Genomic DNA, 56,662 nt, shown 5'->3' with positions numbered 1-56,662 from the left:
CTGCCCGCCTGGCCCCGCTGCGATGTCCCGCTTCGTCCATCTCCATCTCCGCAGCGAGTACTCGCTGGCCGACTCCACGATCCGGATTCCGGATCTGGTCAAGCGCTGTGCCGCGCTCGGGCAGCCGTCGGTCGCGATCACCGATCGCAACAACCTGTTTTCACTGGTGAAGTTCTACCGGGCGGCGGAAGGCGCGGGGATCAAGCCGTTGGCCGGCGCCGACGTGCTGGTCGCCGACGGCAACGAGCCGGCCTGGCTCCTGACCCTGCTGGTCCGCGATCACGACGGCTACCTGTCGCTCTCCCGCCTGCTCAGCCGGGCCTGGATGCAGGGCCATCGCAACGACGGCGTGGTGGTCCGCCCGGAATGGCTGGCCGACGACGCCACCGGGCTGTTTGCCCTGGCGGGACGCCACAGCCTCGCCGGCCAGCAGCTGGCCGGCGGCCGCGACGACCTCGCCGGCCAGGCCCTGGCCGACCTGCAGCGCGTCTATGGCGAGGACTGCTTCCTCGAACTGACCCGTTGCGGCCTGCCGGGCGAGGACGACTTCAACGGTTTCGCGCTGCAGGCCTCGTCCGCGCGCGGCATCCCCGTGCTGGCCAGCAACGACGTGCGCTTCCTGGACGCCGACGGCTTCGAGGCCCACGAGGCGCGCGTATGCATCGCCTCCGGGCGCGTGCTGGACGACCCCAAGCGGCCGAAGGACTACGCGCCGGGCCAGTACCTCAAGTCCAGCGAGGAGATGGCCGCGCTGTTCGCGGACGTTCCCGACGCGATCGACAACACGGTCGCGCTGGCGCAGCGCTGCAACCTCGAGCTGCGGCTGGGCACGTACTACCTGCCCGCCTACCCGGTGCCGGACGACGAGACGCTCGACACCTGGATCACCGTGCAGGCGCGCGAGGGCCTGGAGCGACGCCTGGCCAAGTATCCGCTGGCGCCGGGCCATACCCGCGAAAGCTACTTCGAGCGGCTCGACGTCGAGCTGGGCGTCATCATCAAGATGGGGTTCCCGGGCTACTTCCTGATCGTCTCGGACTTCATCAAGTGGGCCAAGGAACACGGGATCCCGGTCGGGCCGGGCCGCGGTTCGGGCGCCGGCTCGCTGGTGGCCTGGGCACTGGAGATCACCGACCTCGACCCGCTGCCCTACGACCTGCTGTTCGAGCGCTTCCTCAACCCCGAACGCGTGTCGATGCCCGACTTCGACATCGACTTCTGCATGGACCGGCGCGACGAGGTGATCGACTACGTCGCCGCCAAGTACGGCCGCGACCGCGTCAGCCAGATCATCACTTACGGCACCATGGCCGCCAAGGCGGTGCTGCGCGACGCCGGCCGCGTGCTGGGCCACCCCTATGGCTTCGTCGACGGGCTGTCGAAGCTGATCCCGCTGCAGCCGGCCGATCCGCTGTCGCTGGAGGACGCGATCGGGCGCAGCAAGCGCTCGCAGAAGGACAGCAGCTATGTCGTGGCCGAGTTCAAGCAGCGCTACGAGGAGGAGGACGAGGTCCGCGACCTGGTCGACCTCGCGCTGCAGCTCGAGGACCTGACCCGCAACGCCGGCAAGCACGCCGGCGGCGTGGTGATCGCGCCTTCGCCGCTATCGGACTTCTGCCCGCTGTTCGCCGAACACGACGAGGGCGGGCGCGGCCGCAACCCGGTCACCCAGTTCGACAAGGACGACGTGGAAGCCGTCGGCCTGGTGAAGTTCGACTTCCTCGGCCTGCGCACGCTGACCATCATCGACTGGGCGGTGAAGGCGATCAACGCGCGCCGCGCGGCCCGGGGCGAGGAACTGCTCGATATCGGCGCACTGCCGCTGGACGACAAGGCCAGCTACGAGCTGATGGCGCGCGGCGACACGGTCGCGGTCTTCCAGTTCGAATCGCGCGGCATGCGCGAGCTGCTCAAGCGCGCCAAGCCCGATACCTTCGAAGACATCATCGCGCTGGCGGCGCTGTTCCGCCCCGGGCCGCTGAGCTCGGGGATGGACAAGGAATGGTGCGACCGCAAGCACGGCATCGCCGAGGTGAGCTATCCGCACCCGGCGCTGGAGCCGGTGCTCAAGCCGACCTACGGCGTGATCGTCTACCAGGAACAGGTGATGCAGATCGCCCAGGTCCTGGCCGGCTATTCGCTGGGCGGCGCCGACCTGCTGCGCCGCGCGATGGGCAAGAAGAAGCCCGAGGAGATGGCCAAGGAGCGCGCCAAGTTCGAGACGGGCGCGGCGGCGAACGGGGTCGACGCGAAGACCGCGACCCAGATCTTCGACCTGATGGAGAAGTTCGCCGAGTACGGCTTCAACAAGTCGCACTCGGCCGCCTACGCGCTGGTGGCCTACCAGACCGCGTGGTTGAAGGTGCACTACCCGGCCGAGTTCATGGCCGCGGTGATGTCCTCGGACATGGACAACACCGACAAGGTGGTCGGCTTCCTCAACGAAGCCAAGGCCATGGGCCTGACCGTGCTGCCGCCGGACGTCAACGCCTCGGCCTACATGTTCGAGGCCATCGAAGGCGACGAGGACGCGCAGGGTCGCCGCACCACCATCCGCTATGGCCTGGGCGCGGTGAAGGGCGTGGGCCGCGGCGCCTGCGAGGCGATCATCGAGGCGCGTGGCGGCGGTTATGCCGACCTGTACGAGTTCTGCAAGCGCGTCGATTCGGGGCGGCTCAACCGGCGCACGCTCGAGGCGCTGATCCAGGCCGGCGCGCTGGACGCGCTGGCGGGCAACCGCGCCTCGCTGATGCTGCAGCTGCCCGAGGTGCTCAAGGCCACCGACCAGATCGCGCGCAACCGCGCCGCGGGCATGTTCGACATGTTCGGCGGCGGCGGCGAGGCCGACATCCAGATCGAGCTGCCGACCTGCGACGAGTGGCCGCTCAAGCAGAAGCTCGACGGCGAACGCGACACGCTGGGCCATTACCTCAGCGGCCATCCGCTCGATCCCTATCGCGCCGAACTCAAGGGCCTGGTCGGCCACGACCTCGGCCAGCTCGACCAGCTCTGGGCCGGGCGCTCGGAGTCGGAGTCGCGCGGCTGGCGCCCGGAGACCACGGTGGTCGTCGCCGGCCAGGTGCTGGCGATGCGCAAGCGCGGCGATTCGCAGGCCTTCGTGCAGATCGAGGACGGGCGCGGACGGCTGGAATGCGCGTTCTTCGCCGAGGAGTACTTCAGCTACGCCTCCCTGCTCACGCGCGACCGCATCCTGGTGATCGAGGGCGGACTGCGCGAGGACGAGTTCAGCGGCGGCTTCGCCCTGCGCGCCCGGCGCTGCTGGGATTTCGAGCAGGTCTGCGCGCAGAACGCGCAGGGCCTGTCGCTGCGCCTGGACTTGCGCGTGGCCGGCGCGCTGGAGCGGGTGGAGTCGCTGTTCGCCCAGCACCGGCCCGGCAGCACCCCGCTGCGCTACGAGCTGCTGCTGCCCTCGGGTTCGACCGGCAAGCTGGACGTGAACGGCGCCCACGGCGTGCGCGTGGCGGCGGACCTGCCGTCCACCCTGCGCAGCCTGCCCGGCGTACGCCAGGTGCGGCTGTCGCTGCAGCGCCCCTGGGTCGGCTGAGGCCGGGCGACCATACGTTCCGGACGCCCCGGTACGGTGGCCCGGGGTCCAGTCGGCTAGACTTTCCGCTTCCCTGCAGCAGTCCCGGGCATGAATCCCAACTACCTCGACTTCGAACAGCCGATCGCGGACCTCGAGGCCAAGATCCACGAACTGCGCCAGGCCAGCAACGGCCCGGCGGTCAACATCGACACCGAGATCCACGCGCTGCAGGACAAGCTGCGCAAGCGTACCGCGCATATCTTCCGCGACCTCAGCCCCTGGCAGGTCTCGCAGCTGGCGCGGCACCCGATGCGTCCGTACACGCTGGACTACATCAAGGTGTTCTGCGACGAGTTCGAGGAACTGGCCGGCGACCGCGCCTATGCCGACGACGCGGCGATCGTGGGCGGCCTGGGCCGCATCAATGGCCGCGCCGTGGTGATCATCGGCCACCAGAAGGGCCGCGACACCAAGTCCAAGGTGCGCCGCAACTTCGGCATGCCGCGCCCGGAGGGCTACCGCAAGGCGCTGCGCCTGATGAAGATGGCCGAGCGCTTCCGGCTGCCGCTGCTGACCTTCATCGACACGCCCGGCGCCTATCCCGGCATCGGCGCGGAGGAGCGCGGCCAGTCCGAGGCCATCGCCCGCAACCTGATGGAGATGGCCGAGCTCAAGACCCCGATCATCTGCACGGTGATCGGCGAGGGCGGCTCCGGCGGCGCGCTGGCGATCGGCGTCGGCGACCGCACCATCATGCTCGAGTACAGCACCTACTCGGTGATCTCGCCCGAGGGCTGCGCCTCGATCCTGTGGAAGGACGCGGCCAAGGCGCGCGACGCCGCCGAGCAACTGGGCCTGACCGCGCGCCGCCTGCGCGGCCTGGGGCTGGTGGACAAGGTGGTGCGCGAGCCCATCGGCGGCGCCCACCGCAATCCGCGCCAGACCGCGATCCGGCTCAAGACGGTGTTGATGAACGAGCTCGACGCACTCGAACAGCTGCCGCTGGATGAACTGGTCGCCGCCCGCTATAGGCGCCTGCGCGGCTACGGCGCCTACGAGAACGCCTGAGCCAGGCGCCGGCGACGGCGCGATCCACAGGGGGATGCGGTGACCCGATCCGAGCCCGGCACGCCCCGCGCGATCCCGATCGCGCTCCCCGCTCCGCCGGGGCGAGGCGCGCTGCTGCTGGGCTACAGCGGCGGGCTGGACTCCACCGTCCTGCTGCATCTGCTCGCCGCGGACGGCGACCTGCGCCGACGCGGGCTGCGCGCCGTCCACGTCCACCATGGCCTGCATCCGGAGGCCGATGCCTGGGCGCGGCACTGCACGCATGCCTGTCGCGACCTGGACGTGCATCTGGACGTGGTGCGCGTCCGCGTGGCGCGCGACAGCGGCCACGGCCTCGAGGCCGCCGCGCGTGCGGCGCGCCACGCCGCCTTCGCCGGCGCGCTCGCCGACGACGCGATCCTCGCCCTGGCCCACCATCGCGACGACCAGGCCGAGACCTTCCTCCTGCGCGCATTGCGCGCTTCCGGGACCGACGGCCTTGCGGCGATGCGTGCATGGCGGCGCTTCGGGCCTGGCTGGATGTGGCGTCCGCTGCTCGAACTGCCGCGCGCTGCGCTGCTGGCGCATGCGCAGCGGCATGGGCTGCGCTGGATCGAGGACCCGTCCAACGCTGGCGACGCGCACGACCGCAACTTCCTGCGCCACCGCGTGATGCCGCTGCTGCAGGCGCGCTGGCCGCAGGCCGACGCGGCCTTCGCGCGCGCCGCAGAGCTGCAGCGTGAAGCGGCGGCGCTGCTGGACGAAGGCGACGCGCAGGCGCTGGCCACAGTGCGCACGGTCGACCCGCGCTGCCTGCACGTCGCGCCGCTGGCCGCGCTGCCGGCCCCGCGGCGCGCACGCGTGCTGCGCCGCTGGATCGGCGAGACCGGCCTGCCGCCGCTGCCCTCCTGCGCCATGGCCGCACTCGCTCCGCTGCTGGCCGAAGGCCCGGACGTGCGCGCGGAGTTCGCCTGGCACGGCGCCACGATCCGCCGCTGGCGCGCCCTGCTCCACGCCGGCACGCAGCCTCCGCCCGCCGATGCCATGCCGCAGGACTGGGACGGCCGTGCGCCATTGCGCTGGAACGGCGGCGAACTGGTCCTGACGCCAGCGATGGGCCCCCGCGAGACCTGCGACGTTTCGGCCGAGGCGGACGCGCCCGCGTTCGTGGTGCGACCGCGCCAAGGCGGCGAACGCATCACCCTGCCCGGGCGCCGGCATTCGCACGCGCTCAAGCACGTGCTGCAGGACCTGGGCGTGCCGCCCTGGTGCCGTACCCGGCTGCCGCTGCTGTTCGACCGCCAGGGTGCCCTGCTTGCCGCGGGCGATGTCGCGCTGTCGGCGCGGTTCGACGCCTGGTTGCGCCGGACCTGCCGGAGCCTGCGCTGGCGCGACCGGGACTGAGCATTCCGGCCATGCCGGCCGCGGGCGGCTGGCTTACACTGCACGCATGGGCCAGAAAGCCGATACCAGCAACGCAAGCGCCTCTCCCGTGGCCGATTTCGAATCCTCGCTCGACCAGCTCGAACAGCTGGTGGAGAAGATGGAACACGGCGAGATGAGCCTGGAGGAATCCCTCGCCGCCTACGAGCGCGGCGTGGGCCTGTACCGCCACTGCCAGCAGGCCCTGGAACAGGCCGAACTGCGGGTGCGCCTGCTCGCAGACCCCGACGCGCCCGAACGCGTCGAACCCTTCCCCGGCCTCGATGGCGAGGCCTGATCCGGGCGGGCCTGAGCTCCAGGCCCGCCTCGCCGACTGGCGCCGTCGCACCGACGCCACCCTCGCGGCCGCATTCGACGCACTCGAGGGCCGGACCGAGCCGCGCCTGCTCGCCGCCATGCGCCATGCGGCGCTGCTCGGCGGCAAGCGCATGCGCCCGCTGCTGACCTACGCCACCGGCCAGGCCTGCGGCGCGGACAGCGCGCAACTGGACGCGGCCGCCGCCGCGGTGGAACTGGTCCACGCCTATTCGCTGGTGCACGACGACCTGCCGGCCATGGACGACGATGCCCTGCGCCGCGGGCAGCCCACCGTGCACGTCGCCTTCGACGAAGCCACCGCGATCCTGGCCGGCGACGCGCTGCAGTCGCTGGCGTTCACCCTGCTCGCCGCGGCACCGGTGCCCGACGCCGCGCGCGTGGCGATGCTCGCCGAGCTGGCGGGCGCCGCCGGTGCCGCCGGCATGTGCGGCGGCCAGGCCTTCGACCTGGCCGCCACCGGCAGCGCGATCCCGCTGGACGCGCTGGAGCGGCTGCATGCGCTCAAGACAGGCGCCCTGCTGCGCGCCGCCCTGCGCCTGGGTGCGATGGCGGCCGACGCGGAGCCGACCGCGCGCACCACGCTGGACGCGTTCGCGCAGGCGCTCGGGCTGGCCTTCCAGATCCGCGACGACCTGCTCGACATCGAAGGCGACAGCGCCACGCTGGGCAAGACCGCCGGCAAGGACATCGCCCAGGACAAGGCCACCTTCCCCGCCCTCCTCGGTGCCGAGGCCTCGCGCGCCCGTCTGGATGCGCTGGCCCGACAGATGGCGCAGGCACTGCAGGGCCTGCCCGGCGACACCGCCGCGCTGGCCGCACTGGCGCGTCACGCCATCGAACGCGATCACTGAGGCGGGCGGCGCGCCCGCCTGCACCCGCTCAGAGCAGGCGCAGCGTCAGCGGATAGCGGTATTCCTCGCCATTCCAGGCCCTGACCGCGGCGATCACGCCGCAGACCAGCCACATCACCGCGATCGCGCCCACGGCCACCAGCAGCAGCATGCCCGCCGGCAGGGTGAGGATCAGGCCGAGGCCCAGGGTCAGCACCGTGGCGCCCAGCAGCAACACGCCGATCACGCACACCGCGCAGGCGTACAGGAACATGCTCAGGTTGAAATTGAACGCCTCGCGCGCGTGGGCGGCGACGAAGGGCGAGTCGTCGCGCTTGAGCAGGTAGATCGCGCCGGCGGCAAGCATGCCGGCAAAGCCGGCGGTCCAGCTGGTGAGCAGCGCCAGGACCAGGGCGCCTGCATGGACTCCCGCCGCCCACTGGCGCTCGGCCAGCGACGCGTTGTCACGGTCAGTGATGGCAGTCATCGTCCGCCTCCCGCCGGAAACAGTCCGGCACGGGAACGATGTTGCGCCCGCAGGCGCCGAACTCAACCCAACTGAAGCACTAGGGCGCAGCGAACCGCCGCGCCGCGGGAACGGTTTCCCGCAGCGCGGCCCGCCCGATCAGTTGATCAGGCGGATGGCGAACGGATAGCGATAGTGCTCGCCCCTGTTCGCGGCCAGTCCGGCGATGACGCTGAAGATGATGCAGACGATCCACAGCAGGAAGTTCAGCAGCGCGCCGATCAGGATGATCGAAAGCACCATGCCGATGATGTAGCCGAACAGCAGGGTGATCTGGAAGTTCAGCGCTTCCTTGGACTGGCTGATGAGAAAGCCCCGGTCGCTCTTGTCCTTGTTGATCAGCCACACCACCAGCGGCACGATGAAGCCGAGGATGATCCCCGACAGGTGGGTCAGCATCGCAATGGTGCGGTCGTCCTGGCTGGCGCCGCCGTGGACCGGATTGGTGTCGCTCATGTCGTCTCCCCTGGCTGGTGGGTGGGCTGGATCGATGGCCGCGTCACGCCGAACGCTCCCCTGCGCGGCCGCGGCCAAGCATACCGTCAATCCGAGCCCGCTACCGTCATCCGTCCCAGCAGGATCGACCCGCTGCGGATGTGCGAACGCGGGTCGACATCGCTGCCCACCGCCTCGATGGACTCGAACATCCCGCGCAGGTTGCCGGCGATGGTGATGCCGTCCACCGGGTAGGCGATCTCGCCATTTTCGACAAAGAAACCCGCCGCACCGCGCGAATAGTCGCCGGTGACGGTGTTGACGCCCTGGCCCATCAGTTCGGTCACCACCAGGCCGCGGCCCATGCCCGAGAGTAGCGCATCGAAGCCGCCCGCGTTGGCGCCGACCTGCACGTTGTGCACGCCGCCGGCGTTGCCGGTGCTCTGGAGCCCCAGCTTGCGCGCCGAATAGCTGCCCAGCACGTAGCGCTGCAGCACCCCGCCCTCAACCAGGGCCGATGCGCGGGTGGCCACGCCTTCGCTGTCCCAGGCGGCCGAGCGCATGCCGCGCCGCAGGAACGGATCCTCATGGATGCAGAACCAGTCGGGGAACAGGCGCGTGCCGGCGCTGTCGAGCAGGAAGCTGGCGCGCCGGTACAGCGCGCCGCCCGAGACGGCGCCGAGCAGGTGGCCGACGAGCGAACGCGCGACCTCGGCCTGGAACAGCACCGGGTACTCGCCGGTGGGAACCGGCCTGGGTTGCAGCCGCGCCAGCGCACGCTGCGCCGCCTTGCGACCGATCGACGCCGGCGCCTCCAGATCATCCGCCGCCAGGGCGAAGCTGTACCAGCCATCGCGCTGCATGTCATCGCCGCTGCCCGCGATCAGCGCACAACCGATGCTGTGGTGCGTACCGCGCTCGCTGCCGACGAAGCCATGCGAGTTGGCGTACACGCTCAGCGACGCGCTGGAACTGACCGAGGCGCCGTCGGAATTGCCGATGCGCGGGTCGGCCTCGCGGCCGGCCGCCTCGCAGGCCAAGGCCAGGTCCACCGCACGGTCGGCATCGAGCGCCCAGGGATGCCAGTCGTCGAAGTCCGGCCAGCCCGCGGGACCGGGGCGCGCCATCAGCCCGGCGTCGGCCAGGCCGGCAGCCGGATCGTCCTCGGTGAACCGCGCGATGGCGCAGGCCTGCGCCACCGTCGCCTCGAGACTGGACTCGCGCAGGTCGGCAGTGCTGGCGCTGCCCTTGCGCTGGCCGAAATACACGGTCACGCCGATGCCGCGGTCGCGCGTGGATTCGACCGTCTCGACCTCGCCCATGCGCACGCCCACGCTCAGCCCGCGCTCTTCCGAGCACGAGACCTCCGCCTGGCTGGCGCCCTGCGCACGGCAGGCCTCGAGCAGGCGCGCGGCCAGTCCCTCCAGGCGCTGCAGCCGCTCGGGGCTGTCGTCTTCGTTCACGGGCACGGCAACGCTGTTCAATGGCTTATCCTGATGCGATGAGAGGAAAGGACGAAGAGACCGGCGACTTCCTGTCGCCCAGCCGCAGCCAGCAGCGCCGCGAGGCGCTGGATGTGCTGGCGCTGGCCGGAACGCTGGCGGAACTGGAGCCGGGCCGGCTGGCGAAGCTGCCGTTGCCCGAGCACCTGCTGCCGCACGTCGCCGAGGCGCGGCGGATCAGCTCGCACATCGCGCGCAAGCGCCAGCTGGCCTTCCTGGCCAAGCAGATGCGGCGCGAGGACGACGAGGTGCTGGACGCGATCCGCGACGCGCTCGATGCCGGCGGCGAAGCGGCGCGGCAGGAAACCGCCCTGCTGCATCGCGCCGAGCGCTGGCGCGAGCGGCTGCTGGACGAAGGCGATGCCGCGCTGGGCGAACTGCTGGCGGAATTCCCGCAGGCCGACCGGCAGAAGCTGCGCCAACTGGTGCGCAACGCACTGGACGAGCGTGCGCGCAACAAGCCGCCGCGGGCGTTCCGCGACCTGTTCCGCGAAATCCGCGACCTGCTGACCATTGCCGGCGGCGAAGCGTCCGGCGACGGGGACGGCGCGGCAGCCGAAGACGACTGAGGCAGGCCGTGCCCGCGCGGCGCGCGGGCGCGCCGGCGAACCCGCCGCTTCCTGCGCACCTGTCACGGCGCTCAGGCCCTGGTTCCGCCCACGGTGATCTGCGACACCAGCAGCGAGGGCTGGCCGACACCGACCGGCACGCTCTGGCCGTCCTTGCCGCAGGTGCCCACGCCCTCGTCCAGCGCCAGGTCGTTTCCGATCATGCTCACTCGCTGCATGGTTTCCGGCCCGTTGCCGATCAGGGTCGCGCCCTTCACCGGCGCGGTGATGCGACCATCCTCGATCAGGTAGGCCTCGGTGGCGGAGAACACGTACTTGCCGCTGGTGATGTCGACCTGGCCACCGCCGAAGTTGACCGCATACAGGCCCTTCTTCACCGAACGGATCATTTCCTCGCGCTCGTGCGTGCCGGCCAGCATGTAGGTATTGGTCATCCGCGGCATCACCAGGTGCGCGAACGATTCGCGGCGCCCGTTGCCGGTCGGCGCCACGCCCATCAGGCGCGCGTTGAGCGAATCCTGCATGTAGCCGGTGAGCACGCCGTCCTCGATCAGGGTGGTGCACTGGGTGGGCATGCCCTCGTCGTCGACGTTGAGCGAGCCGCGACGGCCGTCGAGCGTGCCGTCGTCGACGATGGTCACGCCTGGCGCGGCCACGCGCTGGCCCATACGACCGGCGTAGGTGCTGGTGCCCTTGCGGTTGAAGTCGCCCTCCAGACCGTGGCCCACGGCCTCGTGCAGCAGCACGCCCGGCCAGCCGTTGCCCAGCACCACGGGCATGTTGCCGGCGGGCGCGTCGATGGCCTCGAGGTTGACCAGGGCCTGGCGCAGCGCCTCGCGCGCGAACTCCTCCGGCCGGCCGCCGCCCAGCAGCACGTCGTAGCCGTAGCGTCCGCCGTAGCCGGCATAGCCGCTCTCGCGGCGGCCGCCCTGCTCGACGATCACCTGCACGTTGAGCCGGACCAGCGGGCGCACGTCGCCGGCCAGGATCCCGTCGCTGCGCGCGACCAGCACCGTGTCCACGCCGCCGGTCAGGCTGACGACCACCTGCTTCACGCGCGGATCGGCCGCGCGCAGCACGCGGTCGACGCGGCGCAAGGCTTCGACCTTGTCGGCATTGTCCATCGCATCGACCGGATCGGCGGCCGGATACAGGCCGCCCGTGCCGCGACGCGCCACCGCCAGGCCCTGCGGCAGGCGCGTGGCGCCGTCGCGCGCGATGGCACGCGCCGAATGCGCGGCTTCCAGCAGGGCGTCGCCGTTGATGTCGTCGGAATATGCGAATCCGGTCTTCTCGCCGCTGATCGCGCGCACCCCGACCCCCTGTTCGATCGAGTGCGCGCCATCCTTGACGATGCCGTCCTCCACGCTCCAGCTTTCGCGCCGGCTGTGCTGGAAGTAGAGATCGCCGAAATCGATGCCCGGCCCCAGCAGGGTGCCGAACATGCGCTCCAGCTGCGGTGCGTCGAGGCCGGCCGGCAGCAACAGGCGCGACTGGGCGAGGGTCAGTGCGGATTCGGTGTTTTCCATGCGCGCAGTCTGGGGGCTGCGACGCCGAGCGCAAGCCCCGGGCCGTGAAGCCTCAGTGGATATGCGGTGGCCGGCCGGCGGCAGCCTGCGGCGTCGACGCGGCCTCGACCACCTCGACCTTCGGATCCTTCCACGGTCCGGTCACGCGATAGGTGCGGGCGTTCATCTCGCCGAGCGGGCGCTTGAGCACGGCATTGGCCACCGCGCCGACCGCCGCCCCGACCGGGCCGCCGGCGATCGCGCCGACCGCGGGCAGGAGGTTGCCGGTGCGCGGGTGCACTTCGATGGTCTGGTCGTGGGTCTGCTCGCGCAGGTCGCTGCGACCGCGCATGCGGATCTCGGCCGCCGGGCCGTCGATCGCCAGCTCGTCGCTGCGCGCGGTACCGCCCGCGAACTGCACGGTGCCGTCGATCCGGTCGAACGCGAAGCCCTTGGAGAAGAAGTCGCGGAAGTCGAGCATCAGCCGCCGAGGCAGCTGCGCGACGCCGAGCAGGCCCAGCACGCGCCCGGCGCCGGGCTCGACCTCCACCAGCCGACCATCGGCGATCGCCACCGACAGTTCGCCGCGCACCGCGCCCAATGCGAAATCGCCCGGGCTGCGCGGCCATTCGGCCTGGAAGCGCAGGCGCCCCTCGCCGCCGTCGATGCTGTTGCCGAAGCCCAGGCCAGCCATCAGCTCGCCGAAATCGCGGCTGTCGGCATCCACGCGCAGCTGGGTGCGCGCGGCTGCGCCGCGACCCGTCCAGCTGCCGCCCGCGTCCAGGCGCTGGCTGTCGGCCCGGGTCTGCAGCCGTTCGATTTCCAGGCCGCTCGCGGTGGGACGGGTCCGCAGCTCGAGCGCGCCCAGGGCCAGGATACCGAAACGGAAATCATCCACCTGCAGTTGCAGCGGCGGCACCTGCGAGGGGTCCACTTCCGTCTCCGCGACGCGCCCTGCCGGGCCTGGCGCCGGCGTCGCGCCCGCGTCGGCCGCGGCAACCGCACCGGACGACGTCGACAGCAGCGCACCGGGCTGCCAGTGCAGGCGGGCGAAACGGCCGTCGACCGCGCCGCGCGGCCCGCGCGGGACCTGCAGCGTCCCGGCCAGCGCCGGCCCGTCGAAGTGGACGTGGGTCAGCGCCGCATCCTGCGAGACCTGCACGCGGGTCTCGGCGAACCGGGTGCCCAGCAGACGCAGGGCGGCGACGTCCACGTCGATGCCGCGCAGGGCCACGCCATCCTCGCCGCTATCGCCACCGGCCAGGCCGGTCCAGCCGAGCAGATCCAGTTCCGGAGTGCGACCCGCCACCACCAGCCCGTTCGCGGGCGGTGGCTCGCGCACTGCCGAAGCGCCCAGCTGCACGCGGATGCCCGTGCCTGCGGGGCCGGCGCGGGCACGCAGCGCGAGGCGGTTGCCCACCGCCACCGCGATGTCCGCATCCTCCATCGGCAGGGTCGCGGTGACGGTGGTCGGCAACAGCTCCGCGGCCGGCTTGCGCAGCGGTTCGGGCAGGTCCAGCGCGGTGCCGACGAGGTCCGAGCGCAACTGCAGCCGGGTGGCCACGGCCGCGCCGGCGCGCCCGCTGCGCGGCACCGTCACCCCGACCCGCCACTGCGACCGACCCTCCATGTGCGGCGCCAGCCAGGCCAGGCGTGGCGCCTGCCGCAAGAGTTCGTCGGTGGACAGCGGCGCCTCGAGCTCGGCCTCGAACGCCGCCCCGGCATCGCGCACATGGCCGCGTCCGGCACGCAGCGAGAGCGTCGCCGGGCGCCCGTCGCGCGCCGCCGCCAGGCCGTCGCCGCGGAAGCCGTGCCGGTCGTAGCGCGCCACGCCACGCACCCGCTGCAGCTCGAGCTGCCAGCGCGCGTCGCCCAGGGCCACCCCGCGCAGGTCGACCTCGCCGTCGACGGCCGGGGCGGCGCCGCTGCCGTCCAGCGGCAGCGAGAGGGCGAAAGTCGCGGCCAGCGGCCCGGACGCGGACAGGCTGTCGAGCGTGTCCTCGATGCCAACGCGCAGCGGACTGCGCCGCAGCAGCGCCAGCACGTCGCCGGCATCGCCGGCCGGGCGCGCCCGCACCTGGAGCGACGCCTGCGAGTAATGGTCCAGGCGCGCCTGCAGGTCGCGCACTTCCACTCCGGCGATCTCGCCCGCACCCTGCACCCTGAAGCCGTCGTTGACGAAGGCCACCTCCGCATCGAGCTGCTCCAGCGCCGGCCACGTCTGCTGGAAGCGCACGGTGGCATCCTGCAGCCGCGCCTGGGCATGGAAGATCCCATGGTGCTGACGGTCCTGGCGGGTACTGAAAGGCCAGTCGTCCAGGTCGCCGCGCAGGACCGCCTGGCCGTCTCGCACGGTGCCGGCGACCAGCGCCTCGTCCAGCCAGCGCTCGGCGGAATCGGGCATCAGGTGGCGCACCCAGAAGCGGCGGGCAACGGGTATCTGCGCATCGTCGAGCGTGGCCGCCAGGTCCAGCACCGGGCGCGTGCCGTCGTTCTGGAACCAGATTCCGCCGCGCACGTCGGCTGCGTAGGCGTCGCCCTGCAGGCGCAGCGACGGCGTGCCGATCCGCAGGCCTTCGCCCTCGCGCCAGCCCACCACATCGCCGCGCAGGGTCACCGGATGCGGCTCACCGAAGCCTGACGGCCAGTGGAAGCGCACGACGGCGTCGGCATCGGGTACGAAACGGAACCCCTGGGCGTCGCCCGAGAGCGTGCCCGCGAGCCCGTCGAGTCCGGGGGTATCGGCCACGCTGTCGAAACGCAGCGCCTGCACGCTGGCGCGGGCCTGCAGGCGGCCGCGCTCGTCGCGCGCCAGTTCGAGCGCCTGGATCCCGGCCTGGGGCGCGGCAGCGAGCAGCCAGTTCCGCAGCCCCGGATCGAGGCGGTCGCCCAAGGCCAGCAGGGCCAGCAGCGGGCCGGCATCGATCTCCCCTGCGCGCAGGGCGAAGCGCCCGCCGCCGCCGGTCGCGGCCAGGCCATCGAGCACCTGCGGCGCACCCGCCTCGCCCAGACGCAGCAGCGGCGCGTCCAGCCGCCAGCCCTCCCCGGTCTGGCGCCAGCGCGCGCGCGCCTCCACGCGCTCGAACGCGCGGCTCGGCGGCTCGCGCGCTCCGGCCAGGGCCGCACCGCGCAGTCCGACACCGGTCAGCGCGGCGTCGAGCGTCGCTGCGGTCACGCGCATGCCCTGCAGTTGCAGCCACAGCTGGGCGCGCCCCTGGCCGGACTGGACGCTGGCTCCCGCCGCCTGCAGCAGCGGGGCCCAGGCCTCCAGGTCGGCGCGCAGGGCCGCGGCGTAGGCCCGGCCGTCGCCCTCATGGCGGTCGAGATCCAGCGCCAGGTCCAACGGCGGGGCGGACGCGTCCATCCAGGCGCGGGCCGCCGCGCGCACGCGCGCGCCGTCCACCTGCAGGCGCAGGTCGATGCGCGGCAGGGTCGCGTCCAGCCCCAGCCCGGGCGCATGCACGCCCAGGCGGCCGCCGATGACCTGCAGCTCGCCGAGCCGCTCGAGCACGGCCAGTGGATCGCCATCGGCCCGATCCGCGCCCGGCAGGCCGCGCACCTGCCAGCGCCCGTCGTCGGCGCGCTCCAGGGTCAGCTGCAGGCCGCGCAGGCGCAGCTCGGTGAAGGCCCGGCCCGGCAGCAACCCCGCGTACTGGGAGACCAGCATTTCGGCGGCGCCGATCCGCACCGCATCCTCGCCCGCGCCGATCCGCAGGCCGTCGAAGCGCAACAGCGGCCCGCGTCGCGTCCAGTCGGTGCGCAGCCGGTCGAAGGCCACCGGCCGCCCCGCCCGCTCCGCCAGCCAGGCCGCCACCCGGTCGGGATGCTGCTCGGCCAGCGGCAGCAGCCGGCTCACCGCACCCGCCACCAGGGCCAGCAGCACCAGCGCGGCAGCGACGGCATACCACGCGCCGCGCCGCGCCAGCCGCAGCCGGCGACGCAAGGGCGTGGTCATGGGCGGGACGCTCCGCGCGCCGCAGGGATTGGGGATTGGGGATTAGGGATTGGGACGCGCCTGCCTTCCCGAATCCCGTATCCCGAATCACGAATCCCGGCGTCACAACAAAACGACATCGAACTGTTCCTGCAGGTACTGCTCGTCGGCCTGGAAGCGGATGCTCTTGCCGAGAAATTCCTCCAGCTCGGCCACCGCCGTCGACTCGTCCTCGGTGATGCGCGCCACCACCTTGGGCGAGGCGATCACCAGCAGGCGCTCTGCCTCGAACTGGCGCACGGCGCGCACGATCTCGCGGAAGATCTCGTAGGTCACCGTTTCCGGCGTCTTCACCATGCCGCGCCCGCCGCAGGCATTGCAGGTCTCGCTGAGCTGGCGCTGCAGGCTCTCGACGGTGCGCTTCCGCGTCATCTCCACCAGGCCCAGCGGCGAGAAATCGTAGACCGTGGTCTTGGCGTGGTCCTTGGCCAGCGACTTCTCCAGCGTGCGCAACACCTGGCGGCGGTGTTCCTCGTCGACCATGTCGATGAAGTCGATGATGATGATCCCGCCCAGGTTGCGCAGCCGCAGCTGGCGCGCCACCGCCTGCGCGGCCTCCAGGTTGGTGCGGTACACCGTTTCCTCGAGGTTGCGCTGGCCGACGAAGGAGCCGGTATTCACGTCGACCGTGGTCATGGCCTCGGTCTGGTCGATCACCAGGTAGCCGCCGGACTTCAGCGGCACTTCCTTGTCCAGCGCGCGCTGGATCTCGTCCTCGACCCCGTACAGGTCGAAGATCGGGCGGTTGCCGGTGTATAGCTCGATGCGTTCGGCCAGTACCGGCATGTACTTGGCGACGAAGGCCTGCAGGCGCTCGTAGGTCTCGCGCGAGTCGACCTTCACCTTTTCCACGTCCTTGCGGATCAGGTCGCGCACCGCGCGCAGCGGCAGGCTCAGGTCCTCGTAGATGCAGGTCTGCACCGGCGCCTCGCGCGAGCGCTTGCCGACGATGTTCCACACCCGCGACAGGTAGGCCAGGTCCTCGGCCAGCGCCTCGGCCGGCTGGCCTTCGGCATTGGTGCGCACGATGTAGCCGAGCGGCTCGTCCGCGGGCGAAGCCTCGGCCACCAGCGACTTCAGCCGCGTACGCTCGGCCTCGTCCTCGATCCGCGCCGACACACCGATCACCCGCGACTGCGGCAGCAGCACCAGGTAGCGCGAGGGAATACTCAGCTGGGTGGTCAGGCGCGCGCCCTTGCTGCCGATCGGGTCCTTGACCACCTGCACGATCACTTCCTGCCCGTCGCGCAGCAGTTCGGTCACCGGACGCACCGGCTGCGGCACCGGTGGCAGCGTGTCGTCCACCGCCTCGGGCTGGGCCGGGCGCACCACGTCGTTGGCGTGCAGGAAGGCGGTGCGCTCCAGGCCGATGTCGACGAACGCCGCCTGCATGCCCGGCATCACCCGCTGCACCCGGCCCTTGTAGATATTGCCCACCACGCCGCGTCGCCAGCCGCGCTCGATGTGCAGCTCCTGCAGCATGCCGTTCTCGACCACGGCCACGCGCGTTTCGCGCGGGGTGACGTTGACCAGGATCTCCTCGGACATCAGGCGCTCGCTCCCCCGGTCGCCGGCACGAAGCCGGTCTCGACCCCGAACTGCCGTAGCAGCGTGGCGGTTTCATGCAGGGGCAGGCCCATCACGCCCGAATAGCTGCCATCGAGGCGGCGCACGAAGCACTCGGCGCCCCCCTGGATCGCGTATGCGCCGGCGCGGCCCATGGGCTCGCCGCTGGCCACGTAGGCGTCGATGTCGCGCGCGTCCAGCGGCGCGAACTCCACCCGCGAAATGCAGGCCACCTGCGCCTCGCGCCCGGCCGACACCAGGCTCACCGCCGAGATCACCTCGTGCGTGCGCCCCGAGAGCCGCCGCAGCATCGCCGCGGCGTCGGCGCCGTCGCGGGGCTTGCCGAAGACTTCGTCGTCGAGCACCACCTCGGTGTCGGCGCCGAGCACCAGCGCACCCGGCACCGCCACCACCTCGAGCAGGCCGGCGCCCGCCTTCTCGCGGGCGACCCGGCGCACGTAATCCTCCGGCGGCTCGCCGGGCGCACGCTGTTCAGGAACATCGACATCGACGATGCCGAAGGCCACGCCGAGGCGTGCCAGAAGCTCGCGCCGGCGCGGGGATTGGGAGGCAAGATGCAGCATCGGGAAAGGATACCCGCGGCGGCCCGCCGCCGGCCGGAGCGGCACGGTCAACCCCGTTCAGGCTCACGGACCGTTCACCGGATCCTGACGACCCTTTCCTCGCCAAACCGGAGACCATCATGTTCCGATCCACCTCCGCGCGCCTCCTGCTCGCCGGACTCCTTGCCCTGGGGCCCTTCACCATGAGCCACGCCCAGCAACACCCTGCCGCCGTCTCCAGCGACGGCACCCTGCTGTCGGTGAGCGCACGCGCCGAAGCCAGCCGCACGCCCGACATCGCCACCCTCTCGACCGGCGTGGTGACCCAGGCCGCCGATGCCAATGCCGCGCTCCAGGCCAACTCCGCACAGATGGCCAAGGTGGTGTCAACGCTCCGCGCCGCCGGCGTGGCCGAGCGCGACATCCAGACCAGCGGCATCAACATCCATCCCCAGTACCGCCACGCCGAGAACCAGCCACCCACCATCACCGGCTACCAGGCCAGCAACACCGTCGACGTCAAGGTGCGCGACATCGGCAAGCTGGGCCAGGTGCTGGACGCGCTGGTCGCCAGCGGCGCCAACCAGGTGCATGGTCCGAGCTTCGGCATCGACCAGCCGGAGGCCGTCTACGACGAGGCCCGCCAGGCCGCCCTCAAGCAGGCGCAGGCGCGGGCCGAGACCTACGCCAAGACGCTGGGCATGCGCGTGCGCCGCATCGTGAGCATCAGCGAGGGTGGCGGCTTCCAGCCGCCGATGCCGATGATGAAGGCCATGGCGATGGACGCGCGCATGGAGTCGGCACCGGTTTCGCCGGGCGAAACCACGCTCTCGGCCAACCTCGACGTCGTCTTCGAACTGGGGAATTGACCATGCCCAAGGATCCACGCAAGCCCGACGACCGCTCCGGCTACCGCGAGCAGGAACCGCGCGACCAGGAGGAAGCGCGCGAGCCCGGCGCGAAGAAGCAGCCCAACCCGGATGCGGGTGGCCTCGACCGCGAGCCCGAGGGGGACGGCACCCACCAGGGCGGCTGACGCCAGCGCCCCGCGCCGTCGCTGCCGGCGGCGCCCGGGTGTGTTGCGCCTCCGCTTCCAGCCGCACCCCGCGGGGGCTGCGGCCGTACCGACCGCACCGGCCGCAGCGCCGGTGCATCTCGTTCCGGTCCGGAGGAAAGTGCACTGATCCGGCGTCCCGAACCTGCTGTCGCGCCACCTCGCGCGCGCCGGCAACGGCCAGGCTGCACACGCCCCACGATCCCCCACAGCCGGCCTAGCCCGACGCGAGACCCGCACGCTCCGTGCCGTCCGTAGCGCGATCGCGCCCTTCGACTTCCGTCGCATTGCCTTCCCGACGACCGCGGGCGTAGCGTCGAACTGCAGTCGAGGTCGCGCGCCACGCGGGACGCCGGGCTCCACCGCAACCCCGCTCCCGCCAGCGGCGCGTTCACAGCCCAGACGACGGCCTTCCCGGCCGCCGGCAATCGCGGAGGTGGACCATGGTGTTGCAGCAGACCCACTCAGCCCGGCACGGCGCGCAGGCCCCGCGCCTGGACGTCAATCGCATCCTCGGCATCAGCAGCACGCTCGCGCTCAACGTGCTGGCCCTGGCCATGCTGCTGTCGCCGATGACCTTGCCGGCCCCGCCCGCGCCGGCCGAGACCGTACCCGAACTGCAGCTGGTGCCGATCGTGCCGGTGGAACGGCGCGTCACGCCGCCTCCGCCGGAGGTGGTGCCCGTCGTCCCGCCCCGCGTCCAGCCGCGGCCCGCGATGCGCGATGTCGCCGTGGCGCCGCCGGCGGCGGACGTCCCGGTACTGGTCGACCAGGGCGTGTTCGTCGAGTCCGCGCCGCAGACGCCGACGCAGGACACGGCCGCAACGGTCGAATCCTCCGCCCCGCTCACCGGCATGCAGTTGCAGTACGCACGCGCGCCCTCGCCGGAGTACCCGCGCCTGGCCGTCCAGCGCGGGATGGAAGGGGTGGTGCTGCTGCGGATCCTGGTGGATACCGACGGGCGCCCGCTGGAGGTGCGGATCGAGCAGAGCAGCGGCCATGCCGTCCTGGATCGCGAGGCGCTGCGGCACGTGCAGCGTCACTGGCGTTTCCAGCCGGCCCTGCGCGACGGCCTGCCGGTGCAGGCGGTGGGACTGGTGCCGATCGAGTTCCGCCTCGACCGGCACTGACCGAAGCGGCGGGGCCCGCGATGGCCGCGCGGCCCCACCGTCCCCTGCATCAGAGTTCGATGCGCAGGCCCAGGGTGTAGAAGCGCCCCATCGCGCCGCTGAAGTCGAGCGGATTGAAGTTGAGCGCGCCGTAGGTGGTGGGGTCCAGCGGCGCGACCCGGTCGGTCACGTTCTGCACCGAGCCGAACAGCTGCAGCGCATCGGTGAGCTGCCAGGTGCCCGACAGGTCGATGCTGTGGAACGACGGGATCTCGCATCCCTCCGGGGCCTCGGTGCCATCGGCGAACACCGCCGCACACTCGTCGCCGCTCCCGCTGGAGTACGGGACGGTGTTGTCGAACGCACCGCGGTAGTTCACCACGCTGCTCAGGCTCCAGACCTCCGTGGTCCAGGTGGCGCCGAAGTTGGCGCGGTCCTTCGGCGTGCCGATGCAGTTGGTGACGTTGCAGTTGTCGTGGGTGCCGGCGATCTCGTAGCGGTCGCCGTCGTCGATCTCGTATTTGTCGATGTGGCTCCACTGCAGGTCCAGCGACAGCCGTCCGCTGTCGAACGGGAACACGTGCCGCGCGTCCAGGTCCACGCCCTGCACCAGGGTCGAGCTGGCGTTGATGTAGTTGGTCAGCACCGCCAGCAGGGTGCCGCTGCCGGGGAAGCCGGGCACGTCGTCGTCGCTGCGGATCACGTTGGCCGGGTCGGCCATCGCCTGGCTCAGGCTCATGGTGGTGATCTCGTTCTCGCGCTCGATCCGCCAGGCGTCCAGCGCCACCGTGGTGCGGTCGGTGGGCTGCAGCACCAGCCCCACCGTGTAGCTCGTGGACTCCTCCGGCTCCAGGTCGGGGTTGGGCTGGTTCATGAAGGCCACGGCGCTGGGGCAGTTGCTCGGGGTCGGCTCGATGCTGCAGCGGACCGGATCGTTGACCGTGGCGAAGCCGACCGACGAACCCGCCGTCTCGGCCGGGTTGGGCGCGCGGAAGCCTTCGGCATAGGTGCCGCGCAGCGCGATCCAGCGCGCCGGCGTCCACTTCGCGCCGACCTTGGGCGTGACCGATGTTTCGCCGTCGCGGTAGCTGTCCACGCGCAGGGCCCCCGAAACCTCCAGCGTCTCGAGCACCGGCGCGCTCAGCTCGACATAGGCCGAGGCCACCGTCTCGTCGCCGTCGTAGGCCGAATAGCCCAGGCCGATGACGTTGCTCTCGTCGGTGAACGTCACCGGCGTCAGGCGCGCGCTCAGGCGGCGCCATTCCGCGCCCAGCGCCAGCCCCAGCGGCCCGCCCGACAGGTCGAACAGGCTGCGGGTGAAGGCGAGTTCCAGCGAATCGAGCTGGGTTTCGGCGCGGGCGCCGATGGTGGGCGAGATGTAGTCGTACAGGGCCTGGCTGTTGGCCGCAGCGCCGGTGCCCAGGCGCCACCAGCCCACCGGGCTGCTGTCGCCGTCGGCCAGCACCTCGCGCACGCGCCCGTAGTGCAGGAAACCGGTGCGCGACTGGTCCAGGTCGGTGGACGAATGCAGGTAGGCGACGTCGTAGTCCCACTCACCCATCGCGCCCTCGACGCCGACGAGGAAACGGAAGAACCGGTTGTCGGTGACGGTACGGCGCGGGCCCACGTCGAAGGCCGAGTAGCGCAGCCGCGCATCGGTGCCGAGCGGGTTGTCGGGATGGTCGGCGCCGAGCACGGTCGCGCCCGGGCCGCTGCTGGCATTCACCGCCCCGCCCAGCGGCGAGGCCCAGGCACCGGAGACGCCGCTGGGCGTGTTGGTGAACGCGCTCTCCTTCTGGCCCAGGGCGAACTCGTGGTAGAGCGTGGCCGATTCGGACAGCGCGAACGCCGCGCGGGCGAAGAAGTTCGCGTACTGCTGCTCCGGCTGCAGGCTGGTGAACTGCACCACGTCCCAGATGCAGCCACGGTTGAGCGGATTGGGATTTGGATCCTGCGCCACGCTGTGGGTCGACAGCTGCGCGCAGGCCTCCGGCCCCTCCAGCGAGCGCCAGTCGCCGGGCCCGTACTCGATGGCCCCCACCGGCGTGTTCTGCGAGATGCCGCCGTCCGGGATGTAGCCGGCCAGGCCGCCGAAACTGGTGGGGTCGTAGCCCCAGGCGGTGAGGTCGCCGGTGCCGATCCAGTCGCGGTCCGCGCGGTCGCGCACGAAGATCTCGTCGCTCTTGCCCACCTCGGCGCTGAAGAAGAAGTTGAATCCGTCGTCGGCGAGGCTGCCGAGGCCCCAGGTGGCCGACAGCTTGCGCTCGTCGCCGTCGCTGTCGCCCGACTGGCCATACGACGCGCGCGCCACCAGACCGTCGAAATCCTTGCGCAGGATCACGTTGACCACGCCGGCAATGGCGTCCGAACCGTAGATCGACGAAGCGCCATCCTTGAGGATGTCCACGCGCTCGACCGCCTCCATCGGGATGATGCTCAGGTCGGTGAACACCTTCTGCCCATCGTCGGCCATGCCGTAGGGCGCGATGCGGCGACCGTTGACCAGCACCAGGGTCGAGCCGGCGCCGAGGCCCCGCAGGGACACGCCCGACGCGCCGGAAGCGAATCCGGCGCCGAAGCTCTTGGGCACCGAGCCCGAGCCGTCGACGGCCAACGTCTGCAGGAACTCGCCGAGCGTGGCCTTGCCGGTGCGGTCGATGTCCTCGCGCTGGATGGTCTGCACCGGCGAGGCGGTCTCGGTATCGACGCGGCGGATGCGCGACCCGGTGACCTCGATCCGGTCGAGGGTGGTGGTGTCTTCGGTAGTCGTGGCCGGAACGTCCTGCGCATGCGCACAGGCAAGGCCAAGGGCGCTGGCGGCGATGGCGCAGCGCAGGGCGGTATGCAGGGGGGTGCGACGAGACATGGGGGCTCTCCTCTCGCCTGGGGGAACGGCGCGCCTCCGCATCTGCATGGCAAACGCGACGCCAGGCGAGCGCAACCTACGCCTTAAGCGGCGATGAAGAATGTGCCTGTTCCGCGTTGCGCGAAAAGCCTTCAGCCGACATTTCCGATGGTGAAGCGCCCCTCACAAACATGTCCAACGCGGCGCGTTGTTCAGCTGCGGTGGTAAGGGTGATTGGCGAGCAGGCTGGCGGCGCGATACAGCTGTTCGGCGAGCACCAGCCGCACCAGCATGTGCGGCAAGGTGAGCGGGCCGAGCGACCAGTGTTCGTCGGCCCGCGCCAGCACGTCGGCGGCATGGCCTTCCGGGCCGCCGATCAGGAATGCAAGATCGCGCCCCTGCCCGCGCCAGTGCTCCATGCGCTGCGCCAGCTGCTCGGACGAATGCGCGTGGCCGCGCCCGTCGAGCGCCACCACCAGGCTGTTGCGCGGGATCGCCGCCAGCACGCGCGCGCCTTCGTCCTGCATGGCCCGCGCGGCATCGCGGCCCTTGCCGCGCACACCCGGCTCGACTTCCACCAGCTCGAGCGGCAGCCAGTGCGACAGGCGCTTGCGGTACTCGGCAAAGCCTTCCGCCACCCACGCGGGGGCACGTTCGCCCACGGCGACCAGCCGCGCCTTCAAGGCAGGACCCCGCGGGATGGAAGGCGGCTGGAGCGGCTCGGCATCGCGCCAGTATCCCATCCCCGCCGGACGCGGCCCATCGCGAGCCTGCCATGGCGCGCACCGCGGCAGGACGTGCCCTCGATTGCGGACCCGCGGGCACGCCTGCCGTGGCCTGCATCGCATCGGGTACAGTGCCGGCCATGCGTTTTTCGACTCCCCTGCTCCTGCTGGGCCTGTTGGCCTGCTCCAGCGTCTCCCATGCCTGGAACGGCTACGGCCACCGCCTGGTGGCCAAGCTGGCCGAGCCCCATCTGCAGCCGGAGGCGCGCGCCGAGGTGCAGCGCCTGCTGGCGCTGGGAGGAGCGTCCAGGATGGCCGACGTGGCCAGCTGGGCCGACGAGCTGCGCAACACCGACAGCGAGCTTGCGCGGCGCAGCACCCGCTGGCACTTCGTCAACATGGCCGAGGACGGCTGCGCCTTCGATGCCGCCCGCCACTGTGCCGGTGGCGACTGCGTGGTGGCCGCGATCCGCGAGCAGGCGGACATCCTGGCCGACCGCAGCCGCCCCGACGCCGAGCGCCTGCAGGCGCTCAAGTTCGTGATCCATTTCGTAGGCGACGCCCACCAGCCCATGCACGCCGGCTACGGCCACGATCGCGGCGGCAACCGGGTACAGGTGCACGTGCACGGCAAAGGCAGCAACCTGCACGCCCTGTGGGACGACGACCTTTTGGGTTCGGCCGGGCTGGACGAAGCCGAATACGCAGACAGGCTGCAGCTCGCGGCAGACCGGTTGCCCGCTGACGTCGGGCCCTATACGCCTTCGTCCCCCGCCGTCTGGGCCGAACAATCCTGCCGCATCGCCACCACGCCCGGCGTGTACCCGGAGCAGGCGAAGATTGAAGCCGGCTATCTGGACCGTCATCGGCCGACCGCCGAGCGCCAGGTGCAGCTGGGTGGAGCCCGGCTGGCGCACCTGCTCAACGATGTCCTGACGTGAGCGGGACCGGGCCGCATGCGCCTGCCTGACGCAGCGGGGCCGCCCGGCGTCAGTATCTGTGGAATCCGGTCGAACAGTTGCTGTAGATGACCTCGCAGGCGAGCCCTTCGTGGGCCTGGCTGCAGGTTTCCAGCACCAGGCTGCTGGCCTCTTCCTCGGATCGGGCCTCCTCGTGGTAGGTCGGCTGGATCGCGTCGGTCCCGCCTGGTTTGGCGATGGCCGCGCAACTGTCGCGATAGGTGAAGAACACCTCGCAGCCCTCACCCCCGGCCGACCGGCATCCCCTGATGGCCCCGCGAGCAGCCGCTTCGGGGGATCGGGTCCCTGTCGAGACGCCGATAATGGATTGGGCGTCGTTTCTGGCAAACGCACCCCATCCACGGCGCCATGTCGGCTTAGGCTTGAGGAAGCCGATGCTCCACGGTATTCCACTGCCGCCCGGGCCGCAGCGAGCGGAGCCTATTGCAACGCCCTGCGGGCATGCCGTCTGGGCCATCACTGGTCCACAGCCCGCCACCATTACCGCCGCGATCAACGCTGCGTTTCGCATCTCCTCCCCCGTGTTGCGTACAAGGGTGATTCCTTTCATCGAGACATGCCCTGCGTGGGCCTGCCCAGGGACGTGACCTCAGACAGAAAGGCCGACCGACCGCGTCCGGCAAGTTCGGCCGATCGTCCACAAGGACTGCGTCGGCCTCTGGGTAACCGGCCACGCCGTCGGTGCATCCGCATCACCGCATCCCTCCCGCGCCGGCGGACCCCGGCTGGCCGGGAGCGCCGTATTGCGGCTGGTTGAACGCGCTGTAGGGATTGAACTGGCCGAGCGTGCCCTGGAACAGCATCGCGGCCATGGGTGGTGCGCTGACGATCAGCGCGGTCAGGATGACGCCCAGGCCGCCCTGCTGCATGGCCATCCCGGTCACGCTCTCGTTGCCGACCCCGAAGAACGACGTGACCCAGAACGCCATTCCCACTGCGATCACCATATCCAGGGCCAGCGTCACCATCACGCTCAACAGCGCCATCGAGAACAGGGTGCCGATGCCGTAGAACAGCCAGCGCTGGAACAGCGACCGGGTCGGCTCGAACAGCAGGCACAGGATGAACAGGGGACCGAGCGCGACGATCAGGCCGATCGCGATCTTGTTCAGCAGCATCGCGGTCGCCGCCATCATCGCCGGTGCGCCCAGCCCGACGCCCGTCAGCAGGAGGGCCCGCTCCTTCTGCGACTGGGTCACCACGTTGTCGCGCACGTCCACCGCGTCGATCGCCTCCAGCGCGACCTGCATGATGGCCAGCGTGCGGTCGATGTCCTCGTATGCGCCTTCCCCGTCCTCCTCCCCGGTCATGGTCTCGCTGATCGTGCGGCTCAGCCCGTCGGTCAGCGTCTGGTAGATCGGCCCCCACGACACCGCCACCCCGAGCGCGATGCCGATGATGAAGGTCGCGCGCAGCGAGCTGACCACCAGCGCCATCATCGATTCGCGCGACTGCCCGGTCACGACCCGGTAGCCCTGCAGCATGATCCAGAGCGTGAGCAGGGTGATGCCGAGGCCGCCCAGCACCCGGACGACGCGGGCACCGAGGTTGGGGAGGTACTCCCCGATCAGTTCGTCGTCCAGGAAACTGCTGATCTCGCTGAAGAAGATCATGTTGGGCAGTCCCGCCCGGGCGGGAATCCAGTCCCACAGCGCGCTCGCCGATGCCAGGCCCACAACGTCCATGTGCTTTGCCTTCCTGTCCTGTTCCTGTTCCTGTTGCTGTTCCTGCAGGCCCGTCCGCGGCAGTCGAGGCCCCGTCAGCGATCGCGGCGCCGCGCCACGCCGAGCGCCGCCTTCAGGGTTCCGTACTGGATCGCGCTGTCCAGCAGTCCGGCGATTCCGCCCTTGCGGGCCGCATCGTCGCTGAATGCCGCCTGTCCCAGCCAGACCTGCTCGGTGTGCAGCGCCTGCAGGGCCGCGTCGTATGCGCCCAGCAGGGTGCTGGCGTTCTGCACGTCGGTCGCCAGCCTGGCTTCCAGCTGCGCGATGTTGTTGTCCACCCGGTCGAGCGCGCCGGGCTGGTCTTCCGGCACGCTTTCGGCCTGGCGCCGGATCTCGTCCATCTCGCGATCGCGCTCGGCGAGGCGGTTAAGGATCTTGACCATGACGTTGTAGCGGGTGTTCTCGGTCTGCACGATGGCGGTGCAGGTCTGGTGTTGTCGCAGCGAAATCTGCGCGATCCTCTGCGGCGCCCTGGGCAGGTCGGATGCATCCCCGCAGCGCTCCTCCACGAAATCGTTCACCCGCCGCTCGGCCAGCGTTTCGCGATAGCCCGATCCGCCCTTGAAGGCCTTGCCTTTCACGTACTTCTGCTCGAGGTCGCGGAGCTGGGCCTCGTATTGCTGGATCTGTCGCCGCAACTGGTCGTACTTCTGCTGGTACTGCGCGATCCAGGCCAGCTTGTTGGTGATGGTGTGCCCCGGGTCGGCGACGATCGTCTGTCCGAACGCCGAGCCGGAGACCGCCAGCCCCGCGATCAGCGCAGCCGAAGCGGGGATCCGGGCGAGGCGACGCATGTTCCTTCTGCTCATCTCGATTGCTCCTTGATGGCGGGCCGGAGCCCGTACTGGTTTCCGTGCGCCGTGGCGCCGCGGGCCTCGCCCGCTCCCCGTAAAGGCGCGGGCCGCGCACCCTCCCCGCTGCTTCTCGCGCCTTTCCGCTCCCGCTGGAATCGCGACAGCCACTGCTCGGGCGCCAGCGCGTCCACGGCGACACCTAGGCGCTCGGCCTCCTCGGCAAGCACGCGATGCATGACCGCGATGTTGTCGGTGCTGGCGGAGATCACCGCCAGCGCATCCTCGAGGCCTCGGAGGTTGAGCTGGCACACCGTCGACACGTGGCCCTGCTTGACCAGAAAACTGCGCGAGCGCTCGTCCAGGCCCTTCACCACCTGGTACTCGGCCTCGGTCAGCTTCAGCCCCTCGACATAGTCCTCACGCGAGGCGCTGGGATTGGGCAGCAGGATCAGCGTGGCGGTCTGCTCGATCAGGGCCGCGGAGATGTCGCTGCCCAGCGCGTCCTCCGGACTCTGGGTGGCGAAGATTCCGAAGCCGTTCTGCTTGCGGATGGTCTTCTGCTTGTTGCGCGCGAATTCCTTCAGCTCGCCGCCGCCGGCCAGGATCTTCCAGAACTCGTCCATCACGTAGACCAGGGGGCGCCCGTCGATCAGCCCTTCCAGGCGGTGCAGGAGGTAGCTCACCACCGGCACGCGGACCTCGGCGTTGTCGATCACGTCGGTGTAATCGAACCCGATGATGCTGGCCCGATCCAGGTCGATGATGTCCACCGGATTATCGAACACCCAGCCCAGGGCGTTGCCCGCCGTCCATTTGCGCAGGCGCGCGTACAGCCCGTCGTCGCCCATGTTGGGCAGGCTCTTCTGGAAGTTGGTCATCGACCGCAGCTGCGGCGGCATGTCCAGCATCGCGGCCACGGCGCGATGGATGTCCTCGTCCTCGCGCGCGGTGTAGTGCGACTTGGCGGCGAGCACCTTCACCAGATTGCCCAGGAACTGGAGGTTGGTCTCGCTGTTCTCGCACTGGAACGGGTTGAAGCCGGTCGGTTCGCCGTTGGCCAGCGCGAGGTAGTTGCCGCCGCAGGCGCGGACGAAGATCTCGGCGCCTCGATCCTTGTCGAAGAAGAAGATCGTAGGCACGGGATCGAACTTTTGCACCTGGCTGAGCAGGAAGTTGATCAGCGCGGTCTTCCCGGTGCCGGACTTGCCGATGACCATGGTGTTGGCGATGGCCTTCTCTCCGAGCGAGTTTTCGGCCGGATGGGTCGCATGGAAGTTGAAGTAGTAGGGCTGTCCGTTCGTGGTCTGCAGGGCGGTGACGCAATCGCCCCAGGGATTGTTGCTGCGCTTTCCGACCGCAAAGTTGTGCAACGGGGAAAGCCCGAGGAAGTTGAGCGAACTCACGTTCGCCAGCCGCGTGCGGTACTTCCAGTTGCCGGGCAGCTGCGAATAGAACGAGGCACACACGGCCAGGTCTTCCTTGGCCGAGACGAACCCGGCATTGGACAGCTCCGCGCGTGCGGTGGCGAGGTTGCGCGAGAGCTGCTGCTGGTCGTCCGCGTACAGCGCCATGATGAAGTGGTATTCGCCCAGCACGAAGTTGCCGGAGGCCACCTGGTCCATGGCCTGGTCGAGCTCGGCAATCTGGCTGACCGCCTTGTCGCCGGACGAGATCATCATGCCCTTGGTGCGGTCCAGGACCTTCAGCGCGTCCTGCCTGCCCATCGGGCTGAACGAGTGCGTGATCACGTACTCGAAATCGAGGTACTTGAGCCCGTTGAGCACGCCGGGCGAGGTCGCCTCGGCGTACTCCTTGATGTTGAGGATCGCGCCGAAATGATGGGCGCCGTCCGGCTCGGTGATGGCGAAGTCGCCGCCGCGCGCGGAGAAGGTGTGGCGGCTGACCGGCAGGTAGTCGCAGACCGGCGCGCGCAACACCGGGACCGGTTCGCACAGGCGATTGAGCAGGAAGCCGAAGAATTCCAGCGTCTGCGAAAACACCACCCCGTTCGTACCCTCGTACATCCCCAGCCGGACCGGCGCGTGGTCCCGCAGAACCGCCTCGAGGTTGTCCGCCAGTTCCAGCAGCCGCGCCACGGCCTGATCCTGTTCGGCCTGCAGCCGCGCGATGCTGGTCGATCGTTCCACGAACCGCTTGCCACCCACCACCGGACGGTAGACCAGGGTGAGATAGAGCTCGTTGCGCATGATCTTCTGCGCGGACAGGGCTGCGTAGTAGTCGTCCGACAGCTGCTGGTTGAAGGCCTGGGCGTAGGTGCCGGGCACGCGCACGCCGCCACGACGGCGCACGTCGTGGACCCAGAACGCCACGTTGACGAAATCCGGCGCCCGCAACGTCTGCAGCATGCGGTTCAAGGTGCCGTGCCGGTGCTCCAGATCCCAGTCCTCGCGCCCCACGAAGGGCAGCCCGTCCAGTCGCCATGTGAGCAGGAAATCCCCGCCGGTCGTCTTCACCACGCTGTCGGCGACATGCGAGGAGAGCGGAATGAACTCGGCGATGGAAGTGTCCGCGACCACCATGGCGTCATCCGTCCTGCATCGGGTCCTGCAGGTCCTTCCGGTAGCCGTTCTGGGAGAAGGCCCATGTGCCTCCATGGTGGCGGAGGTTGCGGACCTTGCTCCGGAACTGCCAGCGCAGCCCCAGCAGGCGGAAGATCATCTCGTCGCGCCGCGCCATCTGGCGCATGACGAAGATCACGACCGGCAGCAGGGCCAGGAAGAACATGTTGAAGTAGAAGGTCATCAGGAGGCACGCGCCGGCGCCGATCGCGAACGGCATGTAGGGCACGCCCATGAACATGGCCGGACGCGTGCAGCCCCTGAACAGGACGTCCTTATGCATGTTGCAGCAGTGCCTGGCCGATGAGCATCGCCGTCGAGGTCACGTCGTCCGGCAGCAGCATCTTCGCGATCTGCCCGGCCGCGCCGATCAGGAAGCCACCGATCAGCACCGGGGCCACGTCGCCGATGCGCTTGTGGTTGAAGGCGATCTGGTAGCCGGCGAAGATCACCGCGATGGTGACCACCGCGATCGACGCCACGTTGAGCAGCGAATTGATGTTGGTGAAGAAGGTTTCGACTCGGCCGCGCGCGCCGGTCCCGTCCTGGGCCCATGCCAGCAGGGGCATGGCGAATGCCAGGCAGGCGATCAGGACGCGGCTGCCGGCGGCGGCGGGGACGGTGGACGCGTTGCGGGGGCGTTGGGTTGAGATGTGCTTCATGTCGGACTCCGGCTGGGGTTTTGGACTGGGTTGACGGGACTGCCACGCACCGTTGGGCGCGCTTACTGCTCGAACACGAAGGCGGCATCCGCATGCGGCGCCCCGTGCTGCAGCGGGCTTGCGGGGACGCGGTTGGGTACGGCGGCCTGCATGGACTGGACGATCACGGGTCCGGCGTCGTGCGGCGTCGTGGCCGCGGCGGGCGCCGATGGAACTTCCGCACCTGCGGGGGGCGGCAGGGCAGCATTCGCGATCTCGGGGCCGGGCGCCGGCCCTGCCCGGTCCGCCACTTCCCGCGTCCGTCGCTGCAGCAGCGATCCCAGGTCCGCCACCGCGGCAGCGGCATCGCGCGCGCGACGCTGCACCAGGTCGATCGGACGTGCTGCCGCGACTGCAGGCGCCGCGCCCCAGGAGGCCAGCACCTTCTGCACGTAACCGTGCCGGAAGCCGGTGACGAAGTTGCCCGAGTAGTAGCAGCTCAGGGCCTTGCCCCAGTCCTGCCCCGCGCGCCGGTGGCAGTCGGCCAGGATCCGGGCGCCGGCACGCAGGTTGGGGCAGACATCGAACGCGCGCTCGTACGAATCCAGCCCCTGGCTGGCCAGGTTGTGCCGGTTCACCTGGGCCAGCCCCAGCGAGAAGTTGTAGCCCTCGCGCTCCAGCATCCGCGCCGTGGATACGGCCTCGGGCAGGCTGCGCGGCTGCCGTGCCAGCCGGCCGTCGACCACGCCGATCGCGTAGGGGTTGAACGAGGATTCCACGCGTACCACGTGCTGCATCACGTCCGCAGGCACGGCGAGTTCGGCGCAGCCCATGAGCTCCATGCCGGGCAGCATCTCGTCAACCCCTCCCCGGCCCGGTGGAGGCAGCCGGCAATGCGACCGGCCACGACCGCAGGCGATCCCGGCGCGCGGCAGCGTTCATGCGCGCGCCCTCGCAGGATCGAAGTCGATCGCGGTGATGTAGCGGCGCCCGGCATGCGCCTTGATGTGGACGACGATGTCGATGGTCATGCGCAGCAGGCGCTTGATCACCTCGAACTCCAGGCCCGCCCCTTCCGCCGACGCCTTCACCATCAGCGCCAGCTGGTCCCAGGCCTGGACCGTGCTTCCGGCATGGCAGCTGGTGATCGAACCCGGGTGCCCGGATGCGCAGTTGCGGATGAAGTAGAACGATTCGTCGCCACGCAGCTCGGCCAGGATGATCCTGTCCGGCTTCATCCGCAGGCAGGCCTCCATGCAGCTGCGCGCGGTGACGCTGCTCGTCGACTGCCCGCCCTTGGAGTACAGCAGGTGCACGACGTTGGGCTGGCGCAGGAACAGCTCGCGCGCATCCTCGATGGTGACCAGGCGCTCGTCTTCGGGGATGTGGTTCACCAGCGACTTCATGAAGGTGGTCTTGCCGCTGCCGGTGGCGCCCGCCACCACGATGTTCTTCCGGTAGCGCACCGCCTTGCGGAAGAACTCGGCGTACTGGCGCCCGTGCTGCAGCTGCAGGAGCTCGCGGTCGTGCTCGCCGAGGTCTTCGGCCTGCTCCAGGATCTCGTCGAAGAAGCCGTCGGCCTCGTACTCGTCCAGGCTCTGGCCGAACTTCGCCGGCAGCCGGATGGTGATGGACACCCGCCCGGCATCGCAGGCAGGCGGGATCACGAACTGTGCGCGTTGCCCGGTCGGGAAGGTCAGCGAGACCATCGGATCTGCGTCCGTGATGCGCTGGCCGGTATTGCTTTCGTTGACCACGGCCGTACAGAACTGCCGTGCCCGTTCGAAGGTCAGCATCGGCACGTCGTCGCGCCGCCAGCCCCCGCGCCTTTCCACATACAACTCGCCGGGACGGTTGATGCAGATCTCGGTGACGTCGCTGGAATCCATGTGCTGGCCGATGCCGAGCAGGCGGTACTGGTAGTCCAGGAACTCGCTGGACACGGCGGCGACGGCGGGGGCAGCGCTCATTGCATGCCCTGCCGCAGTACCGCGGAGAAATCCACGTCGCGGGCCACGTAGACGTTCACCACCGCGCCCTGGTTGATCGTCACGGTGGGCGGCCGCGTCATGTTGCGCTCCAGCGCCATGTTGGCCAGGCGCTCCATGGTGCGCGCGGTACTGCTCTCGTAAGGGCTCTGCACCACGACGCCGTTGGCGATCGAGGTCTCCTGCGGACCATGCTTGGCGCCCGCATATTTGAATGCGTCGCTGAGCAGGCTGATCAGCAGGGCCGACCCGACCCGCTGTCCCCAGTGGGCCGTGTAGTGGCCGGGATTGCCGGCCGCGCCCAGCATGTCCACGCCGGGGCTGCGCATGTTGACGTCGAGTCCGGTGGGAGTGGTGACGCGGTCCCAGACAACCGCCACGCGGTCGCCGACAATGGCGTCCTTCTCGTAGCTGCCCGACACCTTCGACCCCCGCGGCAGCAGCAGGCGCCTGCCGGTAACCGAGTACACCGGCTCGGTAACGATGCAGGAGGTGAAGCCCGGAAAGTCGGAGATCACGCGGGACTGCAGCACGCAGCGGATATAGGTGCCGCGCAGCAGCAGAGTGTCGGGGTTGTACAGCGGCTTCGCGCTCGCCTCGCCCTGCGGCGCCTGCTCCACCGCGCCCGGCTGCGGGTTGCCCGCGGCCATCATCAGGCGCGCGTACTCGTCGGGCGGGAGCATGCCCGGCACCTCGCTACCGGTGCCGACGCCGGGCATGGGCGAGCCCGCCACGTCCTGCATGCGGCGCTCCTGCAGCGAGAGACCGCGACGCTCGGTCCAGTCGGCAACCGGCAGGGACGCGGGTTGCGGCGCCGCGGCCGTCTCCTGGTAGACCGGCAGCGGCGGCAGTTCCGGTTCCTGCGGCATCGGCGGCAGTGGACGCTCGGGCGGCAGCTCGGGCAGGTCCCGCGGCGCGGCGGGAATCACCACCTCATCGCTGCGCGGCCTCGGGCCGCGCTCGTCGGCCTGCGACATCGCCCCGCTGAAGATCCAGAATGCCGCGCACAGCAGCAGAAGCACGATGCCGCCCAGGAACAGCAGCGCCTTGCGGTTCAGGCGCTGCATCTCCACGGCCTGGAACTGCGGCGCGTCCGCATCCAGGGCCGGATCGCCGCCGCGCTGCCGCTCGTAATAGGGGTTGGCGCCTGGCCGCGCGCGGGGCGCCTGCCCGTCGTCGTCATGGGATTCGTGCATCACGGCTCGGGGCTCCTGCGCAGGCCGACGACGTGGTCGCCGTGGCGGATGACGAGATAGGGATAGGTGCCGTGCACGACGATCATGTCGCCCTCCACCGTCGAGTTCACGACGAATTCCTCTCCGGCCTCGCTGTCGCGGGCGAACACCGCGGGAAAGTTGCCGCTGGGAAAGCGCGTGCGGTCGCCCATCCGGATGTAGGTGAAGCGGCGATCGTCATAGACAGTCGCGGGAACCAGCCAGCCGGGACCGCGTTTGCGGTGCGCGTACTCGTAGTTGAAGTAGTACTGCCGATCCGGATGCAACCGCGTGCTGAGTTCGTGCGCCGGCTCCTGCTCCGCCACCTCCGCCTGCTTCGGCACGAAGGCGGTGTCGCCCGGATAGCGGAACCGGATCCGGTACTGCACGCCGGCCGCCTTGGCCTGTTCCAGGCGGCGCCAGTCGGTGGCCACCACCTTGAGCTCGAAGATGTAGGCATGCGCCGCGGTGCGCACCATCAGGTTGGTGTCCACGTCCACGTTCCTGGGCTTGAGGTAGAACACGTTGTCGCGGCGGCTCAGCTCCCAGCCACCGCTGAATCCGGTGCTGTAGTCCAGGATCTCCTCGTGCGGGCTGAGCTCGATCTGGGTGGTGATGCCCAGCCCGGTGCGCACCGGATACACCTGGTCGGGGCGGTACTCGTACTCCTCGATCACCTGCGTGCGCGCCGTGCCCGCGCACGACAGCAACGCCAGGAGCAGCAGCGGCAGCCAGACTGGTTGGCGGATCATCGTGGGCATGGTCCTCATGGGGCGGTCGCCTCGGCCTGCTCATCGGCCGGCGGTGGGTGCGGGATTCCGGCCGAGGCCGGCAGTGCATCCGCCGCGTGCGCGGGCGACGCGTCCGCTGGCGGCTGCGCCGCGGAAGGAAGCGGGAACTCCGGTGGCGGAGGCGGCGCCGGCGCGTAGTCGTTGTCGACCCGATAGCTGGTCACGCGGAAACCCAGCGGATTGAGAAGCCTGTCTTCCTCGCTGAGCCTCAGGTCCGGGTCGTAGCGGAATTCGAGCGTGGCGATCCTGCTGTCCAGCGGTTCGGCCCGGCCCCGCCCCTTGTCAAAGAGGCTGCGCTGGAAGCGCACGGTCGCCCCGGTCGGACGGCGGCCGGGCCCGGCGCCGATCAGCACGATGCTGAGGATGCGCACGCGCACCGCCCGCGCCGAACCATAGAGACGCCCGGGCCGCTCCGGATTGCTCTCCGAATGCACCGCGATATAGGCCGGCGCCACCTCGCTGCCCGCCATCGCCAGGGTGCTGCGCCAGTTGCGTTGCCCGACCAGGCCCGAGTCGTAGGCCTCCCGCGCGAGCACGAACTGCGCGACGTTGCTCTTGTTGATCGCCTCCTCGGTGGTGACATCCCGGTCGTGGAAGTCGCCCACCAGCCGCGCCACCGTGGCGGTACCCGTGTACGGGTCGGCCATCACCAGATAGGGCACCCGCTCCTTCAGCGGCAGGAACAGGAGGTAGCCACCCGCCAGCACCAGGGACATCGCCACCGCGCAGCCCGCGACGATCCACGCGCGGCGTTCGCTGCGGCGCATGCACTCGGCCAGCGTCAGCTCGAAGCTGACGCCCTGCTCGATGGCCCTTTCGATCCCGGGCGAGGCGGCATTCCGTTTGCCGAACATGGGAGGGGCGCTCCTATCCGTCCCGACCCACTGCCGCGGCTGCATCCCCCGGCGTTCGCTGGCTGACCACGATCTGCGCGCGGTCCACGGCCACGTGCACGCCGTGATCCCCATAGGCCGAAGACAGTGCTGCGGCCGCCTGCTCGAGGCTGGTGGTGCGGATGCCGCCCACCGGACCGTGCAGGGTGTAATCGTTGGGATGCTGGTAGGACAGCGTCATCCGCGCATCGCGTGCCCAGCGCGCGAGCATCGCCTTGAGCGTGCCGTCGGCCGGAGACGCCTGGTACACATAGGCCTGCTGCAGCGGGATCGCCTGCGGCGCATCGGCAAACCGGTTCAGCGGGCGCCAGCGCCCGCCGATATCGGCCGCCTGCGGCGTGGCGCAGGCGCACAGCAGGCAGACCGCCAGCAATGCGAGGCCACGCGTCATGGCCCGCAGCGGCTGCCGCACAGGCAGCCCGCGTCGGCTACGACCGGATCGCGCCAGGGCAAACGCCGCAGGCGAAAACCGGACATGACGATGCCACGCGATGCCGCTTGCGGACGCGTTCGACGGATCGATGACGGACGAACGCCGGATTCGGGCTCCGGCCCCGGGTGCAGATTCCATTGCGTGACGCTCCTTGAGTTCCCCGTGGATAGGCACCGCAACCTGGCTGTGCTATCCGGCGCTGCTCCTGCAGCGCTTGGGCCGAACATAATCCCGTCCCGGTGGCGACGTCAAGCGCTGCCCTGCCGGCGGTTTCCATGGAAACCTTGAGCCGCATCAGAAGGGCTCGCGTGGCGACGCCGGCCGCGTCCGCCCTCCTGCAGGGGATCACGCGATGGCAGCGGTCACCCGCTGCAGCCTGCGGACGCATGGATCGGCCGCACAGCCGGCCGGAAGCAGCGCGACTCCAGACACTGCGCGCATCACGCCGGATGCGTCGGGCCGACCGCGAACGACTGCACGCGGACCGCTTGCCATCTTCACCATCGGCCGGAAGAATCGGCCGCCTTCCCTCCGACGCCGAGCCATGAACCGCTGGAAAGCCGCTGCCGCCCACCTGCTCCTGAGCATCCTCGTCATCGGCGGCATCGCCATCGGCGCGGTGCTGCTCTGGTACCCCGACGGGCTTTATCGCGTGTCCGGGCTGGATCGCATCCTGCAGCTGATGCTGTTCATCGACCTGGCGGCCGGCCCACTGCTGACCTTGATCATCTACAGGAAGGGCAAGCGCGGGCTGACATTCGACCTGGCGGTGATCGCCCTGTGCCAGTTCGGCTTCCTGGCGTATGGACTGCACGCCCTGGCGCAGTCGCGCCCCGTCTTCCTGCTGGGCCAGCCCGACCAGTTCACCCTGGTGCTGGCCGACGAGATCGCGCCAGCGGCGCTGGGCATAGCCGCCCGCCCCGAATGGCGCAAGCTGTCCTGGTCCGGGCCGCTGCTGGCGGCCACGCGCATGCCAAGCGACCCCGTGGGGCGCAGCCGCGCCATCGAAGCCCTGTTTGCGGGCGGTGCGGGCATCGAGCACAGCCCGCGCTGGTATATGCCCTACGACGAACTCGCGCAGGAAATCGCGCGCAACGCCCGGCCCTTGGGAGCGGGCCAGTCGGCCAGCTCCTATGCGCGTGCGACCGGGGTCCCGGCCGAACACCTGCACTGGCACCCGGTGGCGTCCCGGAACGGCCGGGGCAGGATGCTGATCGACGCACGCGATGGCCGACCGCTCCAGGTTATTCGCGCGAACTGACACATCGGGTCACACAGTGACGCTGAAGGTCGCATTCTGTACCCCAAACCCGGTGGCGGATGGCCAGGCGAATCGTGACTGCGGTCGAACTCGCGACAGGCCGGTGTCGGGATTCCGTCATTGGCACGCTCCCTGCGTGACAATACCGCGCACGTGCATTGCCGGCCTGGCGTCCACAGGACCCCGGTACGGCGGGTCGGCGGGGCGCGTGAGATCAACCACTCCTAGGGGATACACCATGAAGAACGTTCGCAACATCCAGAAGGGCTTCACGCTCATCGAACTGATGATCGTGATCGCCATCCTCGGCATCCTGATCGCCATCGCGCTGCCGGCCTACCAGGACTACACGATCCGCACCAAGAACGCCGAGTGCCTCAACGTGGCCGCCGCGGCCAAGCTTGCCGTCTCGGAAACCTTCCAGTCGAACAATGCCTGGCCGGCCTCCAATTCCGCAGCGGGCTATGCCTTCAGCGCCAGCAGCTACTGCGCGAGCGTCGCGATTGGCGCGAGCGGTGTGATCACGGCCACGGTGACCAACACTGGCGCCGCGGGCGCGTTCACGCTGACCCCTGATTCTCCGGCGAATAGCGGTCGCGTGGACTGGACCTGCTCGGGCAACTTCACCAACACCGCGCACGAGCCCGCCGAGTGCCGCTGATCTAGGCGCACGAAGCATCCCAAAGAAGCCCCGGCGCCCGCGCCGGGGCTTCTTTGTTTCACCTGTCGTACCGATTGGCATGACAGTTGCGACGTACCGGTGTGCCACCGCACTCTTACAAACGGAGAAATTCGATGAAACGCACAGCCGCGCGCGGATTCACGCTCATCGAATTGATGATTGTCATCGCGATTCTTGGCATTCTCATCGCGATCGCACTGCCGGCGTATCAGGACTATGCGATCCGCACGAAGAACAGCGAGTGCCTGAACCTCGCGGCGTCTGCGAAAGTCGCGGTCGTCGAGTCCTATAACGCGGCCGTCGGCTTCCCGAACGACAATACGGACGCAGGCTACAGCTTCTCGGCGAGCAAGTACTGCGCCTCGATCCGGATCACCGATGGATCGATCACGGCGACGGTGACCGACACCGGCGCAACGGGTGCCTTCACGCTTGCGCCAGCGACGCCTGCGAACAGTGGCCGGATCGAATGGACCTGCGGACACAGCTTCTCCAACCCGGCCCACTCACCTGCCGAATGCCGGTAGTTGGCGTCCCGCCCGGATGAGCTTGGCCCAGCACAACCTGCCCGATCCAGGGGACGCACCCGGCGCGCGGTTCAGCCCTGCCCTCGCAGCCCGCCTGCTCATCTACGCCGCGGTACTTGCGACCATTGCGGTCTACTGGCCCGGGCTGAAGGGCCCGTTCATCCTCGACGATCCCTATAACCTCGCGCCGCTGCAGGACTGGCTGGACGGACGGGCATCTGCGCTCGAGCTGTTCTTCGGCAACAGTTCCGGGGTCCTCGGCAGGCCGGTTTCCATGGCCAGCCTGTGGCTGAGCCTGGCGACGGGCGGAATGCACCCGTTCCCGTTCAAATTCGGCAACCTGCTGATCCACCTGGCCTGCGGCCTCGTCGGATGGCAGATGCTGCGACGCCTGCTTTCGGCCGACGCGACGCTGGAACGCCACTCCACCGTACTGGCCGCCACCCTGGCTGCGCTCTGGCTGCTGCATCCCATCAACGTCAGCACCGTGCTGTACTCGGTGCAGCGCATGGCCCAGCTCAGCACCTTCTTCGCCCTGGTGGCGGTGTGGCTGTACGTCCTGGCGAGGACGCAACTGGCCGCACGGCAAAGACGCTCCGCGGCAGTCAACCTGTTCCTGGTGTTTCCATCCATCCTGCTGCTGGGCATCTTCAGCAAGGAAAATGCCGCGGTCATCCCGCTGCTTTGCCTCGTCGTCGAAATCGCCTACTTCCGGCCCAATCCGTCCGAGCGGCGCATACTGGTTCCGTTCTACGCCTTGTTCCTGCTTGTTCCTGGCGCCATGGCGTTGTGGCTGCTGGCGGCAAGCCCGGAGACACTGCTGGGGCTGTATGCGACCCGGGACTTCACCCTCGCAGAACGCCTGCTGAGCCAGCCGCGCGCCCTGATGGAGTACCTCGGCCTGTACGTGTGGCCGCGGGGCGGGATGATGGGCGTCTACGTCGACGACTTCGCCATCTCCAGGGGCCTGCTGGCCCCGCCGTCCACGTTCGCGGCGCTGGTGGCGCTTCTCGCGATCAGCGTCGGCGCCTGGAGAGTCCGCCGACTCGCTCCGTCGGTATTTGCCGGATGGTTCTTCTTCCTGGCCGCACAATCGGTCGAGAGTTCGATCCTGCCCCTTGAACTCTATTTCGAGCACAGGAACTACCTGCCCGGCTTCGGCCTGTTGCTCGCGCTATGCGGACTCATTGCCCTCGCCAGAGACAAGCTCCGCGGGGGAAGCAGACTGCTGATCGTCGTTCCAGTCGCAGTGGCAGCAATCAGTCTGGCGGCAATCACCTGGCAACAAGTGCAGGTCTGGCGGGGAATGCCGACGATTGTCGCGCAGGCCCTGGAACACAGGCCGACGTCCTTCCGCGCCAACCTGGAAATGGCATCCCAGGAGATTCACCTCGGACGCTGGGATGACGCGAGAGTGCGGATGCAGCGACTGACGACGAGCGCCGATGCCAGCCAGAGGCTCACCGGGATCATCAGCAGCATCGTCATCGACTGCCTGCAGCATGGCCAGACGACCGAAAGCGGATTGTCGCAGGCCGAAGCGGTGCCGCTCCAGCGGGTCACCCTGACGGAGGTCCTGACGCTACGCCCCTTGTCGAAGGCCTTGGCTGAAGGTCGCTGCACGGGCATTTCATCGAGCCGCGTGGCGACCACCGTCATCGCCTTGCTCGACAAGGCCGAGGGGCAGCCGGACACGTCCAAGCCGAAATGGCTGCTGCGCACGCTGGCAGCAGAGCTGTACATGCGGGACCGACGCTATCGCGAGGCTATCACGCAGGCCGAAATGGCATGGCAGACAAATGCCGACACCGGCATCGGAGCGTTTCTCACCAGGCTCTATATCGCCGCGGGCATGAAGCCGGAAGCGCTTCGCACATGGGCCGAGGTGAAGCGCAGAACGCGCTCTTATGAAGTGGTCGCCAACCGGGAGCTCACCCTGATTCGCGAACAGATCGAACGCATGCCCGACTAACCTACGGCCGGAAGGTGGGTGCCGCCCGGGTCCTGCGCACCAGGCCCACTCCAAGCACGAGAATCGCCGCATCTGCGATCAGCGACAGGACGCGGAGCCACGCCGCCACCAGAAGCGCCTCTCCCAGGCCCATGAATCCGGCAAGACCGGCAACGATGATACCTTCGCGGACGCCAATCCCTGCGGGCGCGAAGACCGCCACGGCACCGCCGACATGGGCCAGCGCCAGCAGCGCCACGGCGTATGCGAGCGGCAGCTCCCTCGACATCTCCGTGCCGCTGGTCACCAACGCGTAGAAGGCCACGCCGACAGTCAGATGCGGGACCGCGTAGCAGGTGAGTAATCCAGCCAGCCTGGTGGGGCCGGTGGCCTCCGCATTCCAGCGCCCATCGAGCAATCGTCCCGCTAGGCGAATCGCGCCAACGAAGATTCCAAGGCATGCCGCGAGAACGAGCAGCTTGGCAATGACGCCGACCGCACCAGGCTGCAGTTCAACAGGCAGGAAGCGGCGAACTTCTGCGAGCGGAAGCAGGGTCGTCCCCACCGCGAATCCCGCCACGACGAAGCCGAGTTGCTCGACGGCAACAGAGATGGCAACTGTCCGCAGCGCCGCGCCTCGCTCCGTGACCGAGAGCTTGCCGGCCAGCAAACCAACCTTGCCCGGCAAGTAGCGGCCTGACCAGGCGATAAACTGCAGCGGCAGCCAGTACCGGGCGGGCAGCACCAGCCCACAGGCCCATTTGAGCCACGTCGCCCACAACATGCCCAGGAGGACCACCATCACCGTCCAGGCGACGATGAAGACGTAGCTCTGCGGTCGCCGCATCAGTTCGGCAACCCTGGACCACGGGGTGTCGATGTTAAGGACGGCCCATGTCACGACCGAAGCAACGGCGACCAGGTACAGGACTTTCAGTGCGAACAACAGGCGCGCGCGCTGCGTGGTCATGTCCTTGGCGCAAGCGAAAGCACGGTCCAGGGGATCGGGTTGAATCGGCCAATCAGCCCGAAATACGGAGTCGTCATTTCCACCAGGGCGCGGCTCGACCAATGCTGGACGTGTCCGGGGGTATTCCCCAGGTCTAGCAAGTACTTGCCGCGGGCCATGTTCAGCATCCGCCACAGGGGCTCGCGCGGCGTGGAGAGGATCACTGCCTTCCTGGCCACTCTCGCCAGCTCGGATAACGCACGTGCAGGATGCTCAAGGTGCTCGAGCACTTCCAGCATCACGATTACGTCCACTGACTTGTCTGTCAACGCGAGGTCGTAAACGGACTGGCGAACGAAGCTCGCCGAAGGATTCCGGGCACGCGCCTTCTGCAGAAGCGATTCGCCCACATCGGAGCCGAGATAGGACGTTCCCAACGGGAGCCAATCCAGAAGCCGCTGCGAGGAGTAGCCTGCGCCACACCCTACCTCAAGCACCGTATCGCCCGCAGATACATGCGGTAGCACCAAAGCCCTAACTCGCGCATAGAAGCGGTCGATAAGCCACCCACCGATCCGTCCAGCTTCTTCGTACTTGCCAGTGAACTCTGAGTCGTCGTGGGCGGAATCCATGTCGGGGCGCATGTCAGTCCCGATCCACCTTGTAGCTGAGCGACGTGACCTGCTCCGAGATCAAGCCGATAAGAAACACGATGACAGCGGCACTCAACAAGAGCGCGCTCATGTTGGTGAAGCGACCATATGTCGCGAACGTATAGCCGTAGTAGCCCAAGCCGATGAGGAAGAACGTCATCGCCGTCGGCGCGAACAGCTTCAGCGGTGAGTAGAGGGTAGCGATCTTGAAGATGATCAGCAGGAACCGGACACCATCACGCAAAGGCCGGATATGGCTGCGGCCGATTCGCTTGGCCACGGGGATCGGCACGTACGCCACCGGGTATGCGCTGCGGAAGAACGCCATGGTGCTGGTGGTGGGATAGCTGAACCCGTTCGGCAACAGGTGCAGGAACTCGCGGAACCTGCCTGCGCGCACCACCCGGAATCCCGAAGTCAGATCCTTGACCGCGAAGCCGGTCATTCGGCTGGCCAGCCAGTTGTAGAAGGCATTGGCGGCACCACGACTGGCCCCCGCCTGACCGGACCAGTCCCGCGCGCCCACCACCATGTCGTAGCCTTCGTCCAGCTTGGCCAGCAGCGGGGCGATGCAGGCTGGATCGTGCTGGCCGTCGGCATCCATGAACACGAGGATATCGCCACTCGCTGCGCGCGCACCGCGCTTGATCGCGGCGCCATTCCCCATCGAATAGGGGGAAGACAGCACCCGGGCGCCATGCGCGACGGCCACGACGGCGGTGTCGTCGGTGGACCCGTCGTCGACCACGATGAGCTCCGCCTCGGGCATCCGCTGACGCAGGGCTGGAAGCGTGAGGCGCAGGCCGGCAGCCTCGTTCTTGGCGGGCAGGACGACTGTGATTTTCATTCGGTTCCCCTTTCCTGTGCAGAGGGTACCGGCTGCCCCGGCCAGGTGAAATAGCACGCAGCAATTCCGGCACCTGGCGTGGTCCGGCACCGGCCCTTGCGATAGAGTTGGGCCATTCTGCCGGCCACAGCGGTTTCCTCCCTGCCAGGCCTCTCAACGGGATCGACACATGAATACAGCCTCCAACGCCAATCTCCTCGGCATTACCGGCATTGCCCGCCGACTGGTCCTGGATGGCGCGCTGGACGAGTCCGCGGCCCGGGAAGCACTGGATAAGGCTACCGCCGAGCGCAAGCAGATCGCGCTGTACCTGCGCGAGCACAAGCTGGTCACGGCCGCGCAGATGGCCGCCGCCAACTCGATGGAGTTCGGCATGCCGGTGGTCGATCCCACGGCGATGGACCCGGCCCAGAGCGCCATCAAACTGGTCAGCGAGGAACTGCTGTCCAAGCACCAGGTGCTGCCGCTGTACAAGCGTGGCGGCAAGCTGTTCGTCGGCCTGGCCGATCCCACCAACAGCGCCGCGCTGGACGAGATCAAGTTCCAGACCAACCTGGTGGTGGAGCCGATCCTGATCGACGAGGACAGCATCCGCCGCACCCTGGAGCTCTGGCTGCAGAGCCACGATTCCTTCGGCGATGCGCTCGGCGACAGCGACGACCTCGAGAACCTGGACATCGAAGCCGGGGACGACGAGGGGCGCGACACCGGCGTGGACGGTAAGGGCGACGACACGCCGGTCGTGAAGTTCGTCAACAAGGTGCTGATCGACGCGATCAAGCGCGGCGCCTCCGACATCCACTTCGAACCCTACGAAACCGACTACCGGGTACGGCTGCGCATCGACGGCATCCTGAAGCAGACGGCGAAGATGCCGGTCAAGCTCAACCAGCGCATCACCGCGCGCCTGAAGGTGATGGCGCAGCTGGACATCGCCGAGAAGCGCGTGCCGCAGGACGGCCGCATCAAGCTGAACCTGAGCAAGACCAAGCAGATCGACTTCCGCGTGAGCACCCTGCCTACGCTGTTCGGCGAGAAGGTGGTGCTGCGTATCCTCGACGCCAGCGCCGCCAAGCTCGGCATCGACAAGCTCGGCTACGAGCCCGACCAGCAGCAGCTGTTCCTGGACGCGATCCACAAGCCCTACGGCATGGTGCTGGTCACGGGTCCCACCGGCTCGGGCAAGACGGTCAGCCTGTATACGGCGCTGGGTATCCTGAACGACGAGACGCGCAACATCTCCACCGCCGAGGATCCGGTCGAAATCCGCCTGCCCGGCGTCAACCAGGTGCAGCAGAACGAGAAGCGCGGCATGACCTTTGCCGCTGCGCTGCGCAGCTTCCTGCGCCAGGACCCGGACATCATCATGGTCGGCGAGATCCGCGACCTGGAGACCGCGGAAATCGCGATCAAGGCCGCGCAGACCGGCCACATGGTGCTCTCGACCCTGCACACCAACGATGCGCCGCAGACCATCGCCCGCCTGATGAACATGGGCATCGCGCCCTACAACATCACCAGCTCGGTGACCCTGGTCATCGCCCAGCGGCTGGCGCGGCGGCTGTGTGAACGCTGCAAGCGCAAGGTCGACCTGCCGGACAATGCGCTGCTGGCGGAAGGCTTTACCGAGGCGGAGATCGCCGAAGGCTTCGCCGTGTACGAAGCGGTCGGCTGCGACGAGTGCACCAGCGGCTACAAGGGCCGCACTGGCCTTTACCAGGTGATGCCGATGAGCGACGAGATCGCCGCCATCGTGCTGCAGGGCGGCAACGCGATCGAGATCGCCAAGGCAGCCAGCAGCTCGGGCGTGCGCGACCTGCGTCAGTCGGCCCTGCTCAAGGTACGCAAGGGCCTGACCAGCCTGGCGGAGATCAATCGAGTCACCAAGGACTGATCCGACCAAGATTTCGCGGCGTCCGCCCGGGGGTCAAGCGCGCCGGCCGGGTTGGCGATCCGTTCGTGGCGCCAGGCTGGCCCGGGCGCAGACCATATCGCTCGTGCGGCTGAGATCGGCATGACCCCGATGTCCGCGTCCGATCACTCGGCCATCCGCCGCGTCAGCGGCCGACGGAGGGCCGAAACCGGCCCGCCGTCACATACTTGAATTTCACTTTGGCCTGTAAACGGCTAACATCCAAGGGGAATTCGTCCGGCTGGGGAGGCCGGCGGACACCAGGGGAATGCCGATGGCCGTGACACGTTCCGCCGCCAAGACCGCCCGCAGCAAGCCCACCCGCGCCGGGGTGACGCTGGATACCTTTGTCTGGGAAGGCACCGACAAGCGCGGTGTCAAGATGAAGGGCGAGGAATCGTCCAAGAACGCCAACATGCTGCGCGCGGAACTGCGCCGCCGCGGCATCCAGCCGACCGTCGTCAAGACCAAGTCCAAGCCGCTGTTCGGCAACACCGGCAAGCCGATCACGCCCAAGGAAATCGCGGTCTTCAGCCGCCAGCTGGCGACGATGATCAAGTCCGGCGTGCCGCTGGTGATGGCGCTGGAGATCATCGGCAACGGCAACAAGAACGTACGGATGAAGAAGCTGGTCGACGACCTGCGCCTGGACATCGAGGGCGGCTCGTCGATCTACGAGGCGATGAGCAAGCACCCGGTGCAGTTCGACGAGCTGTACCGCAACCTGGTGAAGGCGGGCGAAGGCGCGGGCGTGCTGGAGACAGTGCTCGACACCATCGCCACCTACAAGGAAAACATCGAGACCCTGAAGGGCAAGATCAAGAAGGCCCTGTTCTACCCGGCAATGGTGGTAATTGTGGCGATCCTGGTCAGCGCCCTGCTGCTGATCGTGGTGGTGCCGCAGTTCGAGAGCACGTTCGCCAGTTTTGGCGCGGAACTCCCCGCCTTCACCCAGCTGATCATCGGGGCGAGCAAGTTCATCCTGAAGTGGTGGTGGATGATCCTGCTGGTGACGGTGGGCAGCGTGGTGGGCTTCATCTTCGCGCTCAAGCGCTCGCCGGCCCTGCAGCACACCATGGACCGGTTGAGCCTGAAGGTTCCGGTAATCGGCCAGATCCTGCACAACGCCGCCATTGCGCGCTTCGCCCGCACCCTGGCGGTGACCTTCAAGGCCGGCGTGCCGCTGGTGGAGGCGATGGGCATCGTCGCCGGCGCCACCGGCAGCAAGGTCTACGAGCAGGCCGTGCTGCGGATGCGCGACGACGTGTCGGTGGGCTACCAGGTCAACATGGCGATGAAGCAGGTCAACCTGTTTCCGCATATGGTGGTGCAGATGACCGCCATCGGCGAGGAAGCCGGCGCCCTGGACACGATGCTGTTCAAGGTCGCGGAGTTCTACGAGGAAGAAGTGAACAACGCGGTCGATGCATTGAGCAGCCTGCTCGAGCCGCTGATCATGGTGGTGATCGGCGGTGTCGTCGGCGCGATGGTGATCGGCATGTACCTGCCGATCTTCAAGCTGGCCGCGACGATCTGACCGACCGTGGCCATGGGCCGGGCCGCCGGAGGCGGGCCCGGCGCGAGATGTTTCAGCACAGGGCTGCGTGCCTGCTGCGCGCAGCCTGGATCGACCCGATTTTGCCGGACGGAGCCTGATGGCCTTTCTCGACCAGAACCCCGCCCTCGGCTACCCGCTCGTCGCCGGGCTTGGCCTGCTGGTGGGCAGCTTCCTCAATGTGGTGATCCTGCGCCTCCCGCGGCGGATGGAATGGGAATGGAAGCGCGACGCGCGCGAGGCGCTGGGCGAACCCGAACTCTATGACCCGCCTCCACCCGGCATCGTGGTGGAGCGCTCGCACTGCCCCCACTGCGGCCACCAGCTGTCGTGGTACGAGAACATCCCGGTCCTGAGCTGGCTGGCGCTGCGCGGGCGCTGCCGCAGCTGCAAGGCGCCGATCTCGCCGCAGTACCCGCTGGTGGAACTGGTCACGGCGCTGCTGTGCGTGGCCTGCGTCTGGCAGTTCGGCTTCGGCTGGCAGGGCTTCGGCGCCTGCCTGCTGACCTGCTTCCTGGTCGCGCTGTCGGGCATCGACCTGCGCACGCAGCTGCTGCCCGACTCGCTCACCCTGCCGTTGATGTGGCTGGGGCTGGTGGCCTCGCTCGACAATCTGTACATGCCGGCCAAACCGGCGCTGCTCGGCGCCATCGCCGGCTACGTGAGCCTGTGGTCGGTGTGGTGGGTGTTCAAGCAGGTCACCGGCAAGGAAGGCATGGGCCACGGCGATTTCAAGCTGCTGGCCGCGCTGGGCGCGTGGGTGGGGCTTGCCGGCGTGCTGCCGATCATCCTGCTCTCATCGGTGGTGGGCGCAGTGGTGGGTTCGGTCTGGCTGGCGATGAAGGGCCGCGACCGGGCGACGCCGATCCCGTTCGGCCCCTATCTCGCCGTAGCCGGCTGGATCGTCTTCATGTGGGGTGAGCAACTGGTGGGCGCCTACCGGGGCTACGCAGGGCTGTAGCGGCGGGCCGGCCCGCTGCGCGCCGGCCCGCCGTGCATGCACAATCGCGCCATGGCCGACTACATCGTGGGACTCACCGGCGGCGTGGCCTCCGGCAAGAGCGAGATCACCCGCCTGTTCGAAGCGCTGGGCGTGGCCGTGGCCGACGCCGACGTGGCCGCCCGCGATGCCGTGGCCGTGGGCAGCGAAGGCCTGGCCGAGGTCGTGGCCGCCTTCGGGCCCGGCGTGCTTGCGCCCGACGGCTCGCTGGACCGGCCGGCGATGCGCCGGCACGTGTTCGCCGATACCGCAGCGCGGCTGCGTCTGGAGGCGATCGTGCATCCGCGTGTGCGCGCCCTGCTGCGGGGCCAGTGCGAGGCGGCACCCGGCCCCTATGCGATCGCGGCGATCCCGCTGCTGGCCGAGGCCCTGCCCGGCGCGGACGGCGGCGCGGGCGGCCGTGCGGTGTATCCCTGGCTACGGCGGGTACTGGTGATCGACGTACCGGTCGCGGTGCAGCGCACGCGGCTGCTGGCGCGCGACGGGATCGACGGCGCGCTCGCCGACCGGATGATCGCCGCGCAGGCCACGCGCGAGCAGCGGCTCGCGATCGCCGACGACGTGGTGGTCAACGACGGCCCGATCGACGCCCTGCCCGCCCATGTGGCTGCGCTGGACGAGCTCTACCGGACCTTGGCGCTGCAGTCGCAGGACTCCGGCGCGTCGCCGCATTAAGGGCGCCTGGTTCTAACGTGGGCTGCAGCGCGGCCGCGGGGGGCGGTGGCGGCTGCCAGCGCGCGTAACGCCAAGGCCCGCTACGCCTGCCAGAGGCCGCGGATCGCCGCGATGCCCTGGGCACCGTGGCTGCGCGCGGCCGCGAGATCGTCGGGGGCCAGGCCACCGATCGCGTACAGCGGCAGCGAGGCGCGCGCGCGCAGGATCTCGAATCTCGCCCAGCCGATTCCGGGCTGGCCGGGGTGGCTGGGCGTGGGGAGCACCGGCCCGACGACGGCGAAGTCGCAGCCCAGCGCCTGGGCCAGGTCGAGTTCCCCGGCGTCGTGGCAGGAAGCGGACAGCAGCTGGTCGGGCGGCACGGGCCGCTCGCGCTGCGCGCGGAGCATCGCGGCGGGCAGATGCAGGCCAATGCCATGCTGGAGCGCCAGGTCGACCGCGCCGTTCACCAGGACCTCCGCCTCGACCGTCCTGCACAGGGCCACGGCCTGCGCCAGCAGGCGCTGCCTGCGCTCCGGCGCGATTCCCGGCAGGCGGACCTGCACGCGGCGCACGCCCCGCGCCAGCGCCGCCTCGAGCGCGGCGCACCAGGCCGCGTCGTCGGCGTCGGGGGGCGGCGTCACCAGGCAATGGTCGGGCTGCAGCATGGCCGCGACCACGGGCCGGTCCGGAGCCGGCATGTCGTAGCGCTGCAGCTTCTCCGGCTGCACCCAGGCCAGCCCTTGGCCCTCGCAACCCTTGGGCTTTCCACGCCAGGCCTTGATGTGCCGCACGTCCAGGCGCAGCAGGCGGCTGGGGGTCTGGTGCGGGACGACCATCAGCGGCGCGCCGACGTCGACCTCGATGCCGAGCTCCTCCGCGAGCTCGCGGGCGAGCGCCGCTTCCGGCGCCTCGCCGGGCTCCACCTTGCCGCCGGGGAACTCCCACAGTCCGGCCAGTTCGCGCCCGGCGCTGCGCCGCGCCAGCAGCACGCGTCCGCGTGCGTCGGTGATCACCCCGGCCATGACGTGGATCGCGGGGGCGGACGGCGCGGCTGGATCGGGCTGGAGCGGCTGGGCGACGGGCACGGAGCGGCGTGGTGATGCGCAGGGCGTCAGCGTAGCAAAGCGCGGGGCCGGCGACGCAGGAAAGACCGATGCCGCAGTGGCAGGGCCGGAGACTGGACCCGTCGAACCGCCCCCTCGGTGAGGCGGTCAGGCCTGCGTTTGCCGCGCCCGTGTCGGACGTCCGTCGTTCCCGACTGGTGTGGGCGCGACGCCAGGAGCGGAGCGCCCCAGGACCGCCCGGATCCCCGCTCGACCGGGTGCGGACACCGCCGTGAGCGCCGCGGCGCTTCATCCGGTCGATGCTGGACCAGCATCGCGCCGCTACCCTGCCCCGGGCACCCGGCAGGGCCCGGCCAGCGCGGGGGCTTCAGCGCCCGCGTCCTGCTGGACGCGACGCCCGACCCGCAAGCACCGGCCGCCGCGGCGCCTGTCCGGACCTCAGGCCAGCTGGCCGTGGCAGTGCTTGTACTTCTTGCCGCTGCCGCAGGGGCAGGGATCGTTGCGGCCGATCTTGGCGCCATCGCGGACGATCGGGGCCTGCGCACCCTGCTGGTAGTCCGGCTGCGCGGCCTCCTCGTCGGCGCCGTAGCCGCCGGCATCGGCATGCTGGAACTGCGCCTGGCGCAGGCGAGCCTCCATCTGCGCGCGCTCCTGCGCTTCGATCGCGGCCACTTCCTCCTCGCTGCGCACGCGCACGCGCGCCAGCAGGGTCACGACCTCGCGCTTGACCTTGTCCAGCATCTCGCTGAACAGCTCGAACGCTTCCTTCTTGTACTCCTGCTTGGGCTGCTTCTGCGCATAGCCGCGCAGGTGGATGCCCTGGCGCAGGTAGTCCATGCGGCCCAGGTGCTGCTTCCAGTTGTCGTCGAGCACGTTGAGCATGATGTGCTTCTCGAGCGCGCGCATCGTGTCGTTGCCGACCTGGGCCTCCTTCTCGGCGAACACCCGGTCGAGCGCCTCGCGCACGTGGTCCTGGATGCCTTCGGCATCGAGCTCCTTGCGTGCCTGCGCCATGCCCTGCAGGTCGACGCGCAGGCCGAATTCCTGCTCCAGCGTGGCCTCCAGGCCCGGCAGGTCCCACTGGTCGTCGATGGAATCGGGCGGCACGAAGCGTTCGACCGTCTCGGCCACCACGTCGCCGCGGATGCCGTCGATGTTCTCCTTCACGCTCTCGGCGTCCAGCAGCTCGTCGCGCTGGCCGTAGATCACCTTGCGCTGGTCGTTGTTGACGTCGTCGAAATCCAGCAGGTTCTTGCGGATGTCGAAGTTGTGGGCCTCGACCTTGCGCTGCGCGTTGGCGATCTGCTTGGACACCAGCGGCGATTCGATGATGTCGTCTTCCTTCAGGCCCATGCGCGCCATCACCTTCTGCACCCAGTCGGCGGCGAAGATGCGCATCAGGTTGTCTTCGAGCGACAGGTAGAAGCGGCTCGAACCCGGGTCGCCCTGACGGCCGGAGCGGCCGCGCAGCTGGTTGTCGATGCGGCGCGACTCGTGGCGTTCGGTGCCGAGGATATGCAGGCCGCCCAGCGCGACCACCTCGTCGTGCCGCTTCTGCCACTCTTCGCGCATGCGCGTCTTGTCGGCGTCGCTGGCGTCCTCGCCCAGCGTCTGCAGTTCGGCTTCCAGCGAACCGCCCAGCACGATGTCGGTGCCGCGGCCGGCCATGTTGGTGGCGATGGTCACCGCCTTGGGGCGGCCGGCATTGGCGATGATCTGCGCCTCGCGCTCGTGCTGCTTGGCGTTGAGCACCTCGTGCGGGATCTTCTCGCTGCGCAGGAACTGCGAGAGCAGCTCGGACACTTCGATCGAGGTGGTACCCACCAGCACCGGCTGGCCGCGATCAAAGCAGTCCTTGATCTCGTTGCAGACCGCGCGGTACTTGCCGTTGCGGTTGAGGAACACGGCGTCGGGATGGTCGACGCGGATCATCGGCCGGTGGGTCGGGATCACCACCACTTCGAGGCCGTAGATGCTGTTGAACTCGAAGGCCTCGGTATCCGCGGTGCCGGTCATGCCCGAGAGCTTGCCGTACATGCGGAACAGGTTCTGGAAGGTGATGCTGGCCAGCGTCTGGTTCTCGCGCTGCACCGGCACGCCTTCCTTGGCCTCGACCGCCTGGTGCAGGCCGTCGGACCAGCGGCGCCCGGTGAGCGTGCGGCCGGTGAACTCGTCGACGATCACCACCTCGCCGTCGCGCACGATGTAATCGACGTCGCGCTGGTAGAGCGCGTGCGCGCGCATCGCGGCGTTGAGATGGTGGACGACGTGGATGTTGTGCGGGGCGTACAGATCGTCGCCCTCCTCCAGGATGCCGGCGCGGTGCAGCAGCGTCTCGGCATGCTCCTGCCCGGCTTCGGACAGGTGTACCTGCTTGCCCTTCTCGTCCACCCAGTAATCGCCCACGCCGTCCTCGACCTCCTGGCGCTTGAGCGAGGGCACGATGCGGTTGACCTTGATGTACAGCTCCGGCGACTCGTCGGCCGGGCCGGAGATGATCAGCGGGGTGCGCGCCTCGTCGATCAGGATCGAGTCGACCTCGTCGACGATGGCGTAGTTGAGCCCGCGCTGGAAGCGGTCACCCTTGGACATCGCCATGTTGTCGCGCAGGTAGTCGAAGCCGAACTCGTTGTTGGTGCCGTAGGTGATGTCGGCGCGGTAGGCGGCGTGCTTGTCGCCGTGGTTCATGCCCGGATAGACCACGCCCACGCTCAGGCCCAGCCAGTTGTAGAGCCTGCCCATCTGCGCGGCGTCGCGGCGGGCCAAGTAGTCGTTGACCGTGACCACGTGCACGCCCTTGCCCTCGAGCGCGTTGAGGTAGCACGGCAGGGTCGCGACCAGGGTCTTGCCCTCGCCGGTGCGCATCTCGGCGATCTTGCCCAGGTGCAGCACCATGCCGCCGATCAGCTGCACGTCGTAGTGGCGCATGCCCAGCACGCGCACGCTGGCCTCGCGGCACACGGCGAACGCTTCCGGCAGCACCTTGTCCAGCGACTCGCCCTTGGCCACGCGCTCGCGCAGTTCGGGCGTCTTGGCCTGGAGTTCGGCGTCGGACAGCGCCTGCATCTGCGGTTCGAGGGCATTGATCTTCTTGACGAGGCCGCCGAGCTGCTTGATCAGGCGGTCGTTGCGGCTGCCGAAGACGCTGGTGAGCAGGCGATTGAGCATGGGTTTACCGGAAGCTGTGGCGGGGCCGGCTGCTGCGCCGGGGAGGCGCGCCGGCAATGAAAAAGGGCGCAGTGGCGCCCTTTTCGATGGCAACGCGCATTGTACCGTGGTGGCGGCCGGGAGCGTTTGCAAGGGGCGCCAGACGTCTCCCACGCGCCCCGCGATGCGGAACGCGTCGCCACGCGCGACCTCGGTGAACGACCCGGCCGCAGACGCTCGACCGCCCTTTGGTGCTGGCCCGGGACCGCGCCTGCAGCGGCCCACCGACCCTTGTCCGCTCCCCAGCGCCTTGCGTCCTCCCCGGAGCGCAGGCGCCACCGCAGAGGCGACTCGCTCCGAAGGCCGACCGGCCGAAGTCCTCAGCCGCGCTTGGCGCCCATCTCGCCCAGGAACTTGCGCGGGTTGTGCACGCGCCCGTTCTCCCAGACCTCGAAATGCACATGCGCCCCGGTGGAACGGCCAGTGGAGCCGGCCTTGGCGATCTCCTGGCCGACACGCACCAGGTCGCCCACCTTCACCGTGTTGCGCGAGTTGTGCGCGTAGCGGGTGACGTAGCCATTGCCATGGTCGACCTCGACCACGTTGCCGTAGCCACTGCGCACGCCCGAGTAGCTGACCACGCCGTCGGCGACAGTCATCACCGTGTCGCCGGTGCGGGCATCGAAGTCGATGCCCTTGTGGAACTGGCTGCCGCCGCCGAACGGGTCGGCGCGGCCGCCGTAGCGCGAGGTGATGTAGCTGTTGGCCACCGGCGAGCGCGATGGCACCGCGTTGCGTTCCAGCTCCTGGTCGAACAGCAGCGCCTCCAGCACCGAGAGCTGCTGGCCGGCAGTGGCGAATTCGGTGCCGACCGCCTCGAGTCCGCCGACCAGCTGCCGCGCCGGCATGTCCTGGCTGGGTTCGGCGCCGCCGACACCCACCGGGCGCTCGAAATCGAACTCACCATCGCCGAGCTTGGCGATCCGGGTCAGGCGGTCGCCCAGCGCATTGAGGCGGTTGGCCTGGGCCTGAAGCTCGCCCAGCCGCGCGGCCAGTGCGTTGACTTCCCGCTGCGCCTCGCGGCGGGTGGTTTCCAGCGCCTGCTCCTGGCTGGCGACCTGGCGCTGCAGGCGGGTCATGGCGGACGCGTTGAGCCCGGCGCCGATGACCAGGCCGGCGCCCAACAACACCACGGCGGCGGCCATCGGGCGTTCGTGCAGTCGCTTGTGCGCACGTTGGCCCAGGTTCCTGAGCGTCGACAGCGCCTGCACGGAGATTGTGTGTAAAGTCATAGGTGTATGTCTGAATTCCGATCGCGGCGGTCCAGTTCGCCAAAGGTGCCGCCTGCTGCGGATCGCTCCGCGACCATGCAGACAGCGCTCGATGCACTGCTGTCCGGCAACGCGCGCGACCCGGTGCGCCATGCACTGGGACTCGATGCGCTGGACCGCCAACTGCGTCCCCTCCTGCCGCCGGGACTGGCTGCGCATGCGCGCCTGGCCAATGTCGTCGACGACAAGCTGGTGTTCCTCGTCGATTCCCCCGTCTGGCATGCCAGGCTGCGCCTGGCGGCCGACGAACTGCTCGACGCCGCCCGATCCGTCGGACTGCAAGTGCGCGAAGTCGCCATCCGGATGACCTCGCAACCGATCCGGCCCGCAACCCCTCCCGTGCAGACCGTTTCCCGCTCCGCTGGACCCGGTCCTGCGGCCCAGGAAGCCTTCCGCGCCGCCCTCGAAGCTCTAGTCGAACCCGAACCGGAAGGGCCCAAGGCCCGCCGCTAAGGGGGCTTCGGCTTCCAGCGAGGTGTTCGGCCAGGGGTCCCGGCCGTCCACGCGGACAGCGCATGCTAGCGGCCACCCGCCGGCGAGACGTTAACCCCTCGCTTCACATAGGTTTATTTTTCGTTAAACAAACGTTACCCGTCCGCAGTTTCGGCGAAAAACGGGGGCGCGTCGGCGTGAAGGCCTTGTCCAAGGCGTTCAGCGTCGAGGGCATCTTGTGAAGGCTGCGCGCCCCGCTGAGGGGCAGTGAGCCGCGTGGGGCTCACAGGGCGGGGGCCGGATCCGTCCCGCGGCCCCGTTCAAGCCAGGCGCCCGCGTCGAGACTTGTTCGCGCCGCGGGGGGCGAAGTGCAGGCTCAGGCGGCGACCGGTTCGCCGTAAACGACCGGAGCCGGGGCCGTGCGCGGGAAAGTGACCTCTTCCCAGGCGTCGCGCTCGGCCAGCAGCGCGCGCACCAGCTTGTTGTTGAGCGCATGCCCCGACTTGTAGCCCTCGAACGCACCGAGGATCGGGCGCCCGGCCAGGTAGAGGTCGCCCACCGCATCGAGGATCTTGTGCCGCACGAACTCGTTGGCGTAGCGCAGCCCGTCGTCGTTGAGCACACGGAACTCGTCGAGCACGATGGCATTGTCCATCGAGCCGCCGAGGCCGAGGTTGCGCTCGCGCATGTACTCCAGATCGCGCATGAAGCCGAAGGTGCGGGCGCGGCTGACCTCGCGAATGTAGTTGCCGGTGGAGAACTCCACCTGGGCGCGGGACTGCGACTGCGGGATCGCCGGATGGTCGAACTGCACGGTGAAGCCGAGGCGGAACCCGTCATACGGTTCGAAACGCGCGATCTTGTCGCCCTCGCGCACCTCGATCGGGCGCTTGATGCGGATGAAGCGCTTGGGCGCGTCCTGCTCGACGATGCCCGCCGACTGCAGCAGGAACACGAACGGACCCGACGAGCCGTCCATGATCGGCACTTCGGCCGCCGACAGTTCGACATACAGGTTGTCGATGCCGAGGCCGGCCAGCGCGGACATCAGGTGTTCCACGGTCTGCACCTTTGCGCCGTCGCACGACAGGCCGGTGCACAGCGTGGTCTCGCTGACCAGTTCGCCGGACGCGGGAATCTCGACCACCGGGTCCAGGTCGACGCGACGGAACACGATCCCGGTGTCGGGAGCCGCCGGGCGCAGGGTCAGGAACACCTTGTCGCCGCTGTGGAGGCCCACGCCGGTGGCGCGGATCACGTTCTTGATGGTGCGTTGCTGCGGCATCTTCGGAGCCTGTGGACGTCCATGATGGTGGCGGCCCCGGACGCGGGGCAACGGCGCAGATTATCACTCCACCCGCTGAACTGAACGGGAGTGAAGGCCGGCACGGACCGTGCCGGACCCGAACGAATGGACCCGGCCTGTCCGCACACGTCGGCCCGGACGCAGCCGCGCACGCAGCCGACATCCAGCCGCCGCCCCGCCCCCCACGCGGAATGCGGCACCGATGTGCCTGCCAGAGCCGGAGCCGGCCCTGCTGCGGGTGCCGACCGGGGCCTTGCGGCGCCCGGTCTCCACGCGGGCGGGGCAACCCGCCCATCGCTGGCTCAGTCCGCCTGACGGCGCAGGAAGGCCGGGATGTCTAGGTAGCTGTCGTTGCCGAAGTCCGCCACCGGCGGGGTGGACGGCGCGGCATCGGCGGCCACGCTGCGGCCGCGCAGGCCCGAGGCGATGCTGCTGCCGGACGCGAAGCCCTCGTTGCCGTCGTCGATGAACATGCCGGTGGTGCCGTCGCGCTTGCCGGTGTTGATCAGCTGCACGTGCGGGCGACGGGCGGTCTCGAACGCGCCATGGTCGCTGCCGCGGCCGTTGCTGCGCGCCACGCCGCGGTTCAGGCCGGTGGCCACCACGGTCACGCGCACGTCGTCCTGCATGTCCGGGTCGAGCACGGTGCCGATGACGATGGTCGCGTCCTCGCTGGCGAAGTTCTCCACGGTGCGGCCGACTTCGTCGAACTCGCTCATGGTGAAGTCCGGGCCGGCGGTGATGTTGACCAGGATGCCGTTGGCGCCGGCCAGGTTCACATCGTCCAGCAGCGGGTTCTGGATCGCCGACTCGGCCGCAGCCTGGGCGCGGTCGTCGCCGCGGGCGTGGCCGGTGCCCATCATCGCCAGGCCCATCTCGGACATCACGGTGCGCACGTCGGCGAAGTCGACGTTGATCAGGCCCGGGCGCACGATCAGGTCGGCGATGCCCTGCACGGCGCCCAGCAGCACGTCGTTGGCGGCGCGGAAGGCCTGCACCATGGTGGCGTTGCGGCCGAGCACGGTGATCAGCTTCTCGTTGGGGATGGTGATCAGCGAGTCGCAGTGCGAGGACAGGTCCTCGATGCCCTTGAGCGCGACCTGCATGCGGCGGCGACCCTCGAACGGGAACGGCTTGGTGACCACCGCCACGGTGAGGATGCCCATCTCCTTGGCCAGCTGCGCGACGACCGGCGCGGCGCCGGTGCCGGTGCCGCCGCCCATGCCGGCGGTGATGAAGACCATGTCCGCGCCCTGCAGCGCGTCCATGATGATCTCGCGGTCCTCGAGCGCGGCCTGGCGACCGACTTCCGGGTTGGCGCCGGCGCCCAGGCCCTTGGTGACGTTGCCGCCGAGCTGCAGCTGCAGCTTGGCGCCGCAGTTGCGGATCGCCTGCGAGTCGGTGTTGGCGGTGATGAACTCCACGCCGTCCACGCTGCTGTTGACCATGTGCGCGACCGCGTTGCCGCCGCCGCCGCCCACGCCGATCACCTTGATGACGGCGTTGGGAGCCATCTTCTCGACCAGTTCGAAATGTGCCATGTCCTTGTCCTCTCTAGTTAGAGCCGGGAATCGGGAGTCGGGAATGGGGAATCGGAACAGCTGGTTCCATCCGCCTTCAACTCGCCTGCTACCGGCGTTTATGTGTGTGCCATCGCCGCTGTGCTGCAACTGCCTGCATCCGCCTTTTTCTGTCTGCTTCGCCTTCAATCCTGCTTGTCGCCCTTCCGATTCCCCATTCCCCATTCCCCCTTCCCGATCCCCGGCATCAGAA

Annotated in this window: 49 protein-coding genes (1 of these 49 running past the window's edge); 19 read left to right on the top strand and 30 right to left on the bottom strand. The window is 69.3% G+C overall.

What is annotated here, in order from left to right; translation table 11 throughout:
* The first annotated feature begins 22 nt into the window (after window positions 1-22).
* From dnaE to ACQYVW_RS16880, 5 genes are all read left to right on the top strand, one after another.
* The gene (gene dnaE, locus ACQYVW_RS16900; protein WP_434947804.1) at window positions 23-3,565 is read left to right on the top strand and encodes a DNA polymerase III subunit alpha; all 3,543 of its coding nucleotides are present in this window, start codon (window positions 23-25) and stop codon (window positions 3,563-3,565) included.
* 90 nt (window positions 3,566-3,655) lie between these two features.
* Window positions 3,656-4,615, top strand: coding sequence for an acetyl-CoA carboxylase carboxyltransferase subunit alpha (locus tag ACQYVW_RS16895; RefSeq protein WP_434947803.1), 960 nt, complete (start codon window positions 3,656-3,658; stop codon window positions 4,613-4,615).
* 39 nt (window positions 4,616-4,654) lie between these two features.
* Window positions 4,655-5,998, top strand: coding sequence for a tRNA lysidine(34) synthetase TilS (tilS, locus tag ACQYVW_RS16890; protein WP_434947802.1), 1,344 nt, complete (start codon window positions 4,655-4,657; stop codon window positions 5,996-5,998).
* 46 nt (window positions 5,999-6,044) lie between these two features.
* Complete coding sequence (locus ACQYVW_RS16885) at window positions 6,045-6,314, top strand: exodeoxyribonuclease VII small subunit (protein WP_434947801.1); 270 nt, start codon at window positions 6,045-6,047, stop codon at window positions 6,312-6,314.
* Window positions 6,301-7,206 (top strand): polyprenyl synthetase family protein, encoded by a 906-nt coding sequence (locus tag ACQYVW_RS16880; RefSeq protein WP_434947800.1) that lies wholly within the window; start codon window positions 6,301-6,303, stop codon window positions 7,204-7,206. The genes ACQYVW_RS16885 and ACQYVW_RS16880 overlap by 14 nt, the downstream gene beginning before the upstream one ends.
* Before the next feature lie 28 nt (window positions 7,207-7,234).
* Here the strand turns inward: ACQYVW_RS16880 and ACQYVW_RS16875 are convergent, their stop codons facing one another.
* The 3 genes from ACQYVW_RS16875 to pmbA form a co-directional block, all read right to left on the bottom strand.
* The gene (locus ACQYVW_RS16875; protein ID WP_434947799.1) at window positions 7,235-7,672 is read right to left on the bottom strand and encodes a DUF4870 domain-containing protein; all 438 of its coding nucleotides are present in this window, start codon (window positions 7,670-7,672) and stop codon (window positions 7,235-7,237) included.
* A 138-nt stretch (window positions 7,673-7,810) separates the two neighbouring features.
* Complete coding sequence (locus ACQYVW_RS16870; protein ID WP_434947798.1) at window positions 7,811-8,167, bottom strand: DUF4870 domain-containing protein; 357 nt, start codon at window positions 8,165-8,167, stop codon at window positions 7,811-7,813.
* A gap of 86 nt (window positions 8,168-8,253) precedes the next feature.
* Entirely contained in the window at window positions 8,254-9,630 is a 1,377-nt protein-coding gene (gene pmbA, locus ACQYVW_RS16865) for a metalloprotease PmbA (protein ID WP_434947797.1), read from the bottom strand.
* Window positions 9,631-9,647: 17 nt separating this feature from the next.
* On the opposite strand from pmbA, the gene yjgA reads away from it, so the two are divergent.
* Window positions 9,648-10,217, top strand: a complete 570-nt coding sequence (gene yjgA / locus ACQYVW_RS16860; RefSeq protein WP_434947796.1) for a ribosome biogenesis factor YjgA — start codon at window positions 9,648-9,650, stop codon at window positions 10,215-10,217.
* Window positions 10,218-10,288: 71 nt separating this feature from the next.
* Here yjgA and tldD read toward each other — a convergent pair whose 3' ends face one another.
* The 4 genes from tldD to ACQYVW_RS16840 all read right to left on the bottom strand — a co-directional run bounded on the left by tldD (window position 10,289) and on the right by ACQYVW_RS16840 (window position 17,869).
* On the bottom strand, window positions 10,289-11,746 hold the full coding sequence (tldD, locus tag ACQYVW_RS16855; protein ID WP_434947795.1) for a metalloprotease TldD: 1,458 nt from the start codon (window positions 11,744-11,746) through the stop codon (window positions 10,289-10,291).
* Between the two features lie 52 nt (window positions 11,747-11,798).
* Window positions 11,799-15,680 (bottom strand): YhdP family protein, encoded by a 3,882-nt coding sequence (locus ACQYVW_RS16850; protein ID WP_434947794.1) that lies wholly within the window; start codon window positions 15,678-15,680, stop codon window positions 11,799-11,801.
* A gap of 102 nt (window positions 15,681-15,782) precedes the next feature.
* Entirely contained in the window at window positions 15,783-17,267 is a 1,485-nt protein-coding gene (rng, locus tag ACQYVW_RS16845) for a ribonuclease G (protein ID WP_434947793.1), read from the bottom strand.
* Window positions 17,267-17,869, bottom strand: coding sequence for a Maf family protein (locus ACQYVW_RS16840; RefSeq protein ID WP_434947792.1), 603 nt, complete (start codon window positions 17,867-17,869; stop codon window positions 17,267-17,269). The genes rng and ACQYVW_RS16840 overlap by 1 nt, the downstream gene beginning before the upstream one ends.
* A gap of 119 nt (window positions 17,870-17,988) precedes the next feature.
* On the opposite strand from ACQYVW_RS16840, the gene ACQYVW_RS16835 reads away from it, so the two are divergent.
* The 3 genes from ACQYVW_RS16835 (at window position 17,989) to ACQYVW_RS16825 (ending at window position 20,032) form a co-directional block, all read left to right on the top strand.
* Window positions 17,989-18,717 (top strand): SIMPL domain-containing protein, encoded by a 729-nt coding sequence (locus ACQYVW_RS16835; RefSeq protein WP_434947791.1) that lies wholly within the window; start codon window positions 17,989-17,991, stop codon window positions 18,715-18,717.
* Between the two features lie 2 nt (window positions 18,718-18,719).
* On the top strand, window positions 18,720-18,884 hold the full coding sequence (locus tag ACQYVW_RS16830) for a hypothetical protein (RefSeq protein ID WP_434947790.1): 165 nt from the start codon (window positions 18,720-18,722) through the stop codon (window positions 18,882-18,884).
* Window positions 18,885-19,345: 461 nt separating this feature from the next.
* The gene (locus ACQYVW_RS16825) at window positions 19,346-20,032 is read left to right on the top strand and encodes an energy transducer TonB (protein WP_434947789.1); all 687 of its coding nucleotides are present in this window, start codon (window positions 19,346-19,348) and stop codon (window positions 20,030-20,032) included.
* Between the two features lie 49 nt (window positions 20,033-20,081).
* Here the strand turns inward: ACQYVW_RS16825 and ACQYVW_RS16820 are convergent, their stop codons facing one another.
* Window positions 20,082-22,877 carry a TonB-dependent receptor gene (locus ACQYVW_RS16820; protein ID WP_434947788.1) on the bottom strand — a complete coding sequence of 932 codons (2,796 nt, stop codon included), beginning with the start codon at window positions 22,875-22,877 and terminating at the stop codon, window positions 20,082-20,084.
* A 191-nt stretch (window positions 22,878-23,068) separates the two neighbouring features.
* Window positions 23,069-23,539 carry a 23S rRNA (pseudouridine(1915)-N(3))-methyltransferase RlmH gene (gene rlmH, locus ACQYVW_RS16815; RefSeq protein WP_434947787.1) on the bottom strand — a complete coding sequence of 157 codons (471 nt, stop codon included), beginning with the start codon at window positions 23,537-23,539 and terminating at the stop codon, window positions 23,069-23,071.
* A gap of 182 nt (window positions 23,540-23,721) precedes the next feature.
* Here rlmH and ACQYVW_RS16810 point away from each other — a divergent pair, with 182 nt between their 5' ends.
* A complete protein-coding gene (locus tag ACQYVW_RS16810) occupies window positions 23,722-24,522 on the top strand; it encodes a S1/P1 nuclease (RefSeq protein WP_434947786.1) in 801 nt (266 codons plus the stop codon).
* 49 nt (window positions 24,523-24,571) lie between these two features.
* Here ACQYVW_RS16810 and ACQYVW_RS16805 read toward each other — a convergent pair whose 3' ends face one another.
* From ACQYVW_RS16805 to ACQYVW_RS16750, 12 genes are all read right to left on the bottom strand, one after another.
* Complete coding sequence (locus ACQYVW_RS16805) at window positions 24,572-25,018, bottom strand: DUF4189 domain-containing protein (protein ID WP_434947810.1); 447 nt, start codon at window positions 25,016-25,018, stop codon at window positions 24,572-24,574.
* Between the two features lie 235 nt (window positions 25,019-25,253).
* Window positions 25,254-26,246 (bottom strand): TrbL/VirB6 family protein, encoded by a 993-nt coding sequence (locus ACQYVW_RS16800; protein WP_434947785.1) that lies wholly within the window; start codon window positions 26,244-26,246, stop codon window positions 25,254-25,256.
* Between the two features lie 74 nt (window positions 26,247-26,320).
* Window positions 26,321-27,094, bottom strand: a complete 774-nt coding sequence (locus tag ACQYVW_RS16795) for a hypothetical protein (protein ID WP_434932959.1) — start codon at window positions 27,092-27,094, stop codon at window positions 26,321-26,323.
* Entirely contained in the window at window positions 27,091-29,619 is a 2,529-nt protein-coding gene (locus ACQYVW_RS16790; RefSeq protein ID WP_434947784.1) for a VirB4 family type IV secretion/conjugal transfer ATPase, read from the bottom strand. Before ACQYVW_RS16790 ends, ACQYVW_RS16795 begins: the two co-directional genes overlap by 4 nt.
* A gap of 4 nt (window positions 29,620-29,623) precedes the next feature.
* Window positions 29,624-29,941, bottom strand: a complete 318-nt coding sequence (locus tag ACQYVW_RS16785; protein WP_434947783.1) for a VirB3 family type IV secretion system protein — start codon at window positions 29,939-29,941, stop codon at window positions 29,624-29,626.
* Window positions 29,934-30,320: a TrbC/VirB2 family protein gene (locus ACQYVW_RS16780; protein ID WP_434947782.1), complete on the bottom strand. Its 387-nt coding sequence runs from the start codon at window positions 30,318-30,320 to the stop codon at window positions 29,934-29,936. The genes ACQYVW_RS16785 and ACQYVW_RS16780 overlap by 8 nt, the downstream gene beginning before the upstream one ends.
* A gap of 62 nt (window positions 30,321-30,382) precedes the next feature.
* Window positions 30,383-31,141, bottom strand: coding sequence for a lytic transglycosylase domain-containing protein (locus tag ACQYVW_RS16775; RefSeq protein ID WP_434947809.1), 759 nt, complete (start codon window positions 31,139-31,141; stop codon window positions 30,383-30,385).
* 96 nt (window positions 31,142-31,237) lie between these two features.
* Complete coding sequence (gene virB11, locus ACQYVW_RS16770) at window positions 31,238-32,269, bottom strand: P-type DNA transfer ATPase VirB11 (RefSeq protein ID WP_434947781.1); 1,032 nt, start codon at window positions 32,267-32,269, stop codon at window positions 31,238-31,240.
* Window positions 32,266-33,483 carry a TraB/TrbI/VirB10 family type IV secretion system protein gene (locus tag ACQYVW_RS16765; RefSeq protein ID WP_434947780.1) on the bottom strand — a complete coding sequence of 406 codons (1,218 nt, stop codon included), beginning with the start codon at window positions 33,481-33,483 and terminating at the stop codon, window positions 32,266-32,268. Before ACQYVW_RS16765 ends, virB11 begins: the two co-directional genes overlap by 4 nt.
* Window positions 33,483-34,262 carry a TrbG/VirB9 family P-type conjugative transfer protein gene (locus tag ACQYVW_RS16760; RefSeq protein WP_434947808.1) on the bottom strand — a complete coding sequence of 260 codons (780 nt, stop codon included), beginning with the start codon at window positions 34,260-34,262 and terminating at the stop codon, window positions 33,483-33,485. The genes ACQYVW_RS16765 and ACQYVW_RS16760 overlap by 1 nt, the downstream gene beginning before the upstream one ends.
* A gap of 5 nt (window positions 34,263-34,267) precedes the next feature.
* The gene (locus ACQYVW_RS16755) at window positions 34,268-35,146 is read right to left on the bottom strand and encodes a VirB8 family type IV secretion system protein (RefSeq protein ID WP_434947779.1); all 879 of its coding nucleotides are present in this window, start codon (window positions 35,144-35,146) and stop codon (window positions 34,268-34,270) included.
* A gap of 13 nt (window positions 35,147-35,159) precedes the next feature.
* Entirely contained in the window at window positions 35,160-35,576 is a 417-nt protein-coding gene (locus ACQYVW_RS16750) for a hypothetical protein (protein WP_434947778.1), read from the bottom strand.
* 394 nt (window positions 35,577-35,970) lie between these two features.
* On the opposite strand from ACQYVW_RS16750, the gene ACQYVW_RS16745 reads away from it, so the two are divergent.
* The 4 genes from ACQYVW_RS16745 to ACQYVW_RS16730 all read left to right on the top strand — a co-directional run bounded on the left by ACQYVW_RS16745 (window position 35,971) and on the right by ACQYVW_RS16730 (window position 40,060).
* The gene (locus tag ACQYVW_RS16745) at window positions 35,971-36,879 is read left to right on the top strand and encodes a hypothetical protein (protein ID WP_434947777.1); all 909 of its coding nucleotides are present in this window, start codon (window positions 35,971-35,973) and stop codon (window positions 36,877-36,879) included.
* Window positions 36,880-37,117: 238 nt separating this feature from the next.
* Entirely contained in the window at window positions 37,118-37,540 is a 423-nt protein-coding gene (locus tag ACQYVW_RS16740; protein ID WP_434947776.1) for a pilin, read from the top strand.
* Between the two features lie 134 nt (window positions 37,541-37,674).
* Complete coding sequence (locus tag ACQYVW_RS16735; protein ID WP_434947775.1) at window positions 37,675-38,088, top strand: pilin; 414 nt, start codon at window positions 37,675-37,677, stop codon at window positions 38,086-38,088.
* A 22-nt stretch (window positions 38,089-38,110) separates the two neighbouring features.
* On the top strand, window positions 38,111-40,060 hold the full coding sequence (locus ACQYVW_RS16730; RefSeq protein ID WP_434947774.1) for a hypothetical protein: 1,950 nt from the start codon (window positions 38,111-38,113) through the stop codon (window positions 40,058-40,060).
* Window position 40,061: 1 nt separating this feature from the next.
* Here the strand turns inward: ACQYVW_RS16730 and ACQYVW_RS16725 are convergent, their stop codons facing one another.
* Genes ACQYVW_RS16725 through ACQYVW_RS16715 form a run of 3 tightly spaced genes read right to left on the bottom strand, consistent with a single transcriptional unit; the run spans window position 40,062 to window position 42,488 of the window.
* Window positions 40,062-41,009 (bottom strand): hypothetical protein, encoded by a 948-nt coding sequence (locus ACQYVW_RS16725; protein ID WP_434947773.1) that lies wholly within the window; start codon window positions 41,007-41,009, stop codon window positions 40,062-40,064.
* A complete protein-coding gene (locus ACQYVW_RS16720) occupies window positions 41,006-41,632 on the bottom strand; it encodes a class I SAM-dependent methyltransferase (RefSeq protein WP_434947772.1) in 627 nt (208 codons plus the stop codon). The genes ACQYVW_RS16725 and ACQYVW_RS16720 overlap by 4 nt, the downstream gene beginning before the upstream one ends.
* 1 nt (window position 41,633) lies before the next feature.
* Complete coding sequence (locus ACQYVW_RS16715) at window positions 41,634-42,488, bottom strand: glycosyltransferase family 2 protein (RefSeq protein ID WP_434947771.1); 855 nt, start codon at window positions 42,486-42,488, stop codon at window positions 41,634-41,636.
* Window positions 42,489-42,657: 169 nt separating this feature from the next.
* Between ACQYVW_RS16715 and pilB the strand changes: the two genes are divergently transcribed.
* From pilB to coaE, 4 genes are all read left to right on the top strand, one after another.
* Window positions 42,658-44,382 (top strand): type IV-A pilus assembly ATPase PilB, encoded by a 1,725-nt coding sequence (gene pilB, locus ACQYVW_RS16710; RefSeq protein ID WP_434947770.1) that lies wholly within the window; start codon window positions 42,658-42,660, stop codon window positions 44,380-44,382.
* 292 nt (window positions 44,383-44,674) lie between these two features.
* The gene (locus ACQYVW_RS16705; RefSeq protein ID WP_434947769.1) at window positions 44,675-45,937 is read left to right on the top strand and encodes a type II secretion system F family protein; all 1,263 of its coding nucleotides are present in this window, start codon (window positions 44,675-44,677) and stop codon (window positions 45,935-45,937) included.
* 118 nt (window positions 45,938-46,055) lie between these two features.
* Window positions 46,056-46,916 (top strand): prepilin peptidase, encoded by an 861-nt coding sequence (locus tag ACQYVW_RS16700; RefSeq protein WP_434947768.1) that lies wholly within the window; start codon window positions 46,056-46,058, stop codon window positions 46,914-46,916.
* Between the two features lie 51 nt (window positions 46,917-46,967).
* Window positions 46,968-47,630: a dephospho-CoA kinase gene (gene coaE / locus ACQYVW_RS16695; RefSeq protein WP_434947767.1), complete on the top strand. Its 663-nt coding sequence runs from the start codon at window positions 46,968-46,970 to the stop codon at window positions 47,628-47,630.
* Window positions 47,631-47,710: 80 nt separating this feature from the next.
* Here coaE and ACQYVW_RS16690 read toward each other — a convergent pair whose 3' ends face one another.
* From ACQYVW_RS16690 to ACQYVW_RS16680, 3 genes are all read right to left on the bottom strand, one after another.
* Entirely contained in the window at window positions 47,711-48,694 is a 984-nt protein-coding gene (locus ACQYVW_RS16690; RefSeq protein WP_434947766.1) for a Nudix family hydrolase, read from the bottom strand.
* A 417-nt stretch (window positions 48,695-49,111) separates the two neighbouring features.
* Complete coding sequence (secA, locus tag ACQYVW_RS16685; protein WP_434947765.1) at window positions 49,112-51,841, bottom strand: preprotein translocase subunit SecA; 2,730 nt, start codon at window positions 51,839-51,841, stop codon at window positions 49,112-49,114.
* A gap of 359 nt (window positions 51,842-52,200) precedes the next feature.
* Window positions 52,201-53,112, bottom strand: coding sequence for a M23 family metallopeptidase (locus tag ACQYVW_RS16680; RefSeq protein WP_434947764.1), 912 nt, complete (start codon window positions 53,110-53,112; stop codon window positions 52,201-52,203).
* A 75-nt stretch (window positions 53,113-53,187) separates the two neighbouring features.
* Here ACQYVW_RS16680 and ACQYVW_RS16675 point away from each other — a divergent pair, with 75 nt between their 5' ends.
* Window positions 53,188-53,604, top strand: coding sequence for a DciA family protein (locus ACQYVW_RS16675; RefSeq protein ID WP_434947763.1), 417 nt, complete (start codon window positions 53,188-53,190; stop codon window positions 53,602-53,604).
* Window positions 53,605-53,959: 355 nt separating this feature from the next.
* On the opposite strand, the gene lpxC is transcribed toward ACQYVW_RS16675, so the two are convergent.
* From lpxC to ftsA, 3 genes are all read right to left on the bottom strand, one after another.
* Window positions 53,960-54,868, bottom strand: coding sequence for a UDP-3-O-acyl-N-acetylglucosamine deacetylase (gene lpxC / locus ACQYVW_RS16670; protein WP_434932935.1), 909 nt, complete (start codon window positions 54,866-54,868; stop codon window positions 53,960-53,962).
* Window positions 54,869-55,191: 323 nt separating this feature from the next.
* A complete protein-coding gene (ftsZ, locus tag ACQYVW_RS16665; protein ID WP_434947762.1) occupies window positions 55,192-56,430 on the bottom strand; it encodes a cell division protein FtsZ in 1,239 nt (412 codons plus the stop codon).
* Between the two features lie 226 nt (window positions 56,431-56,656).
* Window positions 56,657-56,662, bottom strand: partial view of a cell division protein FtsA gene (gene ftsA / locus ACQYVW_RS16660; RefSeq protein WP_434947761.1) — the end only. Its footprint extends 1,230 nt past the window's final position; the window shows 6 of its 1,236 coding nt (coding positions 1,231-1,236); its start codon lies beyond the right edge, outside the window — the gene reads right to left on this strand; its stop codon occupies window positions 56,657-56,659.

This window comes from Luteimonas campi, from assembly GCF_051162505.1.
Lineage (GTDB): Bacteria > Pseudomonadota > Gammaproteobacteria > Xanthomonadales > Xanthomonadaceae > Luteimonas.
Note: the sequence above shows the minus strand (reverse complement) of the source record. Positions and strands in the feature narration are given on the sequence as shown.

Coding starts and splice junctions, on each gene's coding strand:
- ACQYVW_RS16780 (WP_434947782.1), bottom strand. CDS start 30,320: ATGAAGCACATCTCAACCCAACGCCCCCGCAACGCGTCCACCGTCCCC.
- ACQYVW_RS16750 (WP_434947778.1), bottom strand. CDS start 35,576: ATGACGCGTGGCCTCGCATTGCTGGCGGTCTGCCTGCTGTGCGCCTGC.
- ACQYVW_RS16700 (WP_434947768.1), top strand. CDS start 46,056: ATGGCCTTTCTCGACCAGAACCCCGCCCTCGGCTACCCGCTCGTCGCC.
- ftsZ (WP_434947762.1), bottom strand. CDS start 56,430: ATGGCACATTTCGAACTGGTCGAGAAGATGGCTCCCAACGCCGTCATC.
- ACQYVW_RS16880 (WP_434947800.1), top strand. CDS start 6,301: ATGGCGAGGCCTGATCCGGGCGGGCCTGAGCTCCAGGCCCGCCTCGCC.
- ACQYVW_RS16785 (WP_434947783.1), bottom strand. CDS start 29,941: ATGCATAAGGACGTCCTGTTCAGGGGCTGCACGCGTCCGGCCATGTTC.
- ACQYVW_RS16805 (WP_434947810.1), bottom strand. CDS start 25,018: ATGGCCCAGACGGCATGCCCGCAGGGCGTTGCAATAGGCTCCGCTCGC.
- tldD (WP_434947795.1), bottom strand. CDS start 11,746: ATGGAAAACACCGAATCCGCACTGACCCTCGCCCAGTCGCGCCTGTTG.
- dnaE (WP_434947804.1), top strand. CDS start 23: ATGTCCCGCTTCGTCCATCTCCATCTCCGCAGCGAGTACTCGCTGGCC.
- ACQYVW_RS16705 (WP_434947769.1), top strand. CDS start 44,675: ATGGCCGTGACACGTTCCGCCGCCAAGACCGCCCGCAGCAAGCCCACC.
- ACQYVW_RS16680 (WP_434947764.1), bottom strand. CDS start 53,112: ATGACTTTACACACAATCTCCGTGCAGGCGCTGTCGACGCTCAGGAAC.
- ACQYVW_RS16850 (WP_434947794.1), bottom strand. CDS start 15,680: ATGACCACGCCCTTGCGTCGCCGGCTGCGGCTGGCGCGGCGCGGCGCG.
- ACQYVW_RS16715 (WP_434947771.1), bottom strand. CDS start 42,488: ATGAAAATCACAGTCGTCCTGCCCGCCAAGAACGAGGCTGCCGGCCTG.
- ACQYVW_RS16775 (WP_434947809.1), bottom strand. CDS start 31,141: ATGGAGCTCATGGGCTGCGCCGAACTCGCCGTGCCTGCGGACGTGATG.
- ACQYVW_RS16820 (WP_434947788.1), bottom strand. CDS start 22,877: ATGTCTCGTCGCACCCCCCTGCATACCGCCCTGCGCTGCGCCATCGCC.
- ACQYVW_RS16675 (WP_434947763.1), top strand. CDS start 53,188: ATGCAGACAGCGCTCGATGCACTGCTGTCCGGCAACGCGCGCGACCCG.
- ACQYVW_RS16755 (WP_434947779.1), bottom strand. CDS start 35,146: ATGTTCGGCAAACGGAATGCCGCCTCGCCCGGGATCGAAAGGGCCATC.
- ACQYVW_RS16875 (WP_434947799.1), bottom strand. CDS start 7,672: ATGACTGCCATCACTGACCGTGACAACGCGTCGCTGGCCGAGCGCCAG.
- ACQYVW_RS16740 (WP_434947776.1), top strand. CDS start 37,118: ATGAAGAACGTTCGCAACATCCAGAAGGGCTTCACGCTCATCGAACTG.
- ACQYVW_RS16800 (WP_434947785.1), bottom strand. CDS start 26,246: ATGGACGTTGTGGGCCTGGCATCGGCGAGCGCGCTGTGGGACTGGATT.
- secA (WP_434947765.1), bottom strand. CDS start 51,841: ATGCTCAATCGCCTGCTCACCAGCGTCTTCGGCAGCCGCAACGACCGC.
- ACQYVW_RS16725 (WP_434947773.1), bottom strand. CDS start 41,009: ATGACCACGCAGCGCGCGCGCCTGTTGTTCGCACTGAAAGTCCTGTAC.
- ACQYVW_RS16760 (WP_434947808.1), bottom strand. CDS start 34,262: ATGCCCACGATGATCCGCCAACCAGTCTGGCTGCCGCTGCTGCTCCTG.
- ACQYVW_RS16885 (WP_434947801.1), top strand. CDS start 6,045: ATGGGCCAGAAAGCCGATACCAGCAACGCAAGCGCCTCTCCCGTGGCC.
- ACQYVW_RS16825 (WP_434947789.1), top strand. CDS start 19,346: ATGGTGTTGCAGCAGACCCACTCAGCCCGGCACGGCGCGCAGGCCCCG.
- coaE (WP_434947767.1), top strand. CDS start 46,968: ATGGCCGACTACATCGTGGGACTCACCGGCGGCGTGGCCTCCGGCAAG.
- yjgA (WP_434947796.1), top strand. CDS start 9,648: ATGAGAGGAAAGGACGAAGAGACCGGCGACTTCCTGTCGCCCAGCCGC.
- ACQYVW_RS16830 (WP_434947790.1), top strand. CDS start 18,720: ATGCCCAAGGATCCACGCAAGCCCGACGACCGCTCCGGCTACCGCGAG.
- ACQYVW_RS16870 (WP_434947798.1), bottom strand. CDS start 8,167: ATGAGCGACACCAATCCGGTCCACGGCGGCGCCAGCCAGGACGACCGC.
- ACQYVW_RS16810 (WP_434947786.1), top strand. CDS start 23,722: ATGCGTTTTTCGACTCCCCTGCTCCTGCTGGGCCTGTTGGCCTGCTCC.
- ACQYVW_RS16735 (WP_434947775.1), top strand. CDS start 37,675: ATGAAACGCACAGCCGCGCGCGGATTCACGCTCATCGAATTGATGATT.
- ACQYVW_RS16895 (WP_434947803.1), top strand. CDS start 3,656: ATGAATCCCAACTACCTCGACTTCGAACAGCCGATCGCGGACCTCGAG.
- ACQYVW_RS16765 (WP_434947780.1), bottom strand. CDS start 33,483: ATGCACGAATCCCATGACGACGACGGGCAGGCGCCCCGCGCGCGGCCA.
- rng (WP_434947793.1), bottom strand. CDS start 17,267: ATGTCCGAGGAGATCCTGGTCAACGTCACCCCGCGCGAAACGCGCGTG.
- pilB (WP_434947770.1), top strand. CDS start 42,658: ATGAATACAGCCTCCAACGCCAATCTCCTCGGCATTACCGGCATTGCC.
- ACQYVW_RS16790 (WP_434947784.1), bottom strand. CDS start 29,619: ATGGTGGTCGCGGACACTTCCATCGCCGAGTTCATTCCGCTCTCCTCG.
- ACQYVW_RS16745 (WP_434947777.1), top strand. CDS start 35,971: ATGGCAGCGGTCACCCGCTGCAGCCTGCGGACGCATGGATCGGCCGCA.
- ACQYVW_RS16840 (WP_434947792.1), bottom strand. CDS start 17,869: ATGCTGCATCTTGCCTCCCAATCCCCGCGCCGGCGCGAGCTTCTGGCA.
- ACQYVW_RS16835 (WP_434947791.1), top strand. CDS start 17,989: ATGTTCCGATCCACCTCCGCGCGCCTCCTGCTCGCCGGACTCCTTGCC.
- ACQYVW_RS16795 (WP_434932959.1), bottom strand. CDS start 27,094: ATGAGCAGAAGGAACATGCGTCGCCTCGCCCGGATCCCCGCTTCGGCT.
- ACQYVW_RS16720 (WP_434947772.1), bottom strand. CDS start 41,632: ATGCGCCCCGACATGGATTCCGCCCACGACGACTCAGAGTTCACTGGC.
- lpxC (WP_434932935.1), bottom strand. CDS start 54,868: ATGCCGCAGCAACGCACCATCAAGAACGTGATCCGCGCCACCGGCGTG.
- virB11 (WP_434947781.1), bottom strand. CDS start 32,269: ATGAGCGCTGCCCCCGCCGTCGCCGCCGTGTCCAGCGAGTTCCTGGAC.